The sequence below is a fragment of the Desulfosporosinus nitroreducens genome, assembly GCF_023897015.1.
Lineage (GTDB): Bacteria > Bacillota > Desulfitobacteriia > Desulfitobacteriales > Desulfitobacteriaceae > Desulfosporosinus > Desulfosporosinus nitroreducens.
The window spans coordinates 57672-115342 of the sequence record NZ_JAMHFY010000002.1 but is presented as its reverse complement, the minus strand read 5'-3'; the positions used below and the strand labels follow the sequence as shown (position 1 = coordinate 115342).

Here is a 57671-nt window from a genome sequence, read left to right as displayed (position 1 = left end):
TTGTACGGTACTTGGCATTGATCCTGAGACAAAGCTGTTACAACAAACCCGCCCTGCCTTTGGTGGAAATATTATGGCAACAATTCTTTGTCGCACTAGTCGTCCACAAATGTCAACGGTGCGTCCAAGAGTTATGGCAATGCCAGAACGCATAGATGGACGAGAAGGTGAATTGATTCGAGAGGAATTTACCTTTAACGAAAGTGATTTCCGCACTAAAATTATCGAGTTTATCGGGAGCGATGCTAAGAGCGCCTTCTTAGATAAGGCAGAAATAATTGTGGCTGTTGGCTTAGGTCTTGCTGCCAAAAAGAACCTGGCAATTGCTGAAGAATTAGCGGATGTTTTAGGAGGAACTTTAGCTGGAACGCGCGGTGCTGTGGAAGCTGGTTGGCTGACTCACGATCAACAAGTCGGGCAATCTGGGGTAACGGTTCGGCCTAAAGTTTATATCGCTATCGGAATTTCAGGAGCCATACAACATTTGGTGGGTATGGAAACATCTGACTTCATTATTGCGATTAACAATGACCCAGACGCTTCAATATTAAAAGTTGCCAATTTCGGCATTGTTGGAGATCTTTTTCAAATAGTTCCTGCGATGACTGCAGAGTTTAAGAAACGCCTTCAGCATGGCGTGGCAAATTAAGGAGGGGCAAACATGGAAAACTTTGATGTAATCGTCATCGGCGGTGGTCCTGCTGGCCTGTCTGCCGCGCTCAGTGCTGCACGAGCTGGCATGAAAACTGTCGTCATTGAGCGTGGAGACTATCCAGGAACCAAGAATGTAATGGGTGGCATACTTTATACAAAAGCTACTGATATGGTTGTACCAGAGTTCTGGAAAGAAGCACCCTTAGAACGTCCAATCATTGAACAACGTATCGCTATGTTGAGTGGCGATGAGTCTATCATGGCAGGTTACCGAGATCCTGCTTGGGGTAAAGAGCCTTATAATGCACATTCAATTTTTAGAGTAAAGTTCGACCGTTGGCTTGCGGAACAAGCGGAAAAAGCCGGGGTCATGATTATTACAGAAACATTAGTAGAAAATCTATTATATAAAGGCGACGAAGTGGTTGGAGTCCGAACAGGACGTGCTGAAGGGGATTTAGGAGCGAAAGTAGTTATTATAGCGGAAGGGGTTAATAACTTCATAGCGGTTAAAGCTGGACTTGCCAAACCATTAAGACCTGAATCAGTGGCAGTTACTGCAAAGGAAGTTATCGCTTTGCCGAAAGAAAAGATTGAAGATCGTTTCTGTCTCGAAGAAGGCCAAGGCGCCACTATCGAATTATATGGAGACTCTACTGCCGGGATGATGGGTGTAGGTTTTATCTATACTAATAAAGATTCACTTTCAATTGGTGTTGGTGCAATTCTACAACCTTTTATTCGTAATAATTGGACCCCGAATGATCTATTGGAGAATTTAAAATCAAAACCTTATGTAAAACGACTTCTTCAAGGCGGTGAAACGAAGGAATACTTGTCTCACCTAATACCTGAAGGCGGATATACTCAAGTACCTAAACTGCATCGACAAGGGGTCCTTGTCGTTGGAGATACGGCAATGCTTATGAACTCGTTGAATAGAGAAGGTTCAAATCTTGCCATGATTTCGGGTAAAATAGCAGGTGAAGTTGCTGCTCAGGCCATCAAGGCTGGCGATGTCAGTGACCATGCCATGACCGTTTACGAAACCCGCCTGCGAGATTCCTTTGTTCTTAAAGACCTTCACCATTATCGTCATATGGGCAAATTCTTTGAGGAAAATCCACATCTCTTAAAAGTATATCCTAAGTTATTATCTAAAGCTGCTAAGATGTATTTAACAGCTGATGGTACGCCTAAGAAACAACGTCAAAAGGAAATTATCAAGATGGCCTTCGAAAACCGTTCGAAAGGCGGTTTAATTAAAGATATTTATGGAGCATGGAGGGCGCTCTTATGAAATTAGATGATAAACTATATTTGGTTCGTTTTAACACTGATAAATTAAGCCACATTAAGATCGCTAACCCAAATGTTTGCTTGCAGCAGTGTCAAGATAAACCTTGTACTCGTTTTTGCCCGGCTCATGTTTATGATTGGGACGAAGAAGAAAAACGTATTGCAGTTGGTTATGAAGGATGCCTTGAGTGTGGCACCTGCCTTATCGGGTGTCCCTTTGGGAATATTGACTGGAAGTACCCTAGAGGTGGATTCGGAGTTTCCTGGAAAAATGGGTAATCTGGAATAGCCATAAGAGTTAAGTTTTCACGTAAGGTACTTATCTTATTGTAAGAACGAAAGATAAGTACCCTTACTAAATAGTAAACTTTAATACTGAGCAGGGAGGGCTGACACCCGTCTTTGCTCTTTTATTTGTATAAAGATCTTTGACAGGCATTTCTACAATGGGTAGAATATAGACGAAGGAAGGGATCAATCTTCAATGGATATGAATCAGCAAGAAGTGGCCTGCGAGAAAGAAGTTCAACTTATTAAACGATTAAAATCTTTAAATAAGGTCCTGGTCGCTTTTTCGGGTGGAGTAGATTCAACCTATCTTTTAGCTGTCGCTCAAGAATCCTTAGGTCAAAATTGCCAAGCGGTTTTTGCGCGTGGGCTGATGATTTCGACTCAAGAAGAACAGGAGGCTCTCGCTTTAGTTACAAAATATAATTTTCCGGTACAAGTGATTGACTTTGATGTTTTGGGTCTTCAGGAGTTCCGAAATAATCCGCCAAATCGTTGTTATTTTTGTAAGAAGAAACTCTTCGAGACATTTCTTGAATTGAGCAAAAGCAAGGATAATGCTGCAGTTATTGATGGAACAAATGCTTCAGATGCCCAAGATTATCGTCCAGGGCGGGTAGCTCTTGAAGAGTTAGGTATTATTAGTCCGCTTCTGGAAGCAGGTCTTACTAAAGCTGAAATACGAATTTTATCAAAACTTCGTAATTTACCAACTTGGAACAAACCCTCGATGGCATGTTTAGCATCCAGGGTCCCTTATGGAGATGCAATTGATGCCGAATTACTCCAACGTATTGCACGAGCTGAAGCCATACTTCAGCAAAAGGGATACTTAGAATGTCGGGTGCGAGCTCACGGGGAAATTGCCCGCATTGAGATTCCCATTAACAGTTTTCTGAAATGTATCCAGGAACATGCTGAAATCACAGCCCCTTTGTTAGAATTGGGTTTTAGATTTGTTACCTTAGACTTAATGGGACTCCGTTCGGGAAGTCTCAATCCCATTTAACAGGAGGCTTATTAATGAATGAAGAGACTATAAGAGCCCTTCTTGAATCTGTTCATCAAGGTTCGTGTTCCCCAGATAAAGCATTTCATCAATTAAAAGATCTTCCCTATGAAAACTTAGACTTTGCACGCTTAGATCATCATCGTGCATTGCGAACTGGGCAAGCAGAAGTGATTTTTTGTCAAGGGAAACAACCCGATCATATAATCTCGATACTTAAACACTTAGGTGAAAAAGACCAAAATGTTTTGGGTACTAGACTTGACCCCCAAACTGCAGAACTGATCTTAGCTCATTTTCCAGACGCTATCTATGATCGACTAGCTCGTTGTCTCCTCTTGCGCCCCTTGTCAGAACCCACAATTCCTGGCAAAATCCTAATTATGACTGCCGGAACTGCGGATCTGGCGGTAGCCCAAGAAGCTTGGCTAACTGCTCGTTATATGGGCCATGACGTTGATACACTTTTTGATGTCGGGGTGGCCGGGATACATCGACTTCTGGGACAGAGAGAACTAATGGATCAAGCTGAAGTAATAATTGTTGTTGCTGGAATGGAGGGGGCATTAGCAAGCGTTGTTGGCGGGCTGGTAGAGCAACCAGTTATCGCAGTACCAACCAGCGTAGGGTATGGTGCTCATTTTCAAGGCCTGGCAGCCTTACTCAGTATGTTAAACACTTGTGCCTCAGGAATTGGGGTCGTGAATATTGACAACGGTTTTGGGGCAGCCTCTTTAGCCTCTGCAATAGTGCGCCGCATAACGAGACATGAGTAACGAAGGAGCATTGACTTTGAAAATTTTATACTGGGATACATTTGCTGGCATAAGCGGCGACATGGCTCTGGGGTCCTTGATTGCCTTAGGAGCTGATCCTGGAATTATTGTAAATCAGCTTCACTCGATGGGATTGACCGAATTTGTGCTTGATGTACGGGAACGACAAGTCCATGGGATTAAAGCTACAGATATCAATGTCGTAATTCTTGGACAAAACTCAGAGCATGACAATCACGAAGATCACGATCACCATAAACATGAGCATGAGCATCATCACGAACATGAGCATGATCACGAACATAAACATGACCACGAGCATAACCATAACCGCCGTCTTCCGGATATTCAAAAGATGATTCTTAGTGGAGATTTATCAGAACGGGCCAGAAAAAATGCCCTTAAGGTCTTTAATGTTTTAGCCGAGGCAGAGGCGAATATTCATGGAATGACGATTGATGAGGTTCATTTTCATGAAGTTGGCGCAGTTGATTCCCTAGTTGATATTGTTGGAACGTGTATCGCCTTAGATCAGCTTGATATTGATTCCATCAAGGTTTCAACGTTGCCTTGGTCACATGGTTTTGTGAAATGTGCCCATGGAACTCTGCCTTTACCTGCACCTGCATCGCTAATGCTGTTGAAGGGATTTAAATTTCGTGATTCAGGAATCACCGGGGAACTTATTACCCCGACGGGAGCTGCTCTTATTCGTGCTCTAGCTGAGCAATCAACTTTTCCAGAGATGGCTTTGCTCAATGTCGGATATGGATCTGGAAAAAATGATTACGGCATTCCGAGTTTGTTGCGTGCAGTATTAGGAGATATTTGAATAGAGGTGAAATATGTTCGCAGAAATATTTAATACCCTTCAACAATCTGGATGGAAGCTCGTTACTTTAGAAGGAAACTGGGTGTCTGCGACGCACGAATCACTGAAACGCGGGCTTTTATTGGGGAATATAAGCAATCTTCCCCAAGACTTTAGACCCTTAATACAAAGCTACGGCAATCCTTCACAATGGGATGTAATTGTTTTTTGCCCTAATGGAATTGATTCTTCTGATTTGAAGAAGAACCATTTTCCGGGTGTACAGCTTTGGTACTGGGATATTCAACAAGGTAACCTGTTCCCCTTTCCTCCAACAAATGATCCATTGATACCTAAATGGTTAAAACAACTAGCCAACGGAAATGACGTGGGGATAAACAAGAGGGTTGAAAAACAGTTCATTCCATTTTTATCGTACATTTTTTTAGGGATAAACCTTATCGTCTTTATATTAATGACCCTAGCAGGAGGATCGACAGAACAGCGAGTCCTTATTGCTTTTGGAGCGAAGGTAAACACCCTGATTCAAGCAGGTGAAGTATGGCGTTTACTTACAAGCACTTTTATTCATATAGGTTATTTGCACCTCGTCTTTAACCTTTATGCATTATGGTCGTTAGGTCCATTTAGTGAGGAAAGGTTTGGACATGGACGTTTTTTTGTGATCTATATTATGAGTGGGCTTGGGGGATCAATTGCCAGCTTTTTCTTTTCCTCAGCCTTATCCGCGGGAGCTTCAGGTGCTATTTTCGGACTTTTAGGATCGCTCTTGTACTATAGCTTAAAACGGCCATTGCTTTGGAAATCTGGCTTCGGTATGAATCTGGTTATTGTCATACTTATCAATTTTGGGTTTGGACTTACTCAGCCGGGAATTGATAATTTCGCTCATCTTGGAGGTCTGCTTATGGGTATAATAACCACTGTTCTCTTGTCCAATCAATCAAGATTTAATACTTAAAGAAAGGTCCAAATTGTTCCAGATTTACATAAAAATACCTCTATTTTGAAGTGTATTTTTGAGCCTTCAAGGGACAAAATAGAATCAAGAGCTTGCGGTTTCTTAGCAAGGTGGCTTTTCACAGAGTCATCGTTAGTTATGAAAGCGTAAGTTCTTTTTCGGCACTAAGCTTACCTAAGTACCTTCATCCCTTCTTACATATCCAGAATTTGAAGATAACCTTTCTAAGTTAACTTTCTTCACATAGAAAAGATATAAAAGCCTTAAAATTGCTATTATTGAACTAGGAAGTGCTCACTTAAATGTTATAATGTAAGAAGAGAGGAGGGACACTTTGAAAAAAGGCAGAATAAAAACCAACTATTTTTCACGCGATCGTTGGATACAATTAATATTGCTTGTGATAATTCTTCTTGTGTGTGGAAGACTAGTCGTTCTTCAAGTTGTTCAGGCTTCAAACCTCAAGGCTAAAGGTATTGAAAGACGAACGATTGATCAAAGCCTTAGACCTGATCGAGGCGCAATCTTTGATGCCCAAGGCAACGTCTTAGCTCAAAGTATCCCTGTCAAAGAAGTCTATGCTGATCCTAGAATGTTGAGTAAACAGATTGAGAACAAGAAATTTGAACGAAGCAAAGAGGATGTAGCTAAAGAACTGGGAAGTATCTTAGAAATTGATCCGCAAGCTATACTCGATAAGCTCAATAAAGATCGGGCTTGGATAAGCCTGGCACATCAAGTGGATATTCAAAAGGCAGATGAAATTAAGGCTTTGAAAATTCCGGGAGTAGGCTACAGTGAAGAAGAGAAACGGGTATATCCTATGGGAATGTTTGCCGCCTCTGCACTGGGAATCGTGAATGGGGACGGTCATGGTGTAGAAGGCGTTGAATACTATTATGATAAGGAGTTGTTTGGTAAGCCAGGGTTCCAATCCGAAGAGCAAGACACAAAAGCACGTTCTATATTGGATGCTCTCAACCAAGGAGACCCCTCAAGGCCTGGAAACTCGATAACCTTAACCTTAGACGCCACAATTCAATATTATATTGAGCAACAATTAGATCAGGCAATGAAAGCTACCAACGCTAATAGTGTCACGATTCTGGCTATGGATCCGATGACAGGACGTGTTTTGGGCATGGGATCCCGTCCCTCGTTTGATCCTACAGACTATAATAATGTTACACCCGAAGTTCGGCGAAATTTAGCTATCAGTATGTCCTATGAACCAGGTTCGACCTTCAAAATTATTACTGGTGCAGCTGCATTGGAAGAAGGAAAAATTCAACCGGACGATACGTTTGAAGATCCTGGATTCTTACGGATATCACCCCTCTATATTACAAACTGGGATTCTGATCAAAAGCCTCATGGTTATCCTACTTTTACCGAAGGAATGCAGTTGTCTTCCAATGTCGTACTAGCCCAGGTTGGATTAAAGATGGGTAAAGCAATCTTTGATACATATCTGAAGGCTTTCGGTTTTGGGTCTAAAACAAGTATTGATATTTCTGGAGAAGAAAGTGGATTACTCCTTCCCGAAGAAAAAATTCGGGAAATTGATATTGCAACTATGTCGTTTGGTCAAGCCAATTCTGTTACTCCAATCCAATTATTAACGGCAATTTCCGCAATTGCCAATGGAGGAACACTTTATCGACCCTATATAGTGGATAAGATTTCGACCTTTGATGGTCAAATCGTTGAACAAAAACAACCCACTTCTGTTCGGCAGGTTGTTTCACAATCCACGGCAAACCAAATGACAAATATTCTTGAACAAGTGGTTTCTAATGGAACAGGAAATACAGCTAGTATTCCTGGTATACGGGTTGCAGGAAAAACGGGAACTGCTCAAAAAGTAGACCCCAAAACAGGGGGATATTCTACCACGGACTTCATCGCTTCATTTGTAGCTTACGCACCGGCAGAAGATCCTAAAATTGCTGTACTTGTAATAATCGATACGCCTAAAACCGAAGAAGGACATCAGGGTGGGACATTAGCGGGACCGAGGGCTAAAGCGATAATTGAAGGTGCATTGCAATACTATGGACTTCCTGTATCCAACGATACGCAGAGTACAGTTGTCATTTCTCCTAGTGATACTGCCGTCAGACCATTGCCTCAACCGGTTATCCCTGAGCGCACACCCATTGGGGGGGAAATAGTTATTCCAGACTTAACAGGAATGACGATGCGACAGGCTGGAGAAACGCTGGCAAAATCAGAATTACACTTTGACTTTTCAGGCAGCGGATTAGTGAATCAACAATCCCCCCAAGCGGGAAAAATTGTAACCAGAGGTGCAACCGTAGAGGTTAAGTTTTCTCCATTAACACCTTAATTCTAAATTGGAGTCGATTTGCTGGGATTTTATGCAACTTCATTTCTTAATCCGGGTATGCTAGGATGACTCAGCGAACATAAAATTATGAAGGAATGATTAGAATATGCGTCTTGACCAACAGATTGACTTAATGAAAGAGGACATAATATCCGCAGTACAGGCTTGTATCCAAATTAAGAGCGTTAAAGATATTGAACATGCTTCAGAGGGTGCACCTTTCGGTCCAGGGATTAAAGATGCTTTAGAATGGACTTTGGCACTTGGAAAAATGTTTGGTTTTACGGTCAAAAATGTTGATGGTTATGCAGGACATATTGAAATGGGCACGGGTGAACTATTAGGTATTCTAGGACACATTGATGTTGTTCCAGAAGGGGATGGATGGTCTGTGCCTCCATATAGTGCAACTATTGTTGATGGCAAGATTCTGGGCAGAGGAGCTTTAGATGATAAAGGGCCAACTTTGGCAGCGCTCTTCGCCATGAAAGCCATTAAAGACGCCAACATACCTTTAAAGATGAGAGTTCGGCTAATTTTAGGCACTGATGAGGAATCTGGTTGGGAAGATATGGCTTATTATCTAAAAAAAGAAGAAACTCCTCAAATTGGATTTGCACCGGATGCTGAATTCCCTGTAATTCATGCTGAAAAAGGAATTCTCCATCTGGAATTAGCTAAGTCACACGCAACCTCTTTTCCGCATCTACTAAGCGTTCGCGGTGGAGAAAGAGCTAACGTTGTTCCCGATCGCTGTGATGTTGCCTTAAAGGGGATCTCTTACGATGATCTGGCTAAGCTATTAAACAACTTCTCTTTTCCGGAAGGGGTTAGCGGTACTTTGGTGAGCCAGAAATTGGAACAAGAGATCAAGCTTATTTTTAAAGGAGTAGGTGCCCACGGAAGCCTCCCGCAAAATGGTAAAAATGCAGTTCTACACGCCTTAAGATTCCTGAGAACGTTACCACTGAGCTCCGAGGAACAACAAATTTTAGATTTCATCTTAACCAATCCTGGCACAGGCTTTTATGGAGAAGGCTTTGGAGTGGCTTTAAGTGATGAACCTTCAGGTAAACTTTCTCTCAACCTTGGTATTTTAGAATTGACATCAGATGATACTCGCTTTGTAATTGATATCCGATATCCTGTTACGTATCAGCGTAACGATGTTTTTCTGCCGATTGAAAAGATTGCATTAAAAGAGCAATTTAGAATTAAGATATTAAATCATCAAGAGGCACATCACGTCCCAAAAGAGAGCCATTTAGTTCAGTCTTTGTTGAAAGCCTACTCTGATGTAACCGGCCTCGAGCCCTTTGCTTTTGCCATTGGCGGAGGAACTTATGCTAAAGCTCTTCCCCAAGGAGTTGCCTTTGGCCCCACTTTTCCAGGTGAGCCGGAAGTGATCCATTGTCCAGATGAATACATTCCTATCAACAATCTCCTTTTAACAACCAAAGTGTATGCTCAAGCTATTCTTAACTTAGCAGCCGACGTATAGAATCAATAAACTAGAAATTAGCTGATTGCATGATAGTACTAAAATATAATCGGTATGTATTGATGAGTCATAACCATAAAGTTATTGACAATTAAACATTTAAAAAGTATACTCTTAATTGTTGCTTGTGCGCCACTAGCTCAGCTGGTAGAGCATCCGACTCTTAATCGGCAGGTCCCTGGTTCGAATCCTGGGTGGCGCACCAAAAATGCAAAAATGTTTTATAAAATAAGCATTTCGAGTTTTCGAGATGCTTATTTTTTGTCATTTGGACAGTTTGAGACCTTCCGATTAGTTGATGTTATTTACCTAGTCGGAAGATCTCAAATCAGCGTTAATAAATGATAAACCTAAAAACAATTAATTCGTTCTTTGTAACCAAACAACAAGCTTCCAAGGACTCAACTTTATACATAGCTCACAGATTCTCAGCTACGGAAACCACCGCGCCAGCCGGTTTAGTGCTTTGTCTATAACTGGAAGTTTCGATAAACCTAATTTAATCCATATTAGTAGTTAATGGGAACCTCAATTAATTTCTGCTGTTTTCGGGACATAGGATATACGAAGCAAATACCATTGAAAGAGAAATCTTACAACGGTATTTTCTTATTCTTAAATTAAAATACTAGAGTTGTGTCAAAAACAAATTGAACGGAGTGCTTGGTGCAGGTTTGGTAAAATAAAAATAATGGAGATAAAGATATGACAGAATTCTGGGAATCGAGTTTTATAGAAAAACAAATGATGTGGGGGTTTGAACCTTCAGACTCCACAATCTTGACAAAGGACTTTTTCCTTGAGAGGAAAGTTAAGGACATATTGATTCCGGGTATTGGATACGGCAGAAATGCAAAGATTTTTTATGACAACGGAATTAATGTAACAGGTATTGAGATTTCGAAAACAGCAATTGATTTGGCAAGACAAAACGGGATTGATATTAGAATCTATCATGGTTCAGTAACGGACATGCCTTTTGATGACAAACTTTATGACGGTATATATTGCTATGCACTTATTCATTTATTGAATAATCGTGAAAGAAGAAAATTTATCAAAGATTGCTATAGTCAGCTAAAACCAAACGGATATATGATTTTTACAGCTGTTTCAAAGAAAGCCCCAATGTTTCGAAAGGGTAAACAACTGAGTAAAGATCGATTCGAGACAATGAAGGGAGTAAAAATATTCTTTTATGATGCTGATTCGGTAAAACGAGAATTCAAAGAGTATGGATTAATAGAAATTTCAGAAATTGATGAGTCGATTAAGAATATGGGAGATAAACCTCCAGTGAAATTTATGATTGTAAAATGTAAAAAGAGAACTTTACATCCTGACGTAAGCACCAATCACAGACATAATCCCGCATATGATTACGGGAGGATATGTCTGTAATTGTTAAGAGTAGAATATTCATCTCTTTGAAGTAATGCATGACTAAGAAAGTTCAAGGTATATTTGAAGTTAAAGCTACTGATTGTTCTGAGCTATAACTCTTTACATATAAAGTATTTTTCATGACCACAATAGCTTTTGACTGCAGGAGAATCTAAAAATACCTAGAATAATTAATTTACATCATTTATATCCCAAAATCCTAAATTATTTATTCCTTACCCTATATTAATTGCATTACGCCAGTCTTACATATTAAAGAAATACAAGCCTATGATTAAATAATCTGAATTGCATTTAAATGTTGAGAGATATACAATATTATAACAAACATAAGTATGATGTGTTCAGTATGCATGTAAAGAGAGGAGGTGGTGCAATGCAAAGTGAGGGTGTACAAACCGTCGAAAGGGCTTTGGCAATCCTAAATTGTTTTACCAACGAAGACGACATATGGGGAGTCACGGAGCTTAGCAAGAAATTAGAACTCTCTAAGAGTGTAATACATAGGATATTGGTTACGTTGCACCGTAATGGATTTGTAGATAAGGATGTCTATACTGACAAATACCGTCTTGGTATGAAGGTGATTGAATTAGGAAAAGTGGCAACTAATCAGCTGGGCTTGCGTAAAATTGCACTGCCGATAATGCAGGAGATGGGCAAAGTCACAGGAGAATCTGTACTCTTAACAAAGAAACAAGGCAAAATGGGTTTGGGAATAGAAATTGTTGAAGGGCCATACTCAATAGCGATTCGTGCTGCTTTCGGAATCGGTCTTCCTCTGCATTGCGGTGCATCGAAAAAGGTATTGTTAGCTTTCCAAACGCAGGAGTTTATCGATACATATCTTCAAAACGAGAATTTAATTAGGGTAAGTGATAAGGGCAGAATTGATGCGAATATACTAAAGGAAGAACTCACCCGCATTCGCCAGGAAGGTGTTGCTGTGACGGCGGGAGACGTAGATTTTGGAGCATATGGCGTGGCTGCCCCCATTTATGATGATAATGGAAACGTTTTTGCGAGTATTTCTGTTTCAGGAAGGTCTTTTGGGTTCTTAGAGGAAAGGGCAGAGCAAATCTCATTACTGGTAAAGAAAGCGGCCCGTGAGATCTCTGTGAAACTGGGTTATCCTCATCATGGAGTAAAGGGTGAGGAGTTTGATAAATAAACAGAAATAGAATAAGAATAAGATTTAGATCTTCCTACCTAGATGGTAGGATTTTCGATTTTTATAGAAAAGTTTTAAGGAAAGATATATGCTAAGAACAACGAATGTTATCCAAAGAATATTCTTGTTTGCAGCAGCCCTTGGATTGATTAAGCCGGGATTGATAACAGATACGGTGGGTATTTCGGTATTGATAATTGTATTCTTCTGGCAACGGTATCAGCGTAATTCAGAAAACACTATAAGACCAGCTATTAGTTTGGATCAGACTATTGAGCGATAATATCATATGGACATGGGTCTGACTCGCGATAGAATTTTAACTTTTTGCTAAAATTCTATCGCGAGTTTATATTTTTAACCTAAACCTAAAAGTTCGTTAAGCAAAACTTTACAAAGAAAGTATATATTTAATAGTGTTAATATATATAGAAAAGAGGAGGTACATATAAAATAGGTTCATTAACAGAAAGCCTTGTTTTATCAATACCCTAACAAAAGTATCGAAAAAATCTCTTCCTAACGTTTTTGCGACGGAATCCTATTAATACTTTGCGTCGGCTCCGATAAGATTTATTTCTTAAGGTTTTAACGCCTGTCTGTATTAAAAAGGAGGCTAGAACAATGACCCAGCAATATAAATATTCCTTATTAAATTCCAAAGAAGCTACATACTATCTGGAAGTTTCAAGGTTTAAATTTAAAAAGCTTATTAAGGAAGGGCATTTATCTCCGCAGATTTGGACTAGTCGCAACGGAAAAGAGGTACATTTCTTTGACCCAACGGAGTTGACTAAAGTTAAAAAGATGTTGATGAAGGAAGGTTATCACTACCAATATGCCTAATTATTTTTGTAAAAAGATGGGGATGTAACGAAACTTGTTTTCCGGTTTATTTCATCCCCACTCTATTTGTTAATCCCCTTATATATTAGAGGACTGTACACCACTTCAAAGGTGTACAGTCCTCTTTTTTGGGATAAGGCACCACCAGCTTGAAAAAATCTCAAGTTTCGTTACGGCCCCATCTTTATTGCGGAGTTTAGACTATTGAAAAAAACGCTTTAAATCCTAAATTTGCTAACCCCATTTTGTAAGTCCTGAGCTAAGTTTGTCAGACTATGACAAGAAAGGTTTATCTCATCGATAGAAGCAGTGAATTCGTCAATTGCTGAAGATACATTTGCTGCCTGTCCAGCTGTACTCTGACTAACTGTGCCGATATCTTGAACCCCTGAAACGATTTGCTGACTTCCTGCCGCCATTTGCTGTATGGAAGAGGCGACTCCGCCAATTTGTTCAGACACTTCATCAACCATCTTCAAGATATCATTGAGGTCGTAACCTACTTTATTTACCGCTTCAATACCATCATTGACGTAAATCTCTTCAGCATTAATTGCAACAGTAGCATGGGAGATGTTTTCCCTGTTAACAACAACCAAATCTGAGATTTGTCCAGTTGCTGCTTTAGCCTTTTCAGCCAACTTTCGAACCTCTTCAGCTACTACGGAAAAGCCGCGTCCGTGTTCACCAGCCCGGGCAGCTTCAATGGCGGCGTTTAAGGCAAGAAGGTTGGTTTGTTCGGTGATACTGGTTATTAAATGAGCAATATTTGCTATTTGTTCAGAGCCATCAGCCAGTAAAGTAATAGCATTTTTTACAACTTGAGTACCTTCACTGACGTTGTCCATTTGTTTAACGGCCTGCGTGAGAGCCATTTGCCCATCTTTCGTAGCAAAGGCCGTTTTTGTTGTCAGGGCTGTGACGCGCTGACCTGCCTCTGCTACTATTTGAATGTTAGCGTTTATTTGTTCTAGAGCTGCCACAGTCTCGCTGACTGCGCCAGCTTGTTTTTCTGTGCCGCATGCCACCTCTGTGACGGACAGGGCGATTTGGCCGGAGGCCTTCGACCCTTGTTCTGTAATAGTTAAGAGCTGGTTAGCAGAGGAGGTTACTTGTTCGGAGGACTTCGAAACTCTTCTTACCAAAGTTGACAGGCTTATAGTCATCTGATTAAAAGCCTGTGCTAATTGTCCGGCTTCGTCCTTGGATTCAGTATTGATCCGGGTCACTGTTAGATTTCCTGCAGCCAGCTCTCGAACATTAGCCAGCATTATTTGCAAAGGCTTGGAAATGGCACGAGCTACCAGGGCCCCGATGGTCACAGCCAGTACTGCCGCGGCAAGAGGGAAGCCAAATATAACTTTCTCGGCACGGATGAAATTAAGATTTTCGCGGGCGATGGTACTTTGGGCTTTCTGGGCGCTGAAATCTACAAGTTCGGGAAGCAGGGTGTTTATTTCCTCTAGAATTTGGGTAACGTTAACAGAAAAATAGGCGTAGGCCGCGTCCTTGTCATTACTATCTATGAGAAGAACTACCTGCTGCCATTCATTACTGTATTTTTGCAGTCCTTCTCTTACTTTTGTCAGTTTTGCAACTTCAAAGGGCTCTATGGCATGGGGAGTATAGTTGTCTAGAGACTCATTGATCAAGCCTTGCAGTACAGTTGTCTGAATAAGCAGGTTTTGTTTTTGAGAAGAGTCAAGAGGGGCCAAAAGGAGTTCTGCGTTGACACTATGAATCATTCGGACATTAGCATTAGCCTCATTGATCAATTTCACTGAAATCAGAGAATTTGAATAGATATCGTTCATAGCCACTTTGGCTTGTCGGTAATAGTAATACCCCATAAAACTTAAACCAAGCATGAAGACTACCATGACAAGGACCAAAGCATTGATTTTATAAAATGTTTTCCAGTTATTGAACCACTTCATAACATTTACTCCCCCTATCTAACTAAATAAGAGTTGCCTCCAATTGCCTTAACTTCTTTCTTGATCTGGGCTGCCCGCTCGGAAACGAGCAAGGGTGTCCAATTCTGCTCAGCGGTGTTTATGATGAGGCCTGCCAGAGCAACGCTAAGGCTTTCTGTTCCGGTTAACTGCTTACATGATTGTTCGAATTGGAAGAGTATATTAACTGCTAATTTTTCCAGTTCTAAAGATGAGGAGATGATTATAAAATCGTCGCCGCCAATGTGTCCGACAAAAGTTTCCTGAGCAGTATTGCAGGATGCACTCAGTAAAACCGCGCTTAACATCTTAATAGCTACATCTCCTTGTTGGAAACCGAATAAGTCGTTATAATATTTGAATTTGTTAAGATCAACATATATTAGGCCAAAGGTCGATCTGCGTTCTAAATGCTGTCGAATTTCTTGGTCAATGAGGAGGTTGCCAGGCAACCCGGTAAGTGGGTTAGCACCTCGGGCAATTTGGATCTGTCTCTCAGCCATGGTTTTAATTAAATTTGCCACTGAGACCAAACCGATCGGTTTGCGTTGATTTGCGACAATAATGCCATCGTAGAGCTGAGAACAAGAACGTTGCATAGCTAAACTAGACACCACTTCCAAAGGAGTGGTGTCTTCAACTATAAGAGGATTTGTGTCCATCAGAATTGGTATAGTGCGTTCAGAATAAAGTGTGACACCGTAACGAGTACCTAGGGCTGAAAATAGTCTGTCTCGTTGCATTACACCGACTAAACGGGAGTCTTCGGTTATGCCCACTAACCATTGATGCGGATGATCACGGAAATAAGTTTCCACAGCATTAACCAGAGTATGAGTATTGAAGAGGGGCAAGGGTTCTACCATAGAAAGAATCGAGTTTTGTTCTGCAGATTTAAGCCGGTGTTTGACATCCAAAATTTCTTTAACTGCTGGATTAATGCACTTTCGGTCAAAGGAGGGTCTGGCAATAAAGAATCCCTGTATGTAATCCACCCCTAATTGGACCACCGTGCGCAATTCTTCAGCAGTTTCCACCCCTTCGGCAATGATGAGGCATCCTATACGCTTAGAAAAGGTAACGAACGTTTCTAGTAAGGCCCATTTGATAGGGTCAGCATTAACACCTTTTATTAAAGAGCGGTCAACTTTCAGAAAATCAGGATGCAACTCAGCAACGGACTGGAGGGAAGAGTAGCCAGCCCCAACGTCATCTAAAGCGATTAAGTACCCTTGCTTACGATAATGATCTAAGGCATCCCGGAATGTGGAAAAATCCTCTATAGCACTTCGTTCGGTAATTTCCAGTACAACATCTGAAGGAGTTAAACCTTTTTCACTCAGCAGTTTTCTAGTATGACCAGAGGCAAACTCGGGGTCAATTAGGACAAGAGGGTTAATGTTAAGGAAAAGCCTTTCTTTGTTTTGGGATATTGAAGGGTAGGAAGTAATAGCTTGACGCCGGCAAAGTGTTTCGATTGGATAGAGCTGCCCAATCTTTTCGGCAAATGGGAAGAGGTCAGCAATATTATTAAAACAAGTAGAGCTTGGGATACGGGCCAATGCTTCAAAACCAAACACTTCTCCGCTTCGGGCTTCAATGATTGGTTGAAAAGCGGCCTTCAAGTATTTTTCGGGTTCTTCGATTAGATAGGTAATCTCTTGGCGGCGAGCAAAAAAGTTGGGATCAGGTTCCGATTTATTTAGAAGGAAAGCCTCTTTCACAGCCGCATACAGTAAATAATCCGGGCTCCGGCCGGCTTCGTTAATACACTGGGCAATTCCCGAACGAAGACTGATTTTCTCGCTAACCAGTTTCCTTATTCTGTGGTTAAACCTTTCTTCCAGAGGAATAACCCATTTTTCGATGGTTTCCGTTATGTTCCAATGTATGTTTTTTCCCGGTACGAAATAAACAACGAAGTCGTCCCCGCCCCTGCTTTCAAAATGAGAAAACAGGTAGAGATTACGTTGCTGCTTAATCGTATGACTTATTTCATTCTCAATTTCTTCTAGGATTTGTCTGCAAATTTTGTAGCCGTACCGAAATTCCACCTCTTGAAATTTAACAATGTCAAGATATAAAACCCAGACTGTTTTGTCATCCCTTAGTAGACGGTATAATTTACGTTGGCTTATATCTACCGACTTAAACATTTGAAAACTCCTTTTTAGATCAAACATCGGCTCTAATTCGAGTCTTACTATTGAAGATCCTTACTAAATAATAATGTCTCAATGTAAAGTTTTGATGAATTGAATATTAATTTATTGTTAAATTTACCCTCTGTAGGCACGATTAGTTACTTTATTTCATTTGCAGGAGCTTAATCTTCTTGTATTTATCTATAATGAGTAATTCTACAAAGAAATAATTTAAAATAACTTAAACTTAACAGAACTGAGTGTTTTTTTAACATAGAAATAATACATTCTTTACAGTTATGTCTTAAAATTATCTATAAGAACAAAGGAGAGGTGTTGACTTGATTATGTATGAAAGGATTATTGGTCAAACACTCAGTAAGATGACGAAGATACTTCTTGCTTCGGCAGGTCCCTTGCAATATTTTCTTGACTCTCCAGGTGTAACCCATGTTCATTGTCTAAAACAGGCCTATATTGTATTGAAGCAGGATGGGAAAGAGGATGCAGCCACATTATTCAATGCTTATCACTCTGCGCTCACCAAAGGCTTATACTGGGCTGATCGCGGTTGGAAAAACGTTAATCATTTTTACAGCCATCCTGACAAGCAGGGAATCATCGTCTGGCCGGGCGCAACCGCTGAGTGCCAATACTATTTCAACATGGCTTTTAGCCTTTTTCCCAAGAACCTTGATAAAGGCATGTTTTTCTTGGGAGCAGCGTTACACCTAATACAAGACATGTGTGTACCTCACCATTCGTTGGGGATTTTGTTCGACGGTCATAAAGAATTTGAAACATGGGCGACCGAAAACTGGGATAAGTTTCCTGCTATAAAGGGTATGTATCTGCCATTTTCACATCCAGCTCAATGGATTGATCATAATGCCCATGCTTCTGGACCTTTATACTCTCTGGTATCAATGAAGGAAGGATGCTCAGAAGAGAGTTATATAAAAGCGTCGGAAACTTTAATTCCTTTGACAATTGCAACTTCTGCAGGTTTTTTGGATTTTGTTAGTCAAAGAATTAACACTTAACATAACATTCCAGCCAATTAGTTTTAGTCGAGCTTTTTGTGACTTCTTATAATTATCTCAGTAAAAAGGCTATTAAGAGGGAGGAATAGAGTTGAGGCAGTTAAGGGTTCTCGTGTTTTCTGCAGGATTTGGAAACGGACATTTTAGAGCAGCCGAAGCTGTGATTGAAGGTATACAGATCAAGGCACCTTCAGCAAAGATAATGCACTTGGATTTTGGCGATTTTCTGAGTAAGCGGTTTAATACCATGGCTAAAAACGTTTACATGGAAATGATTAAGCATACCCCTAAACTCTGGGGAAAATTTTATGATAAAACTGCTAAGTTTCATCCTAATTCGATGATTCAACGATTCCTTAAACAATTAGGACGAAAGGATTTTGTTAGCTGCATTCAGGCCTTTGCTCCAGATCTGATCGTTTGTACCTATCCAACTGTGTCTTCAATTCTGGCCCAGTTGAGGCTGGAACAAATCCTTCAGGTTCCGGTAATCACAGTGATTACCGATTATACTGTTCACAGTCACTGGGTCCATCCGGGTGTTGATCGTTATATGGTGGCTTGTGAGGAGGTAAAGGAAAGTTTAGTATCCTGGGGAATCAGAGAGAGGTCTATTCTTGTGACGGGGATCCCTGTCAGCCCAAAATTTGAATTGCAAATGGATCGCGAGTACATTATCACTGAGCTGGGATTAAATCCTGATGTTCCCATTTTTTTAGTCATGGGAGGAGCGTATGAGAGTCTTAAAAGTACAAAAAGAATTTGCCATAGACTAGCAAATTCTCTCGTTCCTGTTCAGTCGATTATTGTTTGCGGGAAAAATGACAAGCTTTATGATTCATTAGGAGAGCTGGTTCAACAATCCCCTAATCCTATGATGCGGCTAAGGTACGTTCATAATATTGAAGAGCTCATGTCGATTTCAACTTTGATCATTACAAAAGCCGGAGGGTTAACAGTTTCCGAGGCTCTAACCAAACACTTGCCGCTTGTAATCTACAAAGCTATTCCAGGTCAGGAGGAAGCAAATGCGGATTTTCTTCTTCGTTTAGGCGCTGGAAACGTAGCAAATACTGAACAAGATCTATTCCGTCTTTTAAAACGTTATTTGACGAATCCTAAGGAAATTGTTGAAATGCGAGAAAAAGCTGCTTCATCATTAATAGGCCAGTCTGCAGAAAGAACTGCAGAGGCAATCTTTGAACTATTATTAGATGCGAAAAAGGACCTGATAATTTGTTGAAGACAGTTGGCTTATACAAGGATACTAATATTTAACAGTAAATTTACCTTCAGTTCATTAAGACTTTACATTAGTCGATTAAAATGAAGATGCTAATAAATGTATTTCACAAAAGTAAAGGGGGGGCCTTATTGAGGGGAGTTTTATTATGGCAAGTATTTTAGTCATTGAGGACGAACTACAGATACAAGAAGTCCTGGGTACTAGTTTGGAAAAAGAAGGTTTTTTGGTTATTAAAGCATCGGATGGGGAACAAGGGTTAGAACTTGCCAGGAAGAATAAACCCGATCTTATTATTATTGATCTAACGTTACCACTGCTTAATGGATTTGATGTAACTAAAAAATTGCGCTCACAGAAAGATACCAATACCATTCCAATAATAATTCTAAGCGCTAGCGACGATGTGACAGACAAAATAATCGGACTTGAGCTAGGCGCCGATGACTATTTATCTAAGCCTTTTAATCCTAGAGAATTGTCCGCGAGAATAAAGGCTAGACTCAGAGAAGTTCATCGTATAAGTAATACCAATGACAGTCCGCTGAAATGGGGAGAGTTGAAGATAACCAAAGAAAGCTACAGTGTTTTCTTAGCAGAACAACCCCTAAACTTAACAGTAAAGGAATTTGAATTGCTAGTTCTCTTCGTAACAAATCCTTACCAAGTATTCAGTCGAGAATATTTGATCCAAAAGGTCTGGGGCAATCTTTCCAGCACAGGTACCAGAGCACTTGATGTTCATATTAGTCATTTGCGAAATAAATTGAAGCCCTTAGGCCCGGTTCTCGATTCCGTACGTGGAGTCGGTTATACTTTTACACATCGACCTAAGAACTGAAATTTAACTCAAACTTTACATTGATTTCATTAATACTTTACAATCGTCCATTATAATCAATCTGTACTTAAGAAAATTTAAGGAGGAAACTAAATTGTTTAAATCTAAATCGAGGATTGCTCTTGTAAGTACCACTTTAATCGCTTTACTGGCTCTGGTAGGATGTGGTCAAACTGCGGCTCCAACTACAACACCTGCTCCAAGCTCTACATCTATTGACAAGAAAACTATATCTGCTGCAGGATCAACTGCATTACAACCCCTTGTCAAATTAGCTGCCGATGAGTTCATGGCTAAAAATTCCGGCGTGCAAGTGAACCTAAGCGGTGGTGGGTCTATGACAGGTCTAAATAATGTTGCCAGCGGCTCTATTGAGATCGGTAACTCAGACGTCGTCAGCCCTGAAGAACTAAAAAGTGCGGGATTAGTTGATCACCAAGTATGCATTGCTCCTTTCTTACTAATTGTTAATAAAGATGTCAAAGTTGATAACTTAACCAAAGCTCAAGCAGCGGATATATTTACTGGAAAAATAACCAACTGGAAAGATGTTGGCGGTCAAGACCTCAAAATATCCATTATTGGTCGGGCTGCATCTTCTGGAACCCGCTTGAACGTTGAGAAGATCGTAATGGACGGTCAAAAGATGACTGACGCTGCCGCCGCTCAAGATTCAACAGGTAACTTGCTCACTGGTGTCGCCCAAACTGCTGGGGCTATTGGCTATATTGATGCAGCCTATTTGAAAGACACTGTCAAGGCGCTAAAGTTTAATGGAGTTGCGTACAGCCCAGAGGCTGTAATTAGTGGACAGTATCCTATCTACTCCTATGAACATATGTACACAAAAGGAGAGCCTACTGGAACTGTAAAAGCCTTCTTAGACTATATTATGAGTGCTGAATTCCAAGATAAGAATGTTGAGAAGACTGGATTTATCCCCGTTAGTAAGATGAAAAAATAAGATACAACTCGATGAAATAACATCGCTATGAATTGGGAGCAAGATATCTCTTGCTCCCAATTCTGTATGCTCATCTTAAAAATGTTAACCTGAACTTTACATTCTCTTAATTTATAATTTACACGCATAAGTTAAACTAATTATAAGCTAATTAAATTGATTACATATGATCAAATATTAGCGAGGTTTAAATTTCTAGAAATGAAAATTGGAGGTGTAACAGGTTGCCTCAACGTAAGTCCTGGGTATATTATAATGACCGTTTATCACGTTATTTATTTATTAGCAGTGCAGTTTTGGTGTCATTAATCATCTTATGCATTATTTGGTTTGTAGGTATGCAGGGCCTATCGACATTTCGTGAGGTCAGCATAATTGAATTCTTCACAAGCAGCAAATGGAGTCCAGACTCTGGAAAGTTTGGAGCACTGACATTTATTGCTGGATCGATTGGAACGACATTAATTGCAATACTGCTTGGAGGTCCATTGGGTCTGGCTGGAGCTGTATTTTTAGCTGAAATTGCTCCGCCTTGGGTGCGCGCCTTCATGCGTCCGGCCACAGATCTGTTTGCTGGGATTCCGTCTGTAGTGTATGGATACGTTGGTATTACCGTCATCGTAGGTTTGACAGGAAAACTCACCAACTCCCCAACCGGCTACGGCATGTTGGCTGCAGGGATTGTATTAGCTATCATGATTCTGCCAACGGTGATAAGTCTTTCCGAAGATGCTTTACGCTCCTTACCGAGAACCTATAAAGAAGCTTCGTTAGCCCTAGGGGCAACACGTTGGCAAACTATACGCAGAGTCCTTGTGCCAGCAGCATCCCCGGGAATATTAACTGCGATTATTTTAGCCATGGCCAGGGCCATCGGAGAAACGATGGCGGTTCAGATGGTTATTGGAAATTCTCCACGATTTCCTGATTCTTTAGGCAGTCCTACCTCAACGTTAACTAGTAATATTGTTATGGAAATGGGCAATACCCCCTTCGGTTCAACGTGGAATAACGGCTTATTTATGATGGCATTTATTCTGCTGATCATTGCCCTTATTATGATTATTCTTGTCAGAACAGCCTCACGAAAGGGGGCAGCTCGTTGAAAGCTCATCAAGCCGATCGTTTTGCCACTATTATGCTCTGGATAGGATCTTTAGCTATTGTAGCTATACTGATTGCTTTTTTAACTCTCATTTTAGGACGGGGTCTGCCTCATCTGACGAGTGAGTTCTTTAATGGCCCAGATGGGGTGAGGGGTCAGCTGTTTAATTCATTCTATATTTTGTTTCTTTCCTTAGTTCTCTCGCTGCCTGTCGGGCTAGGTGCCGGAATATACATGGCTGAATATGCTCCGAAAAACAAATTTACAGACCTGATTCGTTTGAGTACAGAGAGTTTAGCCAGTGTTCCATCTATAGTCTTTGGCCTTTTCGGCATGATCGTGTTTGTAAACATGTTTGGTTTAGGATTCACCATCTTAGGAGGGTCTGCAACTCTGGCCTTACTAAATTTACCTATCTTAGTGCGCGTCACTGAAGAATCTTTACGCGCGGTACCTAGGAGTTACCGAGAAGCCAGTCTAGCGTTAGGGGCTACTATGTGGCAGACTTTACGAAAGGTAATTCTGCCGACTGCTCTGCCTGGACTTATTACAGGAATAACCCTAGTCGCCGGCAGGGCGTTAGGTGAAACAGCAATATTGATCTTCACAGCGGGTATGAATGTCTCTCGAATACCATTTGATGTTAATCCTCTTGCTGCCGGTGAGACATTAGCTGTGCACTTATTTGCCGTTAAGTCAAATCCATTGCCAGGAACGAATGCTGACCAAATTGCTGATGGGACAGCCGCACTGCTAATTATTATGGTCATAGTTTTTAATATTTGCTTGACACTTCCCAGTCGTTGGTTGCAACGCCGCCAGCTAGGAAGAAATAAGGTGTAGCATTTTATACATGGATATAAGGAGAAGTTGATATGGATAAGATCGTGGTCAATAAACTCGACCTTTTTTACGGCGATCAGCAGGCCTTAAATAACATAGGCATAGCAATGAAGGAAAGAAGTGTGACAGCTCTAATAGGTCCCTCCGGCTGTGGTAAATCCACTTTTTTGCGCACGCTCAATCGGATGCAAGATTTAATCCCCAGTGTGAAGATTATGGGTCAAGTAAAGATTGATGGGCAGGATATTTATGCTGCCGGTACAGATGTTGTCTTACTAAGAAAAAAGGTAGGAATGGTCTTTCAAAATCCTAATCCCTTTCCTAAGTCAGTTTTTGAAAACGTTGCTTATGGTCCGCGAATTCATGGAGAAACTGACAAGAAAAAATTGAGTGAAATAGTTGAGACAAGTTTAAAGGATGCAGCCTTATGGAATGAAGTTAAAGATCGCTTGCATGAATCTGCACTGGGTCTGTCTGGCGGTCAGCAACAACGGCTTTGTATTGCACGCCTATTGGCTGTGGGTCCTGAAATTTTGTTAATGGATGAACCGACATCGGCGCTTGATCCCATCTCTACCATGAAGATTGAAGAGCTGATTTCTGAGTTGAAAGACAAATATACAATTATCATTGTTACACATAATATGCATCAAGCCTCTCGTGTTTCAGACCGAACGGCATTTTTCTTAAGTGGTGATTTAATTGAAGAAGATGTAACGAGTGTCCTTTTTACCCGGCCAGCTAAGAAAAAAACGGAAGATTATATTTCCGGGCGTTTTGGGTAAGGGGTTCCATTTAAATTAGAAGCAGCTGTATAATATAAAAAACTTAATAAGAGAGGAGGAATACTAAATGCCGACTCGTCAGAAATTTGATCATGAATTAGAGGAATTGCGCGTTAATATTCTAGAGATGGGAAACTTGGTTAACCAACAAATAGCCCTTGCGGTTAGTTCTTTGATTAATCAAAATCTAGAATTAGCAAACTCAATTGTAGTAAAGGATTTGGACCTTAATGATTTGCAAGCAATAATTGAAGAAAAATGTATTCTTCTTATAGCTACACAGCAACCCTTTGCCCGTGATTTACGCAAGCTTGTGGCTGGGTTTAAGATTTCTATTTACCTTGAACGAATGGGTGATCTGTCTGTTGATCTCGCAAAGGTAACTATTAGAATAGGTCAGGATGAATTGATAAAGCCCTTGGTCGACATTCCTCGCATGAGTGCTTTGGTGCAAGAGATGATTAACATTGGACTAAAGGCCTACGTCGACGAAGATTGTGGTGCCGCAGCAGAAATGGCGTTAATGGATGATGAAATTGACAAAATCTACTCTGGAGTTTTTGGGGAACTAAGGACCATCATGATGGAAGACCCTAACAAGGTGACACAAGCTAATTACCTTCTCTTTGCTAGTCGTTTTTTAGAGCGACTTGGAGATTACTGTACAAATATCGCTGAAGAGATCGTCTATATTTGTAATGGGAAGAGAATGGATTTAAACGAATAAAGTTAACACTAACTGAAAACGATTTAATATATGACGTTAGAATATAAGAAAGATATCACTAGGGTAAATCTTCGGGTTACCACAGTGATATCTTTCTTATATTTACCAAAAAATTACTATGTGATTAAAACCACACCAAAATGATTGTATATTTGCTAAACTACCTTAGAAAGATAAAGGCAAGCCTTACATTATTTCTGGAGGAATAAAAATGAAGCATGCTGGATTTCAGCTAGAACACTGTCGTCCGAATTGTCCGAAATTAGCACGCAATTGGAATACTCTTTTCGAAGCTTTGACAACGAACCTAGCCGAGTTAAACATTCAGGAAACACTTGAAATGAAATTTGGTCAAGTACTTCATCACCATATTCCCAAAATTTGCATTGCAGGTTGTCCCAATGGCTGTTCTCAACCTGATATAAAAGACTTCGGAATTTCTGGATATGTAACTCCTCAAATTACTGAGGCACCCTGTACAGAATGTAACGCGTGTGTTCGTTCTTGCTTAGAAGGTGCTATAACCTTAGAACAAAATGGAATCGTCATAGATAATGATCGTTGCCTTTCCTGCGGGAATTGTCAAAGCGTTTGCCCTTCAGGGACATTAACTAAAGGAGAGAGTGGTTGGAATTTGCGTATTGGCGGGAGAGTAGGGCGACACCCTCGATTTGCATCCTTCGCCGGACAAGTCTCAACTGATGAGGAAGTAATTGCCTGGGTCCTCGAAACAATCCAAAATTATATCAATAATGGACTGCCTCAAGAGAGGTTAACTTATTTTCTTGAAAACAGGACGGATTTAATCTAGAGATCGAGATCGGGCTGCTCTTTCGTGAATCCATACTCGTAAATTTTCCATATCCAAAACCGTTATATTCTTTTTCTTAATCTCAATAATTGTGGCTTCTTTCAATTCTGCTAGAATACGGCTGACAGATTCTCGAGCAAGGCTGCACATCCCTGCAAGTTCTGTTGCAGAAAGAGGAATAGTAATTATTACACCATTCTTAGCTTGCTGACCATGCACATGAGCCAGAGCAAAAAGCTTGGCACCTAAGCGTAAACGCGCATCTCCCAGGGACAGATTTCTAATTTGTCTGTAGGAACGACGCAAATCCAGAGCAAGTTCACAGTAAAAAATCCAGAGTAAGGATGGATTGTTTTCCATAAATCGCATAAATGTTTGCCGGTCTATAGCTAATACTTCTGTCTCCTCTATGCAAAGTGCAGCATGGGGATAGGGTTTTCCGTCAAGTATTATCTCCGGAAAAAAAACTGGAGGATTAAGGACTCGAATTATTTTCTCAGTGTACTCACCCATTAGGTAGAGCCGAATTCTGCCTGAAATGAGGAAATAGACAGTGTTTCCTTCATCCCCTGAGAAATAAAGATATTGTTTGGAAGCATAACGACGAATTCGTCCATGTGTAAGGCAAAAATGAATAAAGTCAGGTGTCATTTTACCCGAAAAAAGTTTATTCGCTAATAAGTCTCCCAGTTGTTGTTCATTGATCATTTTATCCCTCCGGCCATAATTGAGAGTTCCTTACGTATAATCATTATTTTAGAATTTGCTTTTACTATTATAGCATGACAACAGAGAGTTTTTGAAAAGCTTCCTTAAATCTGTAGTGAACTCGTTCAGCTAAAGCTGAACATCGAGACTTTCGTCACCGAAGCTGAAGAAGGAAAACCCACCTATAGAATTGGGACTCTTCTTTGAATTGATAAAGAATTTGAACTGTCTTACACTATTTAACAGATTTCTATTAGAATAGCATTGTTTGATACGGGAAAACTAGTTTCAAGTTTCGCTTGATTAGTGGAAAGGGTGGATTGTAATGGGAGCTCATAAAAAAGTATCACGTGCAAAAGCATCAGTCACAGTTAGAGATCCTCATTATCAGGAGTTTGACACACATAAAGAACGTAATATTCAAAAAACGTTGCCCCATAAAACCACTTAACCTTAAACGAGGAGGAGTAAGCATAAAAACTTACTCCTCTTTATAGATTAAACCATTAACCTCTTCTATAACATTTGGTGATGTATCTATTTAAAATATAGTTGTCGAGAAAGAAGGATTTGGCGTGTATTGGTCGAATAGTCAGAATAGACAAATATATTTGTTGTCACCAATCCTGACAACACTTGTTAAAATGTCATATATAATAAGGACTAGAGTTCGTTTATTTAAAAATTCATTTTATGAATAATTTCGCTATAAGATTTCTTAATTATCGTCATATTGACTTATTGAGCACACAATGCTAGTCTTATTTTGTGAGAAGACGGTAGTATTATAGATTGTGCATTTTGTTACTATAAACTTCAAGTCATGGTTGTATTGTTGTTAATCTATTAATTGCATATGTGAAACAAATTATATTCGTGAGTTATATCCAGGGATTTTGCTGGTAACTCTGCTTAGCCTGTGTCTAGTCAGAGTCTACAATACTTGTGTTGGAAAATAAATTCCTTCTCACGCATTTATGGGGGGTGTTATGAAAAATTTCAGTGTTGTTGTCTAATGGAGGAGGACTTTACCAGTCAGAGACGAAGTTATCTTGAGTGAGGCTCGTCACCTCGTCTGTCACAGGTATCAGTGAGTTTTAATGCATTGTTATCAAGAGTCATATTCTGAAAGTATTAATTTTGTTGCAGTAAGGGGGAAACAGTGTGAATATTGTCGTTTTCATCAAACAAACATTTGATACTGAGGCTAAAATCGTATTAGATGGTAACGGTAAAATCGATGCCAATGGGGTTAATTTAATTATCAACCCTTACGATGAGTTTGCCATTGAAGAAGGAATTAAGCTTAAGGAAAAGTTTGGTGGCGAAGTGACCGTCGTAAGTATGGGAGGTCCTCGTGCACAAGAAGCCATCCGCACTGCATTGGCGATGGGAATAGATAAAGGTATATTGGTTAACGATCCTGAAGTAGACAATACTGATGAGTATGGTCGAGCTCAGATCTTGGCTAAAGCGATTGCCCAAGTTCCATATGATGTCATTTTAGTTGGACGTATTGCTATTGATGATGGTGCAAGCCAAATTGCAGTTCGTTTAGCAGAGGCATTAAGTATTCCTTCGGTCAGTAGCGTTCTTAAGCTCGAAGTTGCTGGAACACAAGCAACTGCAACTCGTGAAATTGATGGCGGGACTGAGACGATTGAAGTTAGTTTCCCAGCCGTAATAACTGCGCAAAAAGGGTTGAATGAACCTCGCTATCCATCTGTTGCAGGCATTATGAAGGCTAAAAAGAAACCATTACAAACGTTAACCCTTGCTGATCTTGGATTAAGCGCTGGAGATTTGTCACCAAAGATGATTATTAATGAATACAGTTTACCTACTCCTCGCCAAGGTGGACGAAAACTTGCCGGTGATGCGGCACAAGCTGCAAATGAATTAGCAAAACTCTTGCGTGAAGAAGCTAAGGTTCTGTAAAGGGAGGAATTAACATGGCTAAAGGGATTATGATTATTGTCGAACAACGCAACTTGCAAATTCGTAAAGTTTCATTAGAACTTCTCAGCCAAGCTCGTAAAATTGCTGATGCAACAGGGGAGCCAGTAGTAGCAGTTGTGCTCGGACAAGGTATTGACGAACTTGCTGCAACTGTTACCGCTAGCGGAGCAGACAAAGTAATACTGATTGATGATGCAAAGTTGGCTGAATATACCACAGGAGCTTATACGTCCGTACTCAATAAGCTCATCCGAAAAGAAGAGCCTCAGGCTGTTTTAATTGGAAATACCGCTGTCGGTAAAGATTTGGCTCCGCGGTTAGCACAACGTCTTGGAGTCGGCTTGGCTTCAGACTGCACAGGTATGGAAGCAGATTCTAATAGCTTCTTAACCTTCAAACGCCCAATTTATGCCGGTAAAGCATTTGCTCATCTCACCTCAAATGTTCGTCCGATTATGGCTACGATTCGTCCTAATACCTTCCCAGTAGCAGCTCCAGATGCTGCTCGTCAAGCTGAGGTAGTTAAAGAAGCAGCAGAGATCGATGCTGCTGACTTAGTGGCTATTCTTAAGGAAGTAGCAATTGCTGCTTCTAAGCGTCCAGAGCTTACTGAGGCAAACATCATTGTTTCTGGTGGACGCGGCATGAAGGGTCCTGAGAATTATAACATTCTAGAAGATTTGGCTGATGTAGTCGGTGCAGCTGTCGGAGCTTCACGCGCTGCAGTAGACTCTGGTTGGAAAGAACACAAATTCCAAGTTGGACAAACAGGTAAAACTGTTGCCCCGACTCTTTATATCGCTTGCGGAATTTCTGGAGCAATCCAGCACTTGGCTGGTATGGGATCTTCAAAATTCATTGTAGCCATTAACAAAGACCCTGAAGCTAACATCTTTAATGTTGCGGATTACGGTATTGTTGGCGACCTATTTGAAGTCGTTCCCTTACTAACTGAAGAGTTTAAGAAATTGGTTAATGAATAAGGAAAAACATTTAGCGAAGCGCCTCTCAAGGCGCTTCCTTAAATAGGGTAAGGAGAGGAAAGAATGGCAACACGTCAAGTGTATTGGAACGTTGAAGGACATAATTGGCTTTATTTATTCTTTATCATTGCACTTGCTATCTTCGTTTATGGAGTGTATAAACGAGTTAAGCTTTGGAAATTAGGACAACCTGATAATCGATGGAAAGACGTTTGGCCAGGAATCAAAGACGTAATAGTTTACACCTTTGCCCACAAACGAATTCTTAAAGATGGTTATCCGGGTATGATGCATGCTGGAATTTTCTATGGATTTTTGTTCTTAGCTTTTGCAACTGCCATTATCACTCTTCAAGCAGATTTCGCCATAAACATTTTCCACGGTTGGCTTTACCTTTTCATTAAAGTAACAGCAAACTTGTTTGGACTTGCAGCTCTAATAGGAATCGTTGTTGCAGCATACCGTCGGTATATCCAAAGGCCGGATCGTTTAGATAATAAACCTGACGATGCAATAACACTTGTCTTATTATTTACCATTTTATTAACAGGCTTTGTCATCCAAGGGGCACGCATCGCTGTAGTACCGGATCCTTGGGCTGGGTATGCTTTTGTCGGACAATGGATGTCTATCCCGCTAAAAGCTATGCTTAATGAAGCTCAACTTTTATCTTTACACGTTTTCCTCTGGTGGTTACATCTCGCCTTAGCGATGGCATTCATTGCTTATTTCCCATACTCTAAGCTTTTCCATGTACTGTTGGGTCCACTCAATCAGTTCTTCCGCAACCGTGGCCCGATTGGTATTCCTGAGCCAATTGACTTTGAAGATGAGAGCCTGGAAACCTTTGGCAAAAGCCAATTACGTGAGTTTTCCTGGAAGGCATTGTTTAATACAGATGTTTGTGTACGTTGCGGACGTTGCCAAGATAACTGTCCCGCACACTTGAGCGGTAAACACCTTAACCCGAAACGCATTATCCAAGATATGCGAGTTCTTATGGAAGAAACGGGTGCTGCTGTTCAAGCTCAAAATAAAGTCTTAGCTCAAGCTGCCGGCCAAGAAGCTGCCGCAGCAAGCGAGTCTGAAGAGACGGAAGAATGGACTGGTCGGGCACTCATTGGTGAAGTGATACCTGAAGATGACCTTTGGGCTTGTACCACATGTCGTTCTTGCGAGCAACAATGTCCTGTGTTCGTAGAACATGTTGATAAAACGATTGATATGCGTCGTAATCTCGTCCTTATGGAGACAAGATTCCCTGCTGAAGCACAATTAGCTTTCAAAAACATGGAGAATAACGGAAACCCATGGGGTATTGGCTGGACAACACGTGCTGATTTTATTACAGGTCTTGGGGTTAAAACCTTCGAAGAAGATCCTACGGCAGAGTATTTATATTGGCCCGGATGTTCAGGAGCATTTGATGCACGCAATCAAAAAGTTTCCGCTGCTCTTGTTAAGTTGCTCCAAACTGCAGGTGTTCATTTTGCCATACTGGGAAATGAAGAGAAATGCTGTGGTGACTCAGCTCGTAAATTAGGAAACGAGTATTTATTCTATTCTTTAGCCACTGAGAACATTGAAGTTATGAACAATTACGGAGTTAAAAAAATCATTACTCAATGCCCTCACTGCTATAACTTCTTAAAGAACGAATATCCACAATTAGGCGGTAACTTTGAAGTTATTCACCATACCGTATTCCTATTAGATCTAGTTAAGTCCGGAAAACTCAAGCTGTCTAACGCGGACAAAAAGACCGTCACCTATCACGATTCTTGTTATCTGGGCCGTTACAATGAGATTTACGAACAACCTCGTGAATTGCTTAAAGCAGTTGGTCTGAATATCAAGGAAATGGCGCACACTGGCGAGAAGAGTTTCTGTTGCGGTGCTGGTGGAGGCCGTATGTGGCTGGAAGAGCATGAAGGACAACGGATCAATGAAATGCGCACCGACGAGGCCATTGCTGTAAAACCAGACTATGTCGGAACTGCGTGCCCATTCTGTCTCACCATGTTCGCTGACGGCATAGCTGCTCGTGAAGTTGGGGAAGAATTAAAGGCATTAGATGTAGCTGAAATTTTAGAAAAAGCATTATAATTTACTCATTAAGAGTGTTTATTTTAAAAGTGTAAGATTGTCCAATATAAAAGACCGACTAATTAGTCGGTCTTTTTGTATTCAGATCTTTTCAAGAGATTAGATATTTTTAAAATCCGGAACATGAACTTGCCTATCTGAATAGAAATGTTATGCAGATGCAATAAAGGAGGAGTATACTATATGTCGAATGCACATATTAAGAAGGTATTTCCTGGAGCAGTAACATCACAAGGTTTCTATTCATTCTACCATTATATGATTGAACAAAACGCTAACCATATCTTTGTTCTCAAAGGGGGACCTGGCGTAGGTAAATCATCATTTATGAAAAAGATTGGTCAATCCATGTTAGATCGGGGGTATGATATTGAGTACCATTGTTGTTCGTCAGACAACGGATCTATTGATGGGATAGTCATTCCTGAACTTAAGATTGGCTTATTGGACGGAACAGCGCCCCATATTGTGGATCCGAAAAATCCAGGTGCTGTAGATGAAATAATTAATCTCGGAGAATACTGGAACGAAGATATGATTAAGAAATCAAGAGGAAAAATCATAGATTGCAATTTGAAAGTCAACAGCTATTTTCAAAGAGCGTACTTCGCTTTAAAGGAAGCAAAAATTGCCTTAGCTGAATGGAAGTACTATACATCAACATACCAGGATTGGAGTCAGATCAATCAACTGACCTTAAAGATGCAAAATGAAATTATTAAAGCTACGTCAAGTAACCATGGTACAGAGCGACATCTATTTGCCTGGGGTCATACTCCACAAGGAAAAACCCAGTTCATAGATACATTGCTAAATAAAACTGAGACGCTCTACATATTAAAAGGGCAACCCGGAACAGGTAAGTCAACCTTCCTCTCCAGAATCGCGGAGCGAGCCGCAATCTATGGATTGAGTATCGAATATTACCATAATACTCTTGACCCCGAACAACTGGACCTAATTATTCTTCCGGATCTTAAAACTGCTTTGGTCATTGATTGTGAGCCCTACGCTTACACTCCTAATTTTAAGGGCAAAATTATTCCCTTGAATTTCGAGCAAAGCCTTAATAATACTGAGCTCATTAAGAACTGTGGCAATGAAATACGGGATTGTCAGATTCGAGTTAACCAACATATAACAAGAGCCCTTAAAAATTCCGAGAAAGCGAAGGCCACTCATGACTTACTGGAAACCTACTATGTGCCGGCTATGAACTTCTCGGGGGTTGAGAATAAACTGCTGTCAGTACTTGAAAAAATCCTATCTTACGTTGAAGATGAAGCAATTGCAGTTGTAAAAAGCCAACCTAAATCTAGATTATAGCTCATCTGTAAAGTTAAGTTATTAATTTTAAACTTGCAGCCCTTGGCTTGCAAGTTTTTTTCTTTTTAGGGAAGTATAGATGGTAAACTACCTATCAATATTGATGAAACTCTTATAGAAACTCTGATAATGAAAGCGGATGTGGAAAATTCTGTGAAGAAATACAAATGGGGAGCAGGGATTTATTGGTATCCACAGAATAGAGTTAAAGGAGAGTAACTATTTTTACAATGAACATATTATATCTTTGATTATTATGAGGAGGTTAAACATATGAGTATTAAAGTAGCAATAAATGGGTTTGGGCGTATTGGCAGACTTACACTTCGAGCATCGCTTAATCAAACTCTGCCATTTGAAGTAGTTGCCATTAACGATTTAGGAAGTCCGGATTTATTAGCCCATTTATTTAAGTATGATTCAGTTCATGGTGTCCTTCCCAATTCAGTAGATATAGATGGACACACAATGCTCATCGATGGTAAGCGAATTGACATCTTCGCTGAAAAAAATCCTTTAGACTTGCCTTGGAGTAAACTTGGAGTTGATATTGTCATTGAATCAACGGGACGATTCACAAAACGTGATGATGCTGCACAGCATCTTACTGCTGGGGCTAAAAAAGTCGTCATCTCTGCACCGGCAAAAAACGAAGATATTACGATCGTAATGGGGGTCAACGAAAATCTGTATAATCCTGCAGAACATCATGTGGTTTCTAATGCTTCTTGTACAACCAATTGTCTTGCTCCTGTAGCTAAAGTTCTTTTGGATACCTTTGGGATTGAACAAGGGATGATGACGACTACTCATTCAGTTACTAATGACCAACGAATTTTAGACTTAGAGCACAAAGACTGGCGCAGATCCAGAGCTGCCTATCAATCGATGATCCCAACTACCACTGGTGCAGCTAAAGCTGTTACCCTTGTGATACCTGAATTAGAAGGTAAATTAAATGGACTCGCTGTACGAGTGCCAACTCCGAATGTTTCTTTGGTTGATTTTGTCGTTAATTTAAGTAAGCCAACAAGCAGAGATGAAATAAACGCTGCCTTACGGCAAGCTGCTAATGGGAAGATGAAAGGCTACCTCGAATATACCGAATTACCTTTAGTTTCTCACGATTTCAATGGTAACCCAGCCAGCTCTATTGTTGATGGATTATCAACCATGATGATGGGAGATCGAATGGCTAAAGTTCTAGCTTGGTATGACAATGAATGGGGCTATTCAAATCGGATTTTAGATTTCGTGAAGCTTATTGTAACAAAAGGTTTGTAAGCTAGAAGGAGGTTGTTGTATGAGAAGGACAAAAATTGTCTGTACCATTGGTCCGGCAAGTGAGTCTGAAGAAAAGGTTCAAGCACTTCTAGCAGCTGGGATGGATGTTGCTCGACTGAATTTTTCCCATGGAACGCACGAAGAACACAGCCGCAGAATTGTGACTCTACGGAAGGAAGCGGCTAAATTCGGAAAACATTTGGGAATACTGCTGGACACTAAAGGGCCGGAAGTACGTACCGGAAAGGTTCCCGAAGAAGGGATTACTTTGATTAATGGATCTGAGTTTATTTTAGACACAGATCTTAGCCTTGGAAATCAGCAGAGGGTTGGAATTACCTATACTGAGCTATGGCGAAAAATTCAGCCCGGCAGCCATATTCTGATAGATGATGGCCAGCTTGACTTAGAAGTTACCTCCGTGGACAAGGAAATTATTCGAACTATTATTAGAAATGGCGGAATTCTTAAATCTCAGAAAGGAGTTAATACACCAAATGCACTTATAGATCTACCTGCAGTCACAGAAAGAGATATTGAAGATATTCGTTTTGGCATCTCCCAAGGGATTGACTTTATTGCGGCTTCTTTTACCCGTAAAGCACTAAACATTCTGGACGTCCGCAGGGTTGTTGAAGAAATGGGGGCAGATGTCCATATTATTGCTAAGATCGAGAGCCAGGAAGGAATCAATAACTTAGATGACATTCTTGAAGTAGCTGATGGGCTCATGGTTGCACGTGGAGATCTTGGAGTTGAAATTCCAGTAGAAGAAGTCCCTATTAGACAGAAGGAAATGATTCGTAAGTGTAATTTACTTGGCAAACCTGTTATTGTCGCCACTCAAATGTTAGACTCCATGATACGCCAACCGAGGCCAACAAGAGCAGAAGCAAGTGATGTTGCAAATGCAATTTTGGATGGAACGGATGCTATTATGTTGTCGGGTGAAACTGCTGCAGGACTATATCCGATTGAAGCAGTACAAATGATGGATAAGCTCGCAAAGCGTACTGAAAAGACCTGTCTAAATAATGTATCCTCGCGTTATACTCAGCTTAACGTTGCCGAAGCGATCAGTTTTGCAAGCTACACCATAGCAAAAGACCTACAGGCGACTGCGATTCTGACTCCTACTCATTCTGGGTTGACGGCATGTATGATTTCAAAGTATCGACCAATTGCCATGATTATTGCTGCAACCCCATTTGCAAGTACCGCAAGAAAGCTATCCTTGCAATGGGGAGTACAACCCATTCTAGTTCCCGAAAGCTCTGGAACAGACGAAATGTTGTCAGTCACGGTCAATACATCATTAAATCAAAACTATATTCACGCTGGTGATGTCGTTGTTATTACCGCCGGTGTCCCTATTGGCAAGGTAGGCTCTACAAATATGATAAAAGTGCAAGTAATGGGCAATATCTTGTCTAAGGGGATTGGAATTGGACGCAGATCCTACTCAGGATTAGCACGGAAAGTTCAATTCCCGGACAAAGAAGTTTTCAACGATGGGGAAGTTTTAATTGCATTGTCAACAGATGCACGTTTTGTACCCTTAATTTCGCGTGCGGGAGCATTAGTTGTTGAAGAGGGCGGTTTGACTTCACACGCTGCTATCACGGGATTACAGTATGGGATTCCGACGATTGTTGGTGCTGCAGATGCCTTTTCCAAGGTTGAAAACGGGCAGACTTTGACAGTCGATGCCTTAACAGGCATGATGTATGAGGGTTCAGTGAGCATCCTATAACAAAATTGTATGGTTTGTTTCGTGTTAAATAAGTGATAAAATAAGAATAAACGCGAATAGTCCGTGGACTATTCGCGTTTATTCGGTAATTAATTTCATAGCTCTACTTAGGCTGGGTTAGTGAATCGTTTACCTTCCTTTTAAGCCCTGGGATATCGTGATTAAAATTGCCTGTATTCGTCATTTGATTATCAATAGTATCTTTATCAATTGTACTGTGTGACCTGTCATTAAATACTCTAATCAGCCCCGCATGCTGTAACTCACTGGCAATCTCAAAGAGTGATTCTCTTTTATTGCGGGGTAAACGATTAACAAAACGGTTTATTTTCACAGGGGGAACAAGATTTCGAAATTTTACTCCTCCGTACTTAATAATTCGTTCCGGCAAAGATGATCCTCCTCCTTAAAATAGATTATCTATCGTACTTATTATTTGCCTATTGGTTAAAACAAATACATTTTGAAGATCCTGAGAATTAATATTTACTTAAAGGTATCAAATACTTTGTTGTCGAATTACATAAAAATAAGAGCAAGGGATACTTGCTCCATGGTGGTTACTGAATAGGGGTGTCCTCTTCAACTTGAACTTTACTCAGGGTATCTTTAACTTGTTCCCGAATAAATGATAAATACTCTTGGCGCAATGCTTCTTGTTCGGCCCGTTCCCATTCTTCTAAACCAACAGACCGTTGTTTTCTAGACAGCTCATTAATACGTTCGATAAATATTTGCAAGGGTGAAGTACTCAAGGATAGATCCTCCTTTAATCAATTCCGAGACACCCACTTCTTCAAGTGGGTGTTCCTTATTCTACTAATCGCTAGTCACAGAAGATTTTTTGCACATTATAACATAGCAGTAGGAATATCTACAAATTCATTACTATCCCAGCTAAAGCTATTTACTTATTTATACTAAGACTATTTGAAAGAGGGTCATTAAATGGGATTATCTTCAAAAACTAATCTGCGTGTTCGTTATGCTGAAACAGATCAAATGGGAGTTGTCTATCATTCTAATTATCTAATTTGGTTTGAAGTCGGAAGATCAGAATTATTCAGAGTGTTAAACCTCCCGTATACAGAGTTTGAGAAACAAGGTCTGGCTCTGGCTGTGGTGGAGGCAAATTGCCGTTATCGTAAACCCGCTCATTATGATGATGAGCTTACTGTAGTTACGAAAATTGAGACTATGACTTCCCGAAGTATAACCTTTTCTTATCTCATATATTGTGATGAAAGGCTATTAACAGAAGGGAAAACCGTTCACGTTTTTATTAACAAAGAAGGTCATCTGGCAGATGTCCGCAAATACGAAATATGGCAAAGTTTACAACCCTTATTTGAAAAACAAGAAGCCTCTATCCCTACTCCAAGATAAGAAACCTTTATAATGGTACGATGATAGAAGATTGTATTTCTACTTAACTCATGGTATTATGTATACATAATACAAGATGAGAAGAGGAGGGATTGTATGTTTCTTGTTACGTGGATTGAAGGAGAAGAAGTAAATTATCGGGTAGTAAAGAAGCAAGAACTTTCAAAACTAATGGCAATCCTTGGACAACATGCAATCATTCAACAGTTAGCATCTTGAACAAAGGTGAATTTGGTTCTTAACATGTGTTTAGAATTTTAATAATTATGTAATCTTGCTCATCGGAATGATGGGCATTATTTTTTTTGTTTTATAATAGCAGGATAATCCTAGTTCATCCAGAATAACATTATGTTAAACTAATGTATCGTTTTGTAGGAGGTGTAGCATGTCCTTCAAAGTACTTGTTGACAGTGCGTCTGATATCCCTTTAGACAAAGCAAATGAGGCAGGCATTATTACGGTTCCTATGCCCGTAAATATTGATGGTAAGACCTTCTTAGAAGGAGTAGACCTACAAACAGAAGACTTTTACGCCAAATTTAAAACCTTTAAGGAATTGCCTAAGACATCTCAGCCAAATCCCAATACTCTATTGGAAGCATACGAAAAGATCTTGTCAGAAGGTCATGATGTGGCAGCAATTCATCTGTCTTCAGGTTTAAGTTCAACAGTTGCGACTGCTCGAATGATACGTGAGATGACCTCAGCTCCCGAACGAATACACGTAATTGATAGCTTAGGAGCTTCATTTGGCTATGGGTTATTGGCTCTTTTTTCTCAGAACATCTTGAAATCTGGGGCGTCATGGGAAGAGGCCGAAAATACTATTCTCGAATATCGCAAACACATGCGCTACGTTTTTACGTTAGATACTCTTGAATATCTTGTTAAAGGGGGAAGGGTTAGTAAACCAGCAGGATTTATAGGTGGATTACTTGATGTTAAACCTGTTTTGCATATTACCCCAGAAGGAAAGATTGAGCCCTTTGCGAAAGTTCGTACTCGACGTGCGGCTATACGCAAATTAGTGGATGTAATGGAACAAGAAATTGTTGATTCTGAAGAGCAAGTGATAGGAATATCACATTCAGCTTGTTTTGATGAAGCTCAAATTTTAGTCGATGAAATTCACCAACGCATTAAAGTTAAAGATATTTGGATTAGTGAAATCGGCTGTGTTGTTGGCAGCCATACTGGACCCGGAACGCTGGCTCTTTTCTATTCTTGTCTGAAATAATATAATACTATATGGGAGTGTCCCTTTTCTCGCCGCGATAATTTTTGATTGCTAGAAGATTTGGTTTAACCAAGTCTTCTATAAGTTTGATTATTAGGTTTGTTATGCAATTCCAATCTCTATATTTTTGTTTTTATAGGAGGCAGACATCGTTGAAATTTATTAGTGTTTTGATACTTTCGTTTTCTATTATGTTGAGTTTTACGCCCATTGCTTATGCCGAAAATTCTCTGCCGCCGGATGTACGTGGAGAAGGGGCCTACTTGATTGATGTATTATCTGGACAAGCTATTTTTATGAAAAATCCAGATGAGCAGTTTGCTCCGGCCAGCACCACTAAAATTATGACCGGACTTTTAGCAATTGAAAACGGAAATTTTGACGATATCGTGACTGCCAGCGATACAATGTTAAACAATAAGCTGGTTTATGGTACACAAATATACCTTGAACCTGAGGAAAAACTGGCTTTTAAAGACCTTCTCTACGCGACCTTGTTAAATTCAGCTAATGATGCAGCAGTTGCCCTTGCAGAGCATGTCGGTAACGACTTGCCACACTTTGTCGAAATGATGAATCAACGTGCTAGTGATATAGGAGCATCTCAGACACATTTTGTTAATCCAACGGGTTTAACTGAAACAGGACATCTTACAACCCCTCATGATCTCGCAATTATTGCCCGTGCCGCTTATCAAAATCCTATCTTTGCAGAGTTTGTTCGCACCAAAACACAACCTATCTCAAGATCAAAGCCGGATGTTCCAGTCTTAATGGTAAACCAAAATAAACTGTTATGGCGAGACGCTGCCATTGATGGAATCAAGCTAGGTTATACTGAAGTAGCTAAGAATTGTCTTGTTGCTTCTGCTACAAAAGATGGACGACATCTTATTGGTGTGATTTTAAAGTCGCCGGGAAGTGAGATCTACACTGATATGCAAAAGATGTTTGAATATGGCTTTACACAGTTTGCCACAAAGACTTTTAAACCTGCTGGAACAGCTATTTCTTCAATTACTGTTAATGATCAGCCTGTAGATCTAATTATAGACCGACCGATCTATATGACCCAAAAACTAAACGAACAGCAGGGGATGCTTAATCTGCGGGTATCACCCTCATCTGCAAGTCAATTAACCTCTGTTGAAGAGGGACAAGCAGTTGCGCAAGTAGAAATTCTCGATGGGGAAACTCACTTAGATACCTTTCCGCTAGTAGCCTCAAGATCGGTTCAACCAGACCCTGATAAGAAAACCTTAGGTTCCGCTTTTTCCACTTGGATTATTGGAACGATACTTCTGGCTGGCGCTTTTTTCTTAATTGTTTCCTTAAATAACAAAAGGAATAAGACTCGCTATTGGCGTAGGCAAGTAAGGCGCTCAAGAAGAGAAAATCATAGTGAACTCGTTGGGCTAAAGATGAACATCGAGACTTCGGTGGGGGAGTCTACCCCCACCGAAGTAAAATAAGGAACTCCCACTTACAAGAAGTGGGAGTCTCGTAATTGATAAACTATAACTCTGTACGTAAATAATTATAAAATCTTTAGAGAAAGTGCATAATACTTTTGCTGTCATAATTAATAAATAATTGTTCTTGTCTTAATAAACTATTATAATGATATTAGGAATTAAAGGTTGATTTGGAGTTGAAAAATTCTTTGGAAAAGGATAAAGAAAAAAAAGTAGTTACACTGGCCTATGGCTGTCAGATGTCTGAACGAGATGCTGAAACATTGACCCAGATCACTAGACAAGAAGGTTATACGAGTTCTGATGATCTTCTCAATGCAGATTTAGTGATTATAAATACCTGTTGCGTAAGAGAAAGTGCAGAAAATAAAATACTCGGAAAAATAGGGGAGCTAAAAAAGCTAAAGGAAAAAAATCCAAACTTAAAGATAGCTATAAGCGGCTGTATGGTTCAGCAACCCGGGGCCTTGGAGCGGCTGCAGAAACGGGCGCCCCATATTGATATTTGGGCGGGAACCCATAATTTACACGATTTCTCAGCTCTCCTGCATCAAGTTGAGCAGGGGGGGAAAGTTGCCGAAGTATGGCAAGAACCAAAAATGCCTTTGGAATCTACCCCGCAAGCAGAGAAAGGCAAGTTGCAAGCAAATGTTAATATCATGTATGGGTGTAATAATTTTTGTTCATATTGCATTGTTCCTCACGTTCGTGGCAGGGAAAGAAGCCGTAAACCTGAGGAGATTATTCAAGAGATTACTGACCTTGTCTCCAGTGGATGCCGAGAAGTAACGTTACTTGGTCAGAATGTTAATTCCTATGGCAAGGAATTTTCTCCAGTCTATGACTTTGCGGATTTACTTCATGATGTAGATCAAATACCAAACCTTTTAAGAATCCGGTTTATTACTTCACATCCTAAGGATTTATCGGATAAACTGATTGAAACTGTCGCTGGTGGGAATAAACTTTGCGAACACTTTCATCTTCCCATACAGTCTGGCAGTAATTTCATTTTAGAGCGCATGAATCGGAAATACACCAGGGAATACTACCTAAGTCGAGTTAATAAGATTCATGAAATTTTGCCAAAGGCAAGCTTGACGACAGATATAATTGTTGGTTTTCCAGGCGAATCCGAAATAGATTTTGAGCAAACCTTAGAAATAATGAACATGATTCATTATAGTCATGCCTTCACCTTTATGTATTCAAAACGTTCGGGCACGCTTGCAGCCGAAATGGAGGATCAAATTTCTCTAGATGTTAAGAAGCGACGTTTACAGAGACTAATGAGTGTTCAGAACGTCAAAAGTCTGGCATGGCGTGAACAGATGATCGGGAATACCTACGAGATTCTGGTTGAAGGTCCCAGCAGAACGAATCCAGAGCGCTTAGTCGGGCGAACCCGCGGCAATGAACTTGTTGTTTTTAATGGACCCTCGGAATTAATCGGATCTTTGTTAAATATTCGGATCACTGAAGCAGGAACTTGGACCCTGGTAGGGGACATTGAGGACTAGAAGGGTATAATTTGTTTATGCATGCAATTTATAAGCAGGAATCATGCTATTCTATGTAGAATGTAATATTCGGAGGTGTTGATACACTATGACAAATGAAATTATTGAAAATGCCCGACTCTTGGCGGATGCCATTGCTCGAAGTTCCGAGCTTTCTGAATTACACACTATGGAAGATGCAATGGCTGCTGACCCTTCAGCACAACAATTAATTGCAGAATTACAGAAAGCTCAAGAGCGGTTTATGGAAGTACAACAAAGTGGTGAAGAGCCTTCTGAAGCTGATAAAAACGCAGTGGATGAAATTGAAGCTAAAGTAGAAGCAAATGTTTCCATTGCTGCTTATATGAAAGCGCAAGACAAATTCACGGAAATGTTAGATAGTGTTAATGCTATTCTAGCTGGTGCTATTGCTGGGACATCAGACGGTTGTTCGTGTGCAGACGACAGCTGTGATTCTGGCGGGTGTAATCCAGGCGGCTGTGGAAGCGGAGGCTGTGGTTGCGGGAACTAATCCCTGCTAAACCACCGATACTTGGGAAAGGGAAGGGCTAATGCTAAGCTCTTCCCTTTTTTGATACAGGCCAAGCCATGGTCTTCGCCTGTGGCTTTGGGGCTAGCCAAGTTTTCTTTAATTTATGCTCAAGAGATTAGCTTTTCTGATCTTAGAATTGAATCTAAAAGGGGAGAAGACAAATATGACTACCCCAATGATGCAACAATACCAAATTATTAAAGCAAAAGCGCCGGATGCAATTTTATTTTTTCGATTAGGTGATTTTTATGAAATGTTTGGGGAAGACGCTGAAGTCGCGGCACCGATTTTACAAATCGCCTTAACCGGAAGAGATGCAGGAGAAGGGAAACGTATCCCCATGTGTGGGGTCCCTTATCATGCGTTAGATAACTATTTATCAAAACTAGTTAAGGCCGGCAATAAAGTTGCGATTTGCGAACAAGTAGAAGACGCTAAAGATTCTAAAGGAATTGTCAAACGTGATATTATTCGTATTGTCTCCCCCGGCACTCTGACAGAGTCTGTCTCCGAACGTTCAAATCATTATTTAGCCAGTGTATATTACCATGAACAATGGGGTTTAGCCTTTCTGGATTTATCCACAGGTGAGTTTGCTATTTTCCAAACTGCTGACCTGGATGTGCTTCTGACTGAAGTTTCTAGGATTAACCCTGCCGAACTCCTGCTGCCACCTGAACTGCTGAAAAGGCCTAAACTCTGGGTAGGCTATTATTGTACCCTGCGCGAACAAAAGACTTTTGGCGGTCAGGCTATGCGCGATCATTTTCAACGACAAGAGTCATTGTTTCAGGAATTCCCCATAGCTGCCAAAGCTGCCGCTGGTTTATGGAGCTACTTACTGGAGACGATGCCAGGGGTTGATCCTACACATATTGTTGAAATCAAAACATATCGTTCCGAGCGTTGGATGTTTCTTGATCAATGGACGCGTCGCAACTTGGAGCTCACAGAATCTCTTCGAGGGGGCAGTAAGAAAGGAACACTGCTTTCTGTTCTGGACCTAACCAAAACAGCCTTGGGTGGAAGACTCTTAAAGCATTGGATAGACAAGCCCTTGCTTAAGCAAGTTGAAATAGAAGAACGACTTAAATCGGTTGAAGAATTAATAGCAGACTCTTTTTTTCGCAATGATTTACAAAAACTTCTTTCCGAAGTGTATGATCTCGAACGTTTAATGGGAAAAGTGTCCTATGGAACTGCTAATGCAAAGGACTTATTGTCGTTGACCCAGACTTTGGCTTTGCTTCCAGATATTTGCGTGATTCTTACGTCAAGTTCTTTTGAAACTCTGAAAATCAAGGTTCCTTATCTTAAAGGACTTGATCTATTCGTTACTAAATTGCAGAATGCCATTAATCCTAATCCGCCACTCTCCCTGCGAGAAGGGAATATTATTAAAACAGGGTATTCTAAAGAAGTAGACGAATTACGTAAGATTGCGACTGGTGGTAAAGAATGGGTAGCCCAGCTAGAAAATGCTGAACGAGAACGTACGGGAATTCGTTCATTAAAGATAGGGTATAATAAAGTCTTTGGTTATTATATAGAAATTACACATGCAAATGCTCATCTTGTTCCTAGTGACTATCAACGCAAGCAAACTCTGTCCAATGCTGAAAGGTTTATTACGCCCGAACTCAAAGAATATGAACTTAAAATCATAGGTGCTGAGGAAAAACTGAAGGATCTTGAATATGAACTTCTATTAGCTCTTCGTGAAGAGGTCAGAGCCAATACTAAAGAAATCATTCAGGTTGCTCAAGTACTCGCGGAAATTGATGTTTTTGTTAGTTTGGCAGAAGTGGCAGTTTGCAATCATTATGTTCGTCCCCAAATCAAATCTGATGGACAGATTCTTATTATTGAAGGCCGACACCCAGTTGTCGAAGAAATGATTGAACAGAGTGGCTTTGTTCCTAACGATACCCATTTGTCCGGAAGTCAGCATTTAGCTCTCATCACAGGTCCAAATATGGCTGGAAAATCCACCTACATGCGTCAAGTCGCGTTAATTGTTCTAATGGCTCATATTGGCTCTTTTGTACCCGCAAAAAAAGCCAGTATTACACTGGTTGACCGTATTTTCACACGGGTTGGGGCATCCGATGATTTGACAGCCGGTCAAAGCACTTTCATGGTTGAGATGCAAGAAGTAGCTCACATTCTGAAATATGCCAGTCGAAAGAGCTTGATCATTTTAGATGAAATCGGACGAGGGACTGCTACATATGATGGGCTTAGTATTGCATGGGCGGTGACTGAACACCTGGTGCAACATCCTGAGTTTAACCCTAAAACCCTTTTTGCAACTCATTATCATGAATTAACTCAACTTCAAGATGATTTTTCTGGTCTTTTTAACCTTCATGTAGGGGTGAAGGAACGTGGGGAAGATATCATATTTTTACACAAAATATTGCCTGGCCGCGCAGACCGCAGTTATGGTATTCAAGTAGCTCGTCTGGCTGGTCTTCCGCAAGAATTAATTCAGCGTGCCAAATCGTTACTTTTAGAATTAGAGTCTTCCGAACCTGTGCATACTGAAGATGCCCCGGCCAAGGTTATCACTCAATTTACCCTTTTTGATGTTCCCAAAACACATCCACTCTTGCAAGAAATTGAGAAGCTTCCCTTGGAAGATATGACTGCACGCCAAGCCCTTCAATATCTCTTTGACTTACGTGAGCGAATTCAAACTGCCGAAACCATGTAGGATACTCGAGGTGCGAGGTGCGAGGTGCGAAGGTCGAAGGTCGAAGGTTTGAATTCCTAATAGGAATTCTGAGTTGCGTGATTCAATGTTAGTAGATAGAGTCCAACGTTTAAGTTCAGGTTCAGGTTCGTAGTAGGACGCTCGGGCTTAAAGGTCGTGCATCGAACATCGAACCTCGTGCATCGATAAAGGGGGTAACTTATGTTTAATCGAGTAGGTATTGATGTGGGAGGTACTTATACTGATGCCGTGTATTTTCACAATGGCCGAATCCAACACACAGCTAAAGTACCCACCCAGTCTGATAACTTAGTAGAAACCCTTATGAATGCTTTTGATACCTTAAAGATCTCAGATGAACAGGAGATTAACCAAATCACGGTAAGTACTACTCTGGTAACGAATGCGATTCTGCAAAACCGAATTCCCCCAGTTAAATTACTTTTGTTCTCGGGAAATGGGATGAAAATCGATGCCCTTCCTTGGCCTGTAACCTACACAGAACTTACTGGAGAAATGGATTTTAGGGGCAGAGAAATTGAAGCCCCCGATCAGAAAGAATGGGAGAAACTCCAATTGCAAAGAGATAATATATCTCACGCGGCTATTGTAGGAAAGTTCTCCCACCGAAACCGTCTTCATGAGGAGCAACTTGCTGCTTATCTGAAACAGCACAATCCCTCATTAACGTTGGCCCTAGGGCATGAGTGGGGACAGGCTAATTTTTATCGTCGCAGCCTAACAACTTACCTTAATCTGGGTGTTTCCGATTTATATCACCAATTTGCTCAACAACTGCAAACTGCCGTAAGCGCTCGGAACATTCAAGCTCCAATTTACATCTTAAAAGCAGATGGCGGAAGTTTACCGCTTGCCAAGATACGGCCGATTGATTCCATTTATTCCGGACCGGCGGCCAGTGTTCTTTCTGCGCTGACCCAAACTAGCTCGGATGCTTCATCGATTATTGTTGATATTGGAGGTACGACGACAGATATTGGTCTTACTCTTTCCGGAGCCCCCTTAATTAGTTCAAAAGGAGCTCAAATAGGTGATTTTTCAACCCTTGTACGTTCACTTGCAGTCCGCTCTATTCCAGTGGGCGGTGACTCTGTTGTCCGTACTAAAGATCAGGGCTTTATCATAGAAGAATATCGACTTGGTCCTGCCTGCTGTCTGGGTGGTGACAGACCAACTCCCACTGATGCGATGCGTTATCTTAAACTTATTGACTATGGGGATGAACAGTTGGCGGAAGAAGGGCTGGCCTCCCTATTGCCACCTGAACAGAGAACTCCACAGCTTCTCCATGATCTGGCTGCTGAGATTATTGATAGGGTAGTTGACAGAATTGCGGAAGCAGTCGATTCACTTAAGCGAGAGTGGAAAGAGGAGCCTGCCTACAAAGTTTGGGAGGTCCTTCATCCTCATGAAAACAAGGAGTTTAATACAATAGTCAGTGGCGGGGGCGCCAGGGGAGTCACAACGGCTTTGGGGAAACGACTAAAAACAACGGTTCAACTGGGAGCTTTCTCGGAAGTCTCTAATGCCCTTGGAGCTGCTCTGGCCAGACCTACCTTTGACTGTACACTACATCTTGATACTTATATGAAACAGTATCGAGTTGAAGAGACCGGGGAACAAGGGAAATGGACAGGATCTCTTAGGCCTCACCGCGAAGTGGAGGGTTTTCTGGAAACTCTTGTTCAACAGCAAGTTGCACACTATGGAATTGAAATTCAAGATATGGAGAAGGAACCCTTCGATTTCTTTCCCATTGTTCAAAATTATCAAACCGTAGGTCAAATTATCAGCGGGGCCGTCCATTTACGGCCAGGTGTGATCGGGAGGGTACAAGAATGAAAAGAACAGGAATTTTATTTTTCCCTGCCTTTGATTGGTCGTTGGGTGACTCCCATCCAGAACGTGAAGAGCGTCTTCTCTATACTCAAGAACAACTTTTTGAAGAGGGAATTCTTGATTTGCCACAGATTAAGCAGTTTTCTCCCCGTGTCGCCACTATGAAAGATGTGCTTAGAACACAAGCGTTATTTCCTAATCCAGGAGCTCACACTGAAAGCTTAGATCCCCATCTTATTTCCGCCGGAAGTTCACTTCTGCTGGGAGAAGCGCAAGTGAACGGCGAAATCGACAACGGTTTTGTGATGGCTCGTCCTCCGGGTCATCATTCAGGAGCGACGGTATGGGGAAATCGGGGCTTTTGTTCGCTAAATAATGAAGCTATTCTTGTCAACTATTTAAGAGCTCGTTTTGGTAAAAAAAGAATTGCTATTGTCGATACGGATGTTCATCACGGAGATGGAACTCAAGATATCTTTTACCATGACCCTAATGTTCTCTTTATTTCCCTCCACCAAGATGGGCGCACACTCTATCCGGGAAGCGGGTTCGTCAATGAAAAAGGCGGTCCTAATGCGTGGGATCAAACTTTGAATATACCACTTCCGCCCGGCACCGGTGACGAAGGCTACCATTACATATTAGAAAACTGGGTGTTGCCGCGCTTGCAGGCATTTGCTCCAGAAATCATTATTAATTCAGCTGGTCAAGACAACCATTTTACCGATCCGCTGGCTTCAATGAATCTAACTGCGAGGGGATACGGACGGATTACTGAACTCCTTCGACCGGATTTGGCAGTTCTCGAAGGGGGATATTCCATTGAAGGGGCACTCCCATATGTCAACTTAGCCATCTTACTTGCCCTTGCCGGAGAAGACTACCATCATGTTCGTGAACCTCAGAAGCTGAAACGTACCACATTAACTTTAGCAGCCTTGAAACCTTATATTCAAGATCTTCAAAAGCAACAGCAAACAGTCAAGCAAAGTTTCACAATTCAAAACAAGCCCTATTTTCCTAAGGGGAATTGGATATCCATTCCGCATTCGGTTTATTATGATACAGAAGGATTCCAAGAAACACGACATGATTACGTACGAGAGTGCAGTAATTGCGCCGGAACCGTCTATATCGAAAGCAGACGATATACAGAAAAGTCAATATTGGTGCGAATTCCCTTCGAAGCCTGCCCAATTTGCGAGCAAGCAGGTTACGACCTATGGGATCATCTTCAAAAACCAAATGAAGGTTTTGCAAATGGAATGTTGCAAAATCAATTGCATGATAAACAATACCTATGGAATAGGAAAGAAGGACTGATGGAGTTTTGACACCGGTTATTCATATTCTTGATGCTCACTCTGCAAACCAAATCTCTGCCGGTGAAGTTGTTGAACGTCCAGCCTCTGTGGTTAAGGAGTTAGTCGAAAATTCCATAGATTCAGGTGCAAAACACATTGATATAACTATTGAAGGAAACGGAGTACCTTTAATAAGGGTGCGGGATGATGGCAGCGGAATCGGAATTACAGATTTGCCTTTGGCGGTGATACGTCATGCGACAAGTAAAATTTCTCAGATCGAAGACTTAAATCATTTGCAAACTCTCGGTTTTAGAGGGGAAGCACTCCCGAGTATTGCTTCTGTTTCCCACTTGGAAATTTCCTCACGACCAGTCGATGAGGCTGCCGGATTAAGTCTCACGCTTCATGGTGGGGAACAAGCAGAGCTTAAAGAAATCGGATGTCCTGTAGGAACTTCTGTGACCGTACGCGATCTTTTTTATAACACACCCGCTCGGTTAAAATTCCTAAAATCTACTCCAACTGAATTTGGCCTAATAAGTGATACAATCGGACGAATTGCCCTTGCGCACCCGGATATCGCCTTTTCTTTGACCCACCCTCAACAGGTCGTACTACAAACCACAGGACGTGGAGATTTGCGGGAAGCCATAGGCACGGTTCTGGGATATGATATTGCTCGACAACTCATTCCCATTAACGAACAACAAGGAAAATGGCATCTGGCAGGTTATATCAGCCCCCCAAACTTGGTTCGGTCTTCCAAACAAGCGCAATTTTTTATGATTAATGGACGGATAGTTCGCTCACCAATCTTAAGTCGTGCTCTGGCTGAAGGGTATCACACTCTCATACCCGTAAAGCTTCATCCTGTCGTGGTATTGCATTTAACTGTTTCGCCTTCTGATTATGATGTGAATGTTCACCCTACAAAAATGGATGTGCGGTTTAAGGAGGAGCAAGCCTTAACCCAATTTATCCGTGAAACGGTTTATCGGGCGTTGATCAACAGTAAACCTTTACCCTCAATTCAAATTAAATCGTCAATCCCCCCTAAATCCCAGGTTCCCTTAACTTTAGCTGAGGTTCCAAATTCTAAATCCTTAACCCTGTCACCAAGCTCCTATAAAAAGATCGAAATTCCTGAGTCAGAAGCGCCAAGCTTACCAGGTATGCATTCTAAACAGTCCAATAAACCTCATGCGTACGAACAATCACAAATCAAATTTGCTAATCAAACCGAGATACTTCACAAATCGCCAGATACTGTTGTGCCTGATTTATTAACGCCGGACAGCTTTGGAATACAGAAGAATGATCAAATAAATTTATATCAACGCGACCCGGAGACAGTAAAGGATTATTTAGACATTCAAGAAAGCTCGACCGCTCAGATTGAGGCACAATCTACAGAATCTCTGAGTCATATGTGGCCATTGACACAACTGTTTAACACCTATATCCTGGCTACAGATGGTAAGGTGCTTATAATGATCGATCAACATGCGGCTCATGAGCGGGTAAACTATGAACGACTGCTGAGAGAGTTCAGACAAGCTGAACAAGCCAGCCAGGCCCTTTTAATTCCGCTTCCCATGGAGTTTTCTCTTCAAGAAGAGCAGGTGCTTATAGAAAACTTATGGATTTTAAATGAAATGGGATTCATTATAGAGCAATTTGGCTCTCGAACTTATTTACTGCGTGGCGTACCCGTTCAAACAGGTTCGTTTCAAGCCGATGATTTGCTTCGACAATTCATTGAAGAGGTTCTACTTAAAAATTCACCGCCGACTTTTGATAAAATATTAGAAGAATGGATTTATATGTTAGCTTGTAAGGAATCGATTAAAGCGAAAGACTCCCTTAGCTTGCCTGAAATGGAACAACTGATGGCAAGCCTCAGCCGCACAGAAAATCCGTATACCTGTCCACACGGCCGGCCTACAATGGTTACAATGACTCGTTCGGAATTAGAAAAACGTTTTTATCGCACCTAAAACACTCTGCTTGGCAGGCGAGGTTTTTATCCATCTGAAGTTTTGTATTCGTTGCCTATCAGCGATTAGTAATCGATAGACATCTGGAGTTTGCCTGTCTGCTGTTAAGGGTATACTACTAAATACGCAAAAAAACTGGAGGCTCTATGTTTAGTGAAAGCCCCATTCTTATAAGAACAACTCATCTTGACTCCGAACTTCAAGAAAGACTGGAATGGTTTCTTCAACAACCCGGGTGCAACTGGACTTTAGCACGGAGCGAAAAAGGGGACCAGCCAGAGCTTACAATTACCAGACGAGGAGTTTTCTTGCTTAATGGGCGGTCGCGAATAGCCTTTCATCCAAGTATGGCTGTCATTAGACTGATGAACCTTCTGCGTGGTGGATATGATCGTTTTCTTGATGCAACTCAGTTAAAAGACGGAGACTCATTAATTGATGCTACCCTGGGTTTAGGAACAGATACCCTCATTGGGGCATGGGCTGTCGGAAAAAGTGGGAACGTCCAAGCGATAGAAAAGTCCCCGATTTTAGCCGCCATAGTACAAGATGGACTGAACCATTTCACTAAGATCATCCCTAGCCCTAAATCTAATGATAAACAAGACACATGGTACGCTTTAACACAAGCGTCTCAAAGAATCAAAGTATGCTGGGGGGAACACAGGGATTATTTAAGTTGCATTCCAGATAACTCTGTCGATGTCGTCTATTTTGATCCAATGTTTCGCAATACTTGTAAAAAGTCTGACTCAATTCAACCCTTACACAGCTGGTCAAACCATAGCCCGCTGGAACATAAGTCAATTTTAGAAGCATGCCGCATTGCGCGACGCAGAGTTGTTTTAAAAGAACGAAAAAACAGTTCAGAGTTCCAACGTCTTGGATTTGAAATACTCCTTGGTGGAAAATACAGCCCAGTTGATTATGGTGTAATTATAATTTGATGGAGATGGTTAGGTGTATCCACTTGTAATAATCATTGGCCCGACTGGCATAGGTAAGTCAGCACTTGGTCTAGCACTCGCCCAGAAGATCGGTGGAGAAATTATTTCTGGGGATTCTGTCCAAGTTTATCAAAAACTTGACATTGGATCAGCTAAACCTTCCAGGGCAGAACTTGAACTCGTTCCACATCACCTTATTGATTTTCTTGATCCTGCAGAGTCCTTTACCGCGGCACAGTTTAAAGTTATGGCCACTTCTTTAATTGACGAGATTAGGAGCCGTGGACATGTTCCGATAGTCGTTGGTGGAACTGGGCTTTATATACGTTCCTTGCTGGACCCCTATGACTTTTCTCAACAGGGCTGTGAAGAAATTCGCTGCAAATGGAATGGGTTTGCAGAACTGCATGGAAACTTATTATTGCATGAAGAGCTAAAGAAACGGGATCCTGAAACTGCTGAGCAACTTCACCCTAACGATGTCTTGCGAATTAATCGAGCACTTGAAGTCTTTGAATTAACCGGTAAAACAATATCAAGTCAACGTCAATTTAAAGATGATCAATATCAAACGCTTGATCCATCTATTGTATATATTGGTTTATCTGCACCACGCAATCTCATCTATGAACGTATCAACCAACGGTGCGTCGAAATGCTGTCACAAGGTTTAATAGAAGAAACTCTCAGTCTTATGAGGGAAGGTTATTCAATAACCTTAAAGCCTTTGCAAAGTATTGGTTATCGACACGCGATTTGGTACTTAAAGGGACTTGTGACACAACCAGAAATGCTCCGTTTACTCCAGAGAGACACACGTCATTTTGCTAAACGACAGCTAACTTGGTTTCGTCGAGATCCTAGAATCAGTTGGTATGATATTGAAGTTGATCTTAACGTAATACTGGAGTCCGTGGTTCAAGCTTGCAGAGCTTGTCAATCTCGTGTAAAATAGATTAGAAGTAGAAAAATAAGGTGATGGAGGAAAATGAATGAATAAATCGCCCATCAATTTACAAGATACCTTTTTAAATCAAGTACGCAAGGAAAACCTTCCTGTGACCATTTACTTGGTTAACGGGTTTCAACTTAAGGGACTTATCAAAGGGTTTGATAACTTCACAGTTGTCATCGAGTTTGAAGGCAGGCAACAAATGGTTTATAAACATGCTATTTCAACCGTAATGCCTATTCGCCCAATTAACTTAGCTGCAGCAAGTGCAGGAGAATCAAGTACGGTTAAAGGAATTTAATGAATTAATAGGTAATACTTATTAAATACAGACAATCCCGAAAGCATGAAGAACTAAGTTCGGTTTTTTGCCGAACTTAGTTCTTTATGCTTGAATTCAGTACTCAACTGTGATATCTTAAAGTGATATGTTTTTATTTAGTGAAAGAAAGGAATTCAGCCCAACTATGGAAACTCAAAATTTAAGAAACATTGCAATTATCGCTCACGTAGATCATGGGAAAACCACGCTTGTTGATGCTATGTTAAGACAAAGTGGAACCTTCCGAGCAAATCAACAAGTAATTGAGCGCGTTATGGATTCCAATGATTTAGAACGTGAACGTGGAATTACTATTTTATCCAAAAACACTGCTATCCACTGGCAAGGAACAAAGATCAATATTATTGACACGCCGGGACATGCCGACTTCGGTGGAGAAGTCGAACGCGTATTACAAATGGTGAATGGGGTACTCCTCATTGTTGATTCCTTTGAAGGACCGATGCCTCAAACACGCTTTGTTTTACGAAAGGCTTTAGAACTTAAGCTTGTTCCGATTGTAGTTATTAATAAAATAGACCGCCCTGATGCTCGCCCTGCCGAAGTGGTGGACGAAGTCTTAGATCTCTTTATTGAGCTCGGAGCAGATGATGAGCAATTAGATTTTCCAGTCGTCTATGCCTCCGCCCGGACAGGAATAGCCGGACTTGAACATGATGCTTTGGCAGACTCTTTAGTCCCTCTGTTTAATGTCATCATAGAAAACATTCCTGCACCGGTTGTTGATCTTGAAGCGCCGTTCCAAATGCTGGTTACCACGCTGGACTATGACGATTATGTAGGAAAAATTGTTGTTGGCCGAATCGTTCGCGGGACAATTCATCAAAATGAAAATGTAACCTTAATCAAAAGAGATGAAAGTTTTGAACGTACAAAAATAGGTAAAGTTATGATTTATGACGGCTTAAAGCGTGAAGTCGTTCCTGAGGCCTCGGCCGGAGAAATCGTAGCGCTTACCGGCTTGACCAGTGCCAATATTGGGGAAACTGTCGCGTGTGCATTGAGCCCGGAAGCATTACCGACCATTGAAGTGGACGAACCAACTTTGTCCATGAATTTCATGGTTAATAACAGCCCCTTTGCTGGACGAGAAGGACATTTTGTAACCTCACGAAAGATACGTGAGCGTCTCTGGAAAGAGGTAGAGACCAACGTCAGCTTACGAGTTGAAGAGACTGACTCTGCCGATAGTTTTCAGGTTTCTGGCAGGGGAGAACTTCACCTCTCAATATTAATTGAAAACATGCGTCGCGAAGGGTACGAACTTCAAGTGTCAAAACCTGAAGTAATTTATAAGATGATTGACGGCGTTAAATGCGAACCTATGGAATTTTTAATTTGTGACCTCCACGAAAGTACGTTAGGCGCTATTATGGAACTCCTAGGGAAGCGTAAGGCTGAAATGGCGAATATGACGAACCTCTCGGAAACACAAATGCGTGTCGAATTTAAGATTCCAGCTCGAGGCCTGATTGGCTTCCGGGGAGAGTTTTTATCTCAAACACGCGGAGAAGGAATGATGAGCCATATGTTCTTGGGTTATGAACCCTATAAGGGGGATATTCCAGGACGAAATCGCGGAGCGCTGATTGCCTTTGAAGAGGGCGAAACAAACGCTTACGGCCTTTATTCAGCTCAAGAACGAGGCACATTATTTGTGGACCCGGGTCTGCATGTATATGCAGGCATGATTGTTGGGGAAAATAAACGTGAGCAAGATATTGAAGTAAATGTTTGTAAGAAAAAGCAACTCACAAATATGCGTACAAGTTCAGCCGACGAAGCTTTACGTCTTGATAAACCCAGAGAATTATCCTTGGAGCAATCGTTAGAGTTTATTAACGACGATGAGTTGGTTGAAATCACCCCTAAAAGCGTCCGACTTCGTAAGAAATTTTTAGATCACACAGCTCGTGTACGTTATGCAAAGAGCTTAACAGGGAAATAATAACAATAGGTTTAACTGGACACCTTTCATCTTTACTTGCGTATAGTAGTAAGGATGGGAGGTGCCTGTACTTATGACAATTAGAATAATGTTTGGTCCGGACAACCAAATGCCGCCGGTTATTCACACTCCCTTGCCCCCCAAGACCGAACAAATACATACTCCAGTAGCAGATATGGCGGGGATTGGACGAGCGCGTAAAAGTAATCCTTCTTCCATTGAGAAGGACCGGGATAAAGACAAAGATAAAGATAAAGTCGCTGAAATTCTGAATGAGTTAGAGTCTTACATTGGATTAATCATTGTAAAACGTCTCATACGAGATTTACAAGCCTTTGTAGAAATCCAAAAACGAAGAACTCATGAAAGACTTATTGCTGAACCCCTTGTACTCCATATGATTTTCAAAGGGAATCCCGGAACGGGCAAGACGACAGTGGCACGTTTGATCGGGCGACTGTTTAAAGAAATGGGAGTTCTGCAAAAAGGACATATAATCGAGTGTGAACGTGCGGATCTGGTTGGTGAATATATTGGACATACCGCTCAAAAGACTCGAGAGCAACTTAAGAAAGCCTTAGGTGGTGTCCTATTTATAGATGAAGCTTATTCCTTAGCCCGTGGGGGAGAAAAGGATTTTGGAAAAGAAGCTATTGATGCTTTGGTTAAGGCGATGGAGGACAATAAAGATAATCTTGTGTTAATCTTAGCCGGCTATAGTCAAGAAATGGACTGGTTTTTACAAACTAATCCAGGACTTAGGTCACGCTTCCCCATACATATTGATTTTCCGGACTATACTATCGATGAATTGTTGGCTATCGGAAAACTGATGTTTAAAACGCGGCAATATGAGTTAACAACAGATGCTGAAGATACCCTCCGTTTCCATCTTCAAATCTTGTTAAGTTCTCACCGCTATGCTGGAAATGCTCGCCTTGTACGAAATCTCGTAGAAAAAACTGTGCGAAAACAGGCTGTTCGCTTGTTTCAAAAGCCAAGTTCCAGCCGAGAAGAACTCATCCAGATTTTGCCCGTCGATATTAACTTGGAAAATCTCTGAGATCATCTAAAGTTATAGGATGTTTTTTATCAGGGAAATTCGGCCATCCTTGGCGATAGTTAAGTTTTCTAAAAAACTACGCGATCAATTGAGTGCTAATTTAAAAGCACTTTAACACTAAGAATACGAGGTAGTCTGTGAATATGAATATGGATATGGATATTTCGGGAGACTTGTCCGGTATTCGGGCAAGTCAGTTACAAGAACTTAAGAAACTTGCGGACATTAAGACTGAACGTTCTGAACTAATCCATCCTGAAATTCTTAAAGAGCTCATACGCCTAACTCAACTTTGGAATCGAGAAATAGCCATCTATCTCTCACGTGCCGGTATCCTGTTGGCTGCAGCGGTAGGGCGTCATGCTACAGTAACGCTCCCGCCTATTAAAGGCAGGTCAATCGGAAAACATCTGCGGTGCATCCATACACATCCTAATGGGAACTTTAAGCTGAGTCCCTTAGATCATAGCGCCTTGGAATCGCTTAGACTCGAGAGCATGGCATCCGTCGGAGCTCTTGAGGGGGATTTTACTGGAATTCAAATTGCCTTCCGGACAGAGGAGAACGACCCTTATATTGTTAACCTAACTCCCCAAAACTGGCATAAGTTTGACTATAATGATGCTCTTGCTGACCTTTCAAAGATTGGATCAGGAAGCAGTACTAAGATAGAAACGTCACAAAAAGTTAAAGAACTTGCGTTCTTAATCGCTCTGGAAGACAGTGAACAAGAAACCAATGAAGATTTGAAAGAATTACGAGAACTAGCCCGTACTGCAGGAGTAGATGTGGTAGGCCAAATGGTCCAGCTACGGCGTTACGGTCAAGCACGCAGTTATTTTGGAAGTGGTAAACTTGAAGAACTAATTCATCGTTTGCAGGAAACTGAAGCCAATGTTTTGATCTGTGATGATGAACTGTCTCCAACACAGTCGCGAACCTTGGAGATGGAGACTGGGCTAAAAGTGTTAGATCGAACCGGATTAATTCTAGACATCTTTGCTCAGAGAGCTCAATCTCGAGAGGGTAAACTTCAAGTCGAATTGGCTCAACTTAAACATCTTTTGCCATTTTTGACTGGACAGGGACAAGCTCTCTCGCGTTTAGGTGCGGGAGTAGGATCGCGGGGCCCTGGTGAAACTAAATTAGAGTTAGATCGCAGAAGAATGCGAGATCGCATAAACCAGTTGGAAAAAGAATTAAAACTAGTGTTGCAGCACCGAGATGTTCAACGTCGCCAAAGAACGAAAAGCGGTATGCCCATAGTTGCTTTAGTAGGGTACACTAATACCGGAAAAACCACGTTCATGAAAATGGCCATGGAACAAGCGGGCAGCCGGTCAGACTTACCAGTTGGAGAGAACAAACTATTTGCTACCTTAGACCCGATTGTACGCAGTATTAAAATAGACTCTTCTTTAGAAATTCTCTTGAGCGATACGGTTGGGTTTATTCGGAAATTACCGACTCAACTTCTGCGAGCCTTTATTGCGACATTGGAAGAAGTTAAACAAGCAGATGTTTTGATTCATGTTGTCGATGCAAGCCATCCGCAAGCGGTTCAGCACGCTGAAACTGTTCGAGAGGTGCTAAATCAGCTGGAATGCGCGGATAAGCCAATGATTACTTTGTTAAATAAGGTTGACCAAGTTACGGTTGAAGATGATCTGGATCAGTTAGCTGAATATCTTCCTTATCCAATCAAGATATCCCTTATACGCAGGGATTCTCTAAAGCCGGTATGGAAGGTCCTTAGCTCATTATTGAGCTAAGGCAACAGAGGAGGCCGCCTTCGCAGGCTTCTCCGCTATGCTAACCCGTGCGAAGACAGTGTCTGCAAGAATGCTAATACGTGCGAAGACAGTGTCTTCGTGGGCGTCAACCAAGTTTTCTATATTAGGAGGAAATTGTTTGTATTCGAATCCTAAATGGCCAAAGATTATTAGCAATGCGGTAGATGAGGCAGAAAAAGCACTCTTTGGTCAATTACCTGCATTACAAGAAATAGCTCAAAAGAACCACGAAAAAGTTTTAAACGCTTTTCAAGAGGAACGAGTGGCTACTTATCATTTACAAGGAACGACGGGGTACGGCTTGGGGGATTCGGGACGAGAAGTTCTTGATCGTGTTGTTGCGCGTATTTTAGGTGCGGAAGCAGCACTTGTCCGAGGTCAGTTTGTTTCAGGAACCCATGCAATTGCTTCGGCCTTATTTGGTGTACTGCGACCTGGGGATCATGTTCTTTCCGTTAGCGGAACCCCTTATGATACATTAGAAGAAGTAATTGGGCTTAGAGGAGAAGGACAAGGGAGCCTCAGGGATTTCGGAGTGTTTCATGATACTGTTCCCTTGGATTCCCATGGCAAATTGCAATATGCGCTAATTAGCGAGAAGATAACAACGAGGACTCGAATGCTGTTGGTTCAGCGTTCACGCGGATATGCGTGGAGGGATGCTCTGATGATATCTCAGTTGAAAGAACTCGTAGACTTTGTCAGAAAACACTTTCCCCAGCTGATCATTTTTGTAGATAACTGCTATGGAGAATTAGTAGAGACTCAAGAACCCGGTGATATCGGAATAGATTTAATGGCAGGATCACTGATTAAAAATCTGGGCGGGAGTTTGGCCCCTACTGGTGGATACGTGGCCGGACGCTCAGATTTAGTTGAACTAAGCGCTCAACGGTTGACGGCTCCGGGAGTAGGAGG

The 57671-nt window shown here is 41.1% G+C and carries 50 protein-coding genes and 1 tRNA gene (2 of these 51 cut by a window edge); 46 read left to right on the top strand and 5 right to left on the bottom strand.

Annotation, left to right across the window (positions count from 1 at the left end):
* The 14 genes from M8E35_RS02745 to M8E35_RS02680 all read left to right on the top strand — a co-directional run.
* Positions 1–649, top strand: partial view of an FAD-binding protein gene (locus M8E35_RS02745; protein ID WP_252467216.1) — the end only. Its footprint begins 683 nt before the window's first position; 649 of the gene's 1332 nt are visible here — the last part of the coding sequence; the start codon falls outside the window, past its left edge; the stop codon is at positions 647–649.
* Between the two features lie 12 nt (positions 650–661).
* The gene (locus M8E35_RS02740) at positions 662–1954 is read left to right on the top strand and encodes an FAD-dependent oxidoreductase (RefSeq protein WP_252467215.1); all 1293 of its coding nucleotides are present in this window, start codon (positions 662–664) and stop codon (positions 1952–1954) included.
* The gene (locus M8E35_RS02735) at positions 1951–2232 is read left to right on the top strand and encodes a ferredoxin family protein (protein WP_073029009.1); all 282 of its coding nucleotides are present in this window, start codon (positions 1951–1953) and stop codon (positions 2230–2232) included. The genes M8E35_RS02740 and M8E35_RS02735 overlap by 4 nt, the downstream gene beginning before the upstream one ends.
* Before the next feature lie 205 nt (positions 2233–2437).
* A complete protein-coding gene (gene larE, locus M8E35_RS02730; protein ID WP_252467212.1) occupies positions 2438–3250 on the top strand; it encodes an ATP-dependent sacrificial sulfur transferase LarE in 813 nt (270 codons plus the stop codon).
* Positions 3251–3264: 14 nt separating this feature from the next.
* Positions 3265–4026, top strand: coding sequence for a nickel pincer cofactor biosynthesis protein LarB (gene larB, locus M8E35_RS02725; RefSeq protein WP_252467210.1), 762 nt, complete (start codon positions 3265–3267; stop codon positions 4024–4026).
* A gap of 16 nt (positions 4027–4042) precedes the next feature.
* A complete protein-coding gene (gene larC, locus M8E35_RS02720) occupies positions 4043–4858 on the top strand; it encodes a nickel pincer cofactor biosynthesis protein LarC (protein WP_252467209.1) in 816 nt (271 codons plus the stop codon).
* Between the two features lie 13 nt (positions 4859–4871).
* Positions 4872–5819: a rhomboid family intramembrane serine protease gene (locus M8E35_RS02715; RefSeq protein ID WP_252467207.1), complete on the top strand. Its 948-nt coding sequence runs from the start codon at positions 4872–4874 to the stop codon at positions 5817–5819.
* 349 nt (positions 5820–6168) lie between these two features.
* A complete protein-coding gene (locus M8E35_RS02710; RefSeq protein ID WP_373887419.1) occupies positions 6169–8169 on the top strand; it encodes a PASTA domain-containing penicillin-binding protein in 2001 nt (666 codons plus the stop codon).
* Between the two features lie 106 nt (positions 8170–8275).
* Positions 8276–9670: a dipeptidase PepV gene (pepV, locus tag M8E35_RS02705; RefSeq protein ID WP_252467203.1), complete on the top strand. Its 1395-nt coding sequence runs from the start codon at positions 8276–8278 to the stop codon at positions 9668–9670.
* Between the two features lie 129 nt (positions 9671–9799).
* Positions 9800–9875 (top strand) — tRNA-Lys (locus M8E35_RS02700).
* 500 nt (positions 9876–10375) lie between these two features.
* The gene (locus M8E35_RS02695) at positions 10376–11071 is read left to right on the top strand and encodes a class I SAM-dependent methyltransferase (protein WP_252467202.1); all 696 of its coding nucleotides are present in this window, start codon (positions 10376–10378) and stop codon (positions 11069–11071) included.
* 379 nt (positions 11072–11450) lie between these two features.
* Positions 11451–12245 (top strand): IclR family transcriptional regulator, encoded by a 795-nt coding sequence (locus M8E35_RS02690; RefSeq protein WP_252467200.1) that lies wholly within the window; start codon positions 11451–11453, stop codon positions 12243–12245.
* Positions 12246–12333: 88 nt separating this feature from the next.
* A complete protein-coding gene (locus M8E35_RS02685; protein WP_252467199.1) occupies positions 12334–12528 on the top strand; it encodes a hypothetical protein in 195 nt (64 codons plus the stop codon).
* Positions 12529–12869: 341 nt separating this feature from the next.
* Positions 12870–13091, top strand: a complete 222-nt coding sequence (locus M8E35_RS02680) for a hypothetical protein (protein ID WP_252467198.1) — start codon at positions 12870–12872, stop codon at positions 13089–13091.
* A 218-nt stretch (positions 13092–13309) separates the two neighbouring features.
* Here the strand turns inward: M8E35_RS02680 and M8E35_RS02675 are convergent, their stop codons facing one another.
* Together M8E35_RS02675 and M8E35_RS02670 are read right to left on the bottom strand one after the other, a co-directional pair.
* Positions 13310–15028 (bottom strand): methyl-accepting chemotaxis protein, encoded by a 1719-nt coding sequence (locus tag M8E35_RS02675; RefSeq protein ID WP_252467197.1) that lies wholly within the window; start codon positions 15026–15028, stop codon positions 13310–13312.
* Positions 15029–15042: 14 nt separating this feature from the next.
* A complete protein-coding gene (locus M8E35_RS02670) occupies positions 15043–17202 on the bottom strand; it encodes a GGDEF domain-containing protein (RefSeq protein ID WP_252467196.1) in 2160 nt (719 codons plus the stop codon).
* A gap of 335 nt (positions 17203–17537) precedes the next feature.
* Between M8E35_RS02670 and M8E35_RS02665 the strand changes: the two genes are divergently transcribed.
* The 9 genes from M8E35_RS02665 to M8E35_RS02625 all read left to right on the top strand — a co-directional run bounded on the left by M8E35_RS02665 (position 17538) and on the right by M8E35_RS02625 (position 25552).
* Positions 17538–18233 carry a zinc dependent phospholipase C family protein gene (locus M8E35_RS02665; RefSeq protein WP_252467476.1) on the top strand — a complete coding sequence of 232 codons (696 nt, stop codon included), beginning with the start codon at positions 17538–17540 and terminating at the stop codon, positions 18231–18233.
* A 91-nt stretch (positions 18234–18324) separates the two neighbouring features.
* Positions 18325–19476, top strand: a complete 1152-nt coding sequence (locus tag M8E35_RS02660; protein WP_252467195.1) for an MGDG synthase family glycosyltransferase — start codon at positions 18325–18327, stop codon at positions 19474–19476.
* 148 nt (positions 19477–19624) lie between these two features.
* A complete protein-coding gene (locus M8E35_RS02655; RefSeq protein ID WP_252467194.1) occupies positions 19625–20317 on the top strand; it encodes a response regulator transcription factor in 693 nt (230 codons plus the stop codon).
* 94 nt (positions 20318–20411) lie between these two features.
* Positions 20412–21281, top strand: coding sequence for a phosphate ABC transporter substrate-binding protein (locus M8E35_RS02650; protein ID WP_252467193.1), 870 nt, complete (start codon positions 20412–20414; stop codon positions 21279–21281).
* A gap of 224 nt (positions 21282–21505) precedes the next feature.
* Positions 21506–22387, top strand: a complete 882-nt coding sequence (gene pstC, locus M8E35_RS02645; RefSeq protein ID WP_252467192.1) for a phosphate ABC transporter permease subunit PstC — start codon at positions 21506–21508, stop codon at positions 22385–22387.
* Complete coding sequence (gene pstA, locus M8E35_RS02640) at positions 22384–23229, top strand: phosphate ABC transporter permease PstA (protein WP_252467191.1); 846 nt, start codon at positions 22384–22386, stop codon at positions 23227–23229. The genes pstC and pstA overlap by 4 nt, the downstream gene beginning before the upstream one ends.
* A gap of 32 nt (positions 23230–23261) precedes the next feature.
* Complete coding sequence (pstB, locus tag M8E35_RS02635) at positions 23262–24014, top strand: phosphate ABC transporter ATP-binding protein PstB (protein ID WP_252467190.1); 753 nt, start codon at positions 23262–23264, stop codon at positions 24012–24014.
* A gap of 67 nt (positions 24015–24081) precedes the next feature.
* Positions 24082–24741 carry a phosphate signaling complex protein PhoU gene (gene phoU / locus M8E35_RS02630; protein ID WP_252467189.1) on the top strand — a complete coding sequence of 220 codons (660 nt, stop codon included), beginning with the start codon at positions 24082–24084 and terminating at the stop codon, positions 24739–24741.
* 211 nt (positions 24742–24952) lie between these two features.
* A complete protein-coding gene (locus M8E35_RS02625) occupies positions 24953–25552 on the top strand; it encodes a 4Fe-4S dicluster domain-containing protein (RefSeq protein WP_252467188.1) in 600 nt (199 codons plus the stop codon).
* Here M8E35_RS02625 and M8E35_RS02620 read toward each other — a convergent pair.
* A complete protein-coding gene (locus M8E35_RS02620) occupies positions 25544–26260 on the bottom strand; it encodes a Crp/Fnr family transcriptional regulator (protein ID WP_252467187.1) in 717 nt (238 codons plus the stop codon). The genes M8E35_RS02625 and M8E35_RS02620 overlap by 9 nt on opposite strands.
* A gap of 1164 nt (positions 26261–27424) precedes the next feature.
* Here M8E35_RS02620 and M8E35_RS02615 point away from each other — a divergent pair.
* From M8E35_RS02615 to pyk, 6 genes are all read left to right on the top strand, one after another.
* Positions 27425–28198, top strand: a complete 774-nt coding sequence (locus M8E35_RS02615) for an electron transfer flavoprotein subunit beta/FixA family protein (protein WP_252467186.1) — start codon at positions 27425–27427, stop codon at positions 28196–28198.
* A 14-nt stretch (positions 28199–28212) separates the two neighbouring features.
* Positions 28213–29202: an electron transfer flavoprotein subunit alpha/FixB family protein gene (locus M8E35_RS02610; protein ID WP_252467185.1), complete on the top strand. Its 990-nt coding sequence runs from the start codon at positions 28213–28215 to the stop codon at positions 29200–29202.
* Positions 29203–29265: 63 nt separating this feature from the next.
* Positions 29266–31308, top strand: coding sequence for a heterodisulfide reductase-related iron-sulfur binding cluster (locus tag M8E35_RS02605; RefSeq protein ID WP_252467184.1), 2043 nt, complete (start codon positions 29266–29268; stop codon positions 31306–31308).
* Positions 31309–31491: 183 nt separating this feature from the next.
* The gene (locus M8E35_RS02600) at positions 31492–32634 is read left to right on the top strand and encodes a PRK06851 family protein (RefSeq protein ID WP_252467183.1); all 1143 of its coding nucleotides are present in this window, start codon (positions 31492–31494) and stop codon (positions 32632–32634) included.
* Positions 32635–32907: 273 nt separating this feature from the next.
* The gene (gap, locus tag M8E35_RS02595; protein ID WP_252467182.1) at positions 32908–33918 is read left to right on the top strand and encodes a type I glyceraldehyde-3-phosphate dehydrogenase; all 1011 of its coding nucleotides are present in this window, start codon (positions 32908–32910) and stop codon (positions 33916–33918) included.
* A gap of 19 nt (positions 33919–33937) precedes the next feature.
* Positions 33938–35671, top strand: coding sequence for a pyruvate kinase (gene pyk / locus M8E35_RS02590; RefSeq protein WP_252467181.1), 1734 nt, complete (start codon positions 33938–33940; stop codon positions 35669–35671).
* Positions 35672–35774: 103 nt separating this feature from the next.
* Here the strand turns inward: pyk and M8E35_RS02585 are convergent, their stop codons facing one another.
* Together M8E35_RS02585 and M8E35_RS02580 are read right to left on the bottom strand one after the other, a co-directional pair.
* Positions 35775–36062, bottom strand: coding sequence for a hypothetical protein (locus M8E35_RS02585; RefSeq protein ID WP_252467180.1), 288 nt, complete (start codon positions 36060–36062; stop codon positions 35775–35777).
* 169 nt (positions 36063–36231) lie between these two features.
* Positions 36232–36426, bottom strand: coding sequence for a DUF896 domain-containing protein (locus tag M8E35_RS02580; protein ID WP_229247853.1), 195 nt, complete (start codon positions 36424–36426; stop codon positions 36232–36234).
* 193 nt (positions 36427–36619) lie between these two features.
* On the opposite strand from M8E35_RS02580, the gene M8E35_RS02575 reads away from it, so the two are divergent.
* The 17 genes from M8E35_RS02575 to M8E35_RS02500 form a co-directional block, all read left to right on the top strand.
* The gene (locus M8E35_RS02575; RefSeq protein ID WP_252467178.1) at positions 36620–37057 is read left to right on the top strand and encodes an acyl-CoA thioesterase; all 438 of its coding nucleotides are present in this window, start codon (positions 36620–36622) and stop codon (positions 37055–37057) included.
* A gap of 96 nt (positions 37058–37153) precedes the next feature.
* The gene (locus tag M8E35_RS26395) at positions 37154–37276 is read left to right on the top strand and encodes a hypothetical protein (protein ID WP_282433985.1); all 123 of its coding nucleotides are present in this window, start codon (positions 37154–37156) and stop codon (positions 37274–37276) included.
* Between the two features lie 169 nt (positions 37277–37445).
* The gene (locus M8E35_RS02570) at positions 37446–38297 is read left to right on the top strand and encodes a DegV family protein (RefSeq protein ID WP_252467176.1); all 852 of its coding nucleotides are present in this window, start codon (positions 37446–37448) and stop codon (positions 38295–38297) included.
* A 152-nt stretch (positions 38298–38449) separates the two neighbouring features.
* Entirely contained in the window at positions 38450–39769 is a 1320-nt protein-coding gene (locus tag M8E35_RS02565; protein ID WP_252467175.1) for a D-alanyl-D-alanine carboxypeptidase family protein, read from the top strand.
* Positions 39770–39960: 191 nt separating this feature from the next.
* A complete protein-coding gene (miaB, locus tag M8E35_RS02560; protein WP_289710653.1) occupies positions 39961–41292 on the top strand; it encodes a tRNA (N6-isopentenyl adenosine(37)-C2)-methylthiotransferase MiaB in 1332 nt (443 codons plus the stop codon).
* A gap of 88 nt (positions 41293–41380) precedes the next feature.
* A complete protein-coding gene (locus M8E35_RS02555; protein WP_252467174.1) occupies positions 41381–41806 on the top strand; it encodes a YlbF/YmcA family competence regulator in 426 nt (141 codons plus the stop codon).
* A gap of 148 nt (positions 41807–41954) precedes the next feature.
* Entirely contained in the window at positions 41955–44543 is a 2589-nt protein-coding gene (gene mutS / locus M8E35_RS02550) for a DNA mismatch repair protein MutS (protein WP_373887418.1), read from the top strand.
* 201 nt (positions 44544–44744) lie between these two features.
* A complete protein-coding gene (locus M8E35_RS02545; RefSeq protein WP_252467172.1) occupies positions 44745–46406 on the top strand; it encodes a hydantoinase/oxoprolinase family protein in 1662 nt (553 codons plus the stop codon).
* Positions 46403–47737 (top strand): histone deacetylase family protein, encoded by a 1335-nt coding sequence (locus M8E35_RS02540; protein ID WP_252467171.1) that lies wholly within the window; start codon positions 46403–46405, stop codon positions 47735–47737. The genes M8E35_RS02545 and M8E35_RS02540 overlap by 4 nt, the downstream gene beginning before the upstream one ends.
* The gene (gene mutL, locus M8E35_RS02535; protein ID WP_252467170.1) at positions 47734–49707 is read left to right on the top strand and encodes a DNA mismatch repair endonuclease MutL; all 1974 of its coding nucleotides are present in this window, start codon (positions 47734–47736) and stop codon (positions 49705–49707) included. Before M8E35_RS02540 ends, mutL begins: the two co-directional genes overlap by 4 nt.
* A gap of 146 nt (positions 49708–49853) precedes the next feature.
* A complete protein-coding gene (locus M8E35_RS02530) occupies positions 49854–50654 on the top strand; it encodes a class I SAM-dependent methyltransferase (protein WP_252467169.1) in 801 nt (266 codons plus the stop codon).
* 13 nt (positions 50655–50667) lie between these two features.
* A complete protein-coding gene (gene miaA, locus M8E35_RS02525) occupies positions 50668–51609 on the top strand; it encodes a tRNA (adenosine(37)-N6)-dimethylallyltransferase MiaA (protein WP_252467168.1) in 942 nt (313 codons plus the stop codon).
* Between the two features lie 37 nt (positions 51610–51646).
* Positions 51647–51907, top strand: a complete 261-nt coding sequence (hfq, locus tag M8E35_RS02520) for an RNA chaperone Hfq (protein WP_252467167.1) — start codon at positions 51647–51649, stop codon at positions 51905–51907.
* Between the two features lie 166 nt (positions 51908–52073).
* The gene (gene typA / locus M8E35_RS02515; protein WP_252467166.1) at positions 52074–53897 is read left to right on the top strand and encodes a translational GTPase TypA; all 1824 of its coding nucleotides are present in this window, start codon (positions 52074–52076) and stop codon (positions 53895–53897) included.
* Positions 53898–53970: 73 nt separating this feature from the next.
* Entirely contained in the window at positions 53971–54960 is a 990-nt protein-coding gene (locus M8E35_RS02510; protein ID WP_252467165.1) for an AAA family ATPase, read from the top strand.
* A gap of 155 nt (positions 54961–55115) precedes the next feature.
* Positions 55116–56732, top strand: a complete 1617-nt coding sequence (gene hflX / locus M8E35_RS02505) for a GTPase HflX (RefSeq protein WP_252467474.1) — start codon at positions 55116–55118, stop codon at positions 56730–56732.
* Between the two features lie 139 nt (positions 56733–56871).
* Positions 56872–57671, top strand: partial view of a methionine gamma-lyase family protein gene (locus M8E35_RS02500; protein ID WP_252467164.1) — the 5' portion only. 466 nt of this gene lie beyond the right edge of the window; only the first 800 of its 1266 coding nucleotides appear in the window; its start codon is at positions 56872–56874; its stop codon lies beyond the right edge, outside the window.

Excerpts from the sequence above, each read along its gene's own strand:
- M8E35_RS02740 (WP_252467215.1), top strand. The coding sequence starts at position 662 with ATGGAAAACTTTGATGTAATCGTCATCGGCGGTGGTCCTGCTGGCCTG.
- M8E35_RS02735 (WP_073029009.1), top strand. The coding sequence starts at position 1,951 with ATGAAATTAGATGATAAACTATATTTGGTTCGTTTTAACACTGATAAA.
- larE (WP_252467212.1), top strand. The coding sequence starts at position 2,438 with ATGGATATGAATCAGCAAGAAGTGGCCTGCGAGAAAGAAGTTCAACTT.
- larB (WP_252467210.1), top strand. The coding sequence starts at position 3,265 with ATGAATGAAGAGACTATAAGAGCCCTTCTTGAATCTGTTCATCAAGGT.
- M8E35_RS02715 (WP_252467207.1), top strand. The coding sequence starts at position 4,872 with ATGTTCGCAGAAATATTTAATACCCTTCAACAATCTGGATGGAAGCTC.
- pepV (WP_252467203.1), top strand. The coding sequence starts at position 8,276 with ATGCGTCTTGACCAACAGATTGACTTAATGAAAGAGGACATAATATCC.
- M8E35_RS02695 (WP_252467202.1), top strand. The coding sequence starts at position 10,376 with ATGACAGAATTCTGGGAATCGAGTTTTATAGAAAAACAAATGATGTGG.
- M8E35_RS02690 (WP_252467200.1), top strand. The coding sequence starts at position 11,451 with ATGCAAAGTGAGGGTGTACAAACCGTCGAAAGGGCTTTGGCAATCCTA.
- M8E35_RS02685 (WP_252467199.1), top strand. The coding sequence starts at position 12,334 with ATGCTAAGAACAACGAATGTTATCCAAAGAATATTCTTGTTTGCAGCA.
- M8E35_RS02680 (WP_252467198.1), top strand. The coding sequence starts at position 12,870 with ATGACCCAGCAATATAAATATTCCTTATTAAATTCCAAAGAAGCTACA.
- M8E35_RS02675 (WP_252467197.1), bottom strand. The coding sequence starts at position 15,028 with ATGAAGTGGTTCAATAACTGGAAAACATTTTATAAAATCAATGCTTTG.
- M8E35_RS02670 (WP_252467196.1), bottom strand. The coding sequence starts at position 17,202 with ATGTTTAAGTCGGTAGATATAAGCCAACGTAAATTATACCGTCTACTA.
- M8E35_RS02665 (WP_252467476.1), top strand. The coding sequence starts at position 17,538 with ATGTATGAAAGGATTATTGGTCAAACACTCAGTAAGATGACGAAGATA.
- M8E35_RS02655 (WP_252467194.1), top strand. The coding sequence starts at position 19,625 with ATGGCAAGTATTTTAGTCATTGAGGACGAACTACAGATACAAGAAGTC.
- pstB (WP_252467190.1), top strand. The coding sequence starts at position 23,262 with ATGGATAAGATCGTGGTCAATAAACTCGACCTTTTTTACGGCGATCAG.
- phoU (WP_252467189.1), top strand. The coding sequence starts at position 24,082 with ATGCCGACTCGTCAGAAATTTGATCATGAATTAGAGGAATTGCGCGTT.
- M8E35_RS02625 (WP_252467188.1), top strand. The coding sequence starts at position 24,953 with ATGAAGCATGCTGGATTTCAGCTAGAACACTGTCGTCCGAATTGTCCG.
- M8E35_RS02620 (WP_252467187.1), bottom strand. The coding sequence starts at position 26,260 with ATGATCAATGAACAACAACTGGGAGACTTATTAGCGAATAAACTTTTT.
- M8E35_RS02610 (WP_252467185.1), top strand. The coding sequence starts at position 28,213 with ATGGCTAAAGGGATTATGATTATTGTCGAACAACGCAACTTGCAAATT.
- M8E35_RS02605 (WP_252467184.1), top strand. The coding sequence starts at position 29,266 with ATGGCAACACGTCAAGTGTATTGGAACGTTGAAGGACATAATTGGCTT.
- M8E35_RS02600 (WP_252467183.1), top strand. The coding sequence starts at position 31,492 with ATGTCGAATGCACATATTAAGAAGGTATTTCCTGGAGCAGTAACATCA.
- gap (WP_252467182.1), top strand. The coding sequence starts at position 32,908 with ATGAGTATTAAAGTAGCAATAAATGGGTTTGGGCGTATTGGCAGACTT.
- pyk (WP_252467181.1), top strand. The coding sequence starts at position 33,938 with ATGAGAAGGACAAAAATTGTCTGTACCATTGGTCCGGCAAGTGAGTCT.
- M8E35_RS02575 (WP_252467178.1), top strand. The coding sequence starts at position 36,620 with ATGGGATTATCTTCAAAAACTAATCTGCGTGTTCGTTATGCTGAAACA.
- M8E35_RS26395 (WP_282433985.1), top strand. The coding sequence starts at position 37,154 with ATGTTTCTTGTTACGTGGATTGAAGGAGAAGAAGTAAATTATCGGGTA.
- M8E35_RS02570 (WP_252467176.1), top strand. The coding sequence starts at position 37,446 with ATGTCCTTCAAAGTACTTGTTGACAGTGCGTCTGATATCCCTTTAGAC.
- M8E35_RS02555 (WP_252467174.1), top strand. The coding sequence starts at position 41,381 with ATGACAAATGAAATTATTGAAAATGCCCGACTCTTGGCGGATGCCATT.
- M8E35_RS02545 (WP_252467172.1), top strand. The coding sequence starts at position 44,745 with ATGTTTAATCGAGTAGGTATTGATGTGGGAGGTACTTATACTGATGCC.
- M8E35_RS02540 (WP_252467171.1), top strand. The coding sequence starts at position 46,403 with ATGAAAAGAACAGGAATTTTATTTTTCCCTGCCTTTGATTGGTCGTTG.
- M8E35_RS02530 (WP_252467169.1), top strand. The coding sequence starts at position 49,854 with ATGTTTAGTGAAAGCCCCATTCTTATAAGAACAACTCATCTTGACTCC.
- hfq (WP_252467167.1), top strand. The coding sequence starts at position 51,647 with ATGAATAAATCGCCCATCAATTTACAAGATACCTTTTTAAATCAAGTA.
- typA (WP_252467166.1), top strand. The coding sequence starts at position 52,074 with ATGGAAACTCAAAATTTAAGAAACATTGCAATTATCGCTCACGTAGAT.
- M8E35_RS02510 (WP_252467165.1), top strand. The coding sequence starts at position 53,971 with ATGACAATTAGAATAATGTTTGGTCCGGACAACCAAATGCCGCCGGTT.
- hflX (WP_252467474.1), top strand. The coding sequence starts at position 55,116 with ATGGATATTTCGGGAGACTTGTCCGGTATTCGGGCAAGTCAGTTACAA.